This is a genomic window from Neptunitalea lumnitzerae (assembly GCF_027924185.1).
In the GTDB taxonomy this organism is placed as follows: domain Bacteria; phylum Bacteroidota; class Bacteroidia; order Flavobacteriales; family Flavobacteriaceae; genus Neptunitalea; species Neptunitalea lumnitzerae.
Window position 1 is genome coordinate 346,030 of the sequence record NZ_BRVO01000001.1, and the last position, 57,671, is coordinate 403,700.

Sequence of the window (57,671 nt, forward strand, 5' to 3'; positions counted from 1 at the left end):
ATAACAAAACTCTTATTGTTATTCAACAGACAATATACCTTATACTTCATAATTAAGGGTCTTAGAAATTTTAGGTTAAACTCACTTTAGAAAATCAAAGTTGACATTATACTAATTATTGTTTAATAACAGTACAACAAAACACACCTTATAAACTACAATCAAACTAAATCAAAAAATATAAATTACTTATGATTAAAAAGAGATGATTCCACTTATACTTAACTGTGTACACTTTTAACAAAGTCAATTTACCCCTTTTAAATAATGTTTCAAAAAAAAAACGGGAGGCCTAGGCCTCCCGTTTGTACTTGGTATATAAAATGTTTAAATCACTAAGAGTAAAATTCTATTTTACTTAAGATTTAGCTACACTTGCAGCAAGGTATTCACGATTCATACGTGCAATGTTTTCTAAAGAAATTCCTTTAGGACATTCAACCTCGCAAGCTCCGGTATTGGTACAGTTACCAAAACCTTCTAAATCCATTTGCTTAACCATATTCATTACACGGTCTGTAGCTTCAACTCTACCTTGTGGTAACAAAGCAAACTGAGAAACTTTAGCCGATGTAAATAACATAGCACTCGCATTTTTACAAGCAGCAACACACGCACCACAACCAATACAAGTAGCAGCATCCATAGCTTTGTCTGCAGCTTCTTTACTAATTGGAATAGCGTTTGCATCTTGTGTATTACCAGAAGTATTTACAGAAATGTAACCACCTGCCTGCTGAATTCTTTCAAAAGCAGTACGGTCTACAATTAAATCTTTTATTACAGGAAAGGCAGCAGCTCTCCAAGGCTCAATTACAATGGTATCTCCATCTTTAAACATACGCATGTGTAACTGGCAAGTAGTAATCCCTCTATCTGGTCCGTGAGGCTCACCATTAATCTGTAAAGAACACATACCGCAGATACCTTCTCTACAGTCATGGTCAAATGCCACAGGCTCTTCACCTTTTGCTACTAAACCTTCGTTCAATACGTCCATCATTTCCAGAAAAGACATATGTTCCGAAATATCAGTAACTTTATAATCGACCATTTGACCCTTAGCCTTTGAGTCTTTCTGTCTCCAAATTTTAAGTGTTAAATTCATAATGTCTATCTTATTTGTATGAACGTTGTTTTAGTTCAATGTCTTTAAATTCTAATTGTTCTTTGTGTAATACGGAATCACTTGGTTCTCCTTTATATTCCCAAGCAGCAACATAAGCATATTCTGCATCGTTACGCTTAGCCTCACCTTTTTGCTCACCGTCTAACTCTACAGACTCTTCACGGAAGTGACCTCCACAAGACTCGTTTCTGTTAAGTGCATCCATAGCAAATAACTCTCCAAGCTCTAAGAAATCTGCAACTCTACCTGCTTTTTCTAATTCAGGGTTAAGCTCGTCTGATCCACCTGGTACTTTAACTTCTTTCCAAAACTCTTCACGTAAAGCCTTAATTTCAGCAATAGCTTCTTTAAGTCCTTTTTCGTTACGAGACATACCACATTTCTCCCACATAATTTTACCAAGTTTCTTATGGTAATAATCCACTGAGTGAGATCCTTTATTTGTAATAAAGAATTCAATTCTATCTTTAACAGCCTTTTCAGCTTCGTCAAACTCAGGAGAATCTGTTGGTATTTTTCCGGTTCTAATTTCGTGAGAAAGGTAATCACCAATAGTATAAGGTAATACAAAATAACCATCTGCTAAACCTTGCATTAAAGCAGAAGCTCCTAAACGGTTAGCACCGTGATCAGAGAAGTTAGCCTCACCAATACAATATAAACCTGGTACAGTAGTCATTAAGTTATAATCCACCCAAACACCACCCATGGTATAGTGTGTTGCAGGATAAATCATCATAGGAGTTTCGTATGGATTCTCATCTACGATTTTTTCGTACATCTGGAATAAGTTACCATACTTAGCTTCTACAATTGCTTTTCCTAAATCGTAAATTTTTTGTTTACTAGGATTAGAAATATTATGAATTTTAGCCTGCTCTTTACCATAACGCTCTATAGCAGCAGCAAAGTCTAAGTAAACCGCTTCTCCTGTAGCATTTACACCGTAACCAGCATCACAACGCTCTTTAGCTGCTCTAGAAGCAACATCACGAGGTACTAAGTTACCAAAGGCAGGGTATCTTCTTTCTAAGTAATAATCTCTGTCTTCTTCTGCTATTTGAGTAGGTTTTAATCTACCTTCTTGTAACGCCTTAGCATCTTCAAGTTTAGCAGGTACCCAAATTCTACCATCGTTACGTAACGACTCAGACATCAATGTTAATTTAGACTGATAGTCTCCGGTACGAGGAATACAAGTTGGGTGAATTTGTGTAAAACATGGGTTAGCAAAGAAAGCTCCTTTTTTGTGAATTTTCCAAGCTGCCGTAGCGTTAGATCCCATCGCGTTAGTAGATAAGAAATAAACGTTACCATAACCACCGGTAGCAATAACAACTGCGTGCGCAGAGTGTCTTTCAATTTCTCCGGTAACAAGGTTACGTGCAATAATACCACGTGCTTTACCATCAACTTTTACAACGTCTAACATTTCGTGACGGTTGTACATATCTATTTTACCACGAGCAATCTGGCGGTTCATTGCCGAGTAAGCCCCTAATAATAACTGTTGTCCTGTTTGACCCTTAGCGTAGAAGGTACGAGATACCAACACCCCACCAAACGAACGGTTGTCTAACAACCCACCGTAGTCACGTGCAAAAGGAACCCCTTGCGCCACACATTGGTCAATAATATTTGCAGAAACTTCAGCCAAACGATAAACGTTAGCTTCACGAGAACGGTAGTCACCTCCTTTTACAGTATCGTAAAATAAACGGTAGTTAGAGTCACCGTCTCCCATGTAGTTTTTAGCTGCGTTGATACCACCTTGAGCCGCAATTGAGTGCGCTCTACGAGGAGAATCTTGGTAAGCAAATGCTTTTACATTATAGCCCAACTCAGCTAAAGTAGCTGCTGCCGAACCTCCTGCTAATCCTGTTCCCACCACAATAACATCGATATGACGCTTGTTAGCCGGGTTAACCAGGTTGATTTTATCTTTATAAGTAGTCCACTTATCTTTAATTGGACCCTTTGGTACTTTTGAATCTAAAATAGCCATACTGAATCTGTTTTATTTGGTGATGAAATGGAACAATGCAATAAAAATAAAGCCTAGTGGAATTACAATTGCATAGATGTTTCCTAATTTAACAATAACATTACGGAACTTACGAATTCCCATTGACTGGAAAGCAGATTGAAAACCGTGAAGTAGGTGTAATGATAATAATACAAATCCTAAGCAATAAAATGCAACACGTATTGGGTCTGCAAATTTTTCGTGCATTTCTTCGTAATATCTTAAATGCTCAGTTCCTGGAATTAAACCGCTCATGTCACCTTCAACATATTTAACGGTAATTTCATGAACCCAAAAGTCATAAAAGTGTAAAACTAAGAACGCTAAAATAACTGCTCCACTTACTAACATGTTTCTAGACATCCATGATGCATTTTCGCCACCACTATACTTAGTGTATTTTACAGGTCTTGCTGCTTTGTTTTTAGCCTCAAGTACAAACCCCATTACAAAGTGAAACACAACCCCAACAATAAGAATAGGCTGCATTAAAAATTGCACCAACGGGTTTGTCCCCATAAAATGTGAAGCCTCATTAAAGACATCTTCACTAAATACAGAGATAAAATTCACAGAAAAGTGTAGTAACAAGAAAATAATAAGGAATAGAGCTGAAAGTGCCATCGCGACCTTCCTTGCTATTGATGATTTTATTAATCCGCTCATTGGTTTAAGAAATTTTGTTACACAAAAATAGAGCACGTTACTTTTATTAACAAAACTTTAGTGCTTAATTACTGTCCATATTCTTTATTTAGAATGAATTTAAAAAGGCGTTTAAACGTCAATCTACATCGTTTGAGGACAACCCTTACAGTTTTGACAATCAAACAACCACTTTAAAATGATATATGTTATAGTATTATTCAATAAAGCGTCTGTATTTTGTAAAGTTTATCCCTATTTAACCTTAAATCAAAGCTAATATTAACAGATTTTAGCATCTGATAAAAGGCAGTTCATTCACAAATCTATACCTTTGCAGTAATATAAAATTAAATACAATCGGTATGAAATACTTCCCAATAAGCAATACGCTTTTTGTAAAAAACAGAGCCAAATTTACAGCGGCAATGAAACCAAAAAGTATTGCTATTTTTAACTCTAACGATATTTACCCAATTGGTGCAGATAGCACATTACCTTTTCAACAAGCTAGAGATTTATTTTACTTAACAGGTGCAGACCAAGAAGAAACTATTCTATTACTGTTTCCTGATAGCATTAATCCTAAACACAGAGAAATCTTGTTTGTTAGAGAAACTAATGAACATATTGCCATTTGGGAGGGTGCAAAACTTACCAAAGAGGCTGCTACGGAAACTAGCGGTATTCAAACCATCTATTGGTTAACCGATTTTGAGCGTATTTTTCATGAATTAATGTGCGAAGCGGAAACCATTTACTTTAACACTAACGAGCATTACCGCCAAGCTGTAGAGACGCAAACAAGAGAAGATCGTTTTATTGAATGGTGCAAAAAGAAATATCCTGCGCATGCTATTGCAAAAAGTAACCAGATATTACAAAACGCAAGAGGAGTTAAAGAGTCAGAAGAAATTGCACTTATTAAAAATGCCTGTGACATTACCGAAAAAGGGTTTAAACGTGTACTACAGTTTATTAAACCTGGGGTTATGGAATATGAAATTGAAGCGGAATATATGCACGAATTTTTAAGAAACCGCTCTAAAGGTTTTGCATACACCCCTATTATTGCTTCAGGATTTAATGCAAATGTTTTACACTATATTGAAAACAATAAAGAATGTAAAGATGGCGATATGCTTTTAATGGATGTAGGTGCAGAATATGCAAACTACTCTAGTGACATGACCCGTACCGTACCTGTAAATGGACGTTTTACTGCACGTCAAAAAGAAGTATACAATGCTGTTTTACGCGTGAAAGATGAAGCTACCAAAATGTTAGTACCTGGTACTATGTGGGCAGAATACCATGTAGAGGTTGGTAAAATGATGACATCTGAATTATTAGGACTAGGTTTACTAGACAAAGCAGATGTACAAAATGAAAACCCTGACTGGCCAGCTTACAAAAAATACTTTATGCACGGAACTAGCCACCACATGGGGTTAGACACTCACGATTACGGAGCACTTAAAACTCCTATGGAAGCTGGCATGGTATTTACCGTAGAGCCTGGTATTTATATTCCTGGTGAAAACATGGGTATCCGTTTAGAAGATGATATGGTAATTCAAGAAAACGGCGCACCTATTAACTTAATGGAAAATATTCCGTTAACCGTTGAAGAAATTGAAGATTGGATGAATAAATAATTCATTCCAAAACAACATATACAAAGGGTAGTGAGCAATCGCTACCCTTTTTTTATTCCCCCTAACCCCAAAGGAGAAATACTCACTCTGATGAAATACTGAAATCAATTCAGCATGACGTAAACAACTACCAAAATAAACAAACCAATCGTCACCCTGAAATCTATTCAGGGTCGCATAAGAGTAAGCAAAGCAGTACATGAAAATCCCCCTACCCCCAAAGGAAAAATACTCACTCTGATGAAATACTGAAATCAAATTCAGCATGACGCAAAAACCACCTAAACAAGCAAACCGATCGTCACCCTGAACTTGATTCAGGGTCGCATACGAGTAAGCAAAGCAGTACATGAGCCACTTGGTAATACTGAATAATATTCTGCATAGCGATTATCCCATTCCTTTATGGAGAGTTAGAGCGCTTTACCTATCTTTACCATTCAAAAAAAATCATCATGCCCCAAACAGCTTATAACAATTCAGATATTCACTACACCATTAACGGAACTGGTAATGCCCTTGTGCTATTACACGGTTTTTTAGAAAGCAATGCTATTTACAAACCACTTACGGAAGAATTAGCTAAAACCCATACCGTTGTAGCCATTGATTTACCAGGACATGGACAAACCGGCTGTTTTGATAACATTCATTCAATGGAGCTTATGGCTGATGTTGTGCATACTGTTTTAGAAGCTGAAGGTATTAGCAAGGCAGGTTTTACAGGGCATTCTATGGGTGGCTATGTGGCACTGGCTTTTCTTCGCAAATATCCTGAAATGGTAACCCACCTTATGTTATTAAATTCGGTAGCCAATGAAGACTCACCAGAGAAAAAAGCCAATAGAGATAGGGGTATTAAAGTTGTACAACAAATGCCCGAGAATTTTATTAGCATGGGCGTTATGAATTTATTTTCTGAAGCTCATAAAGAGAGTTTTGCCACCGAAATACAAACCTTGAAACAAGAAGCGCTTAAAACTCCTGTTGAAGGCGTTACCGCAGCTTTAGCTGGTATGAGAGATAGACCAGATTCAGTAACCTTATTAAAGAATACCAACATTAAAAAACACTATATTATAGGTACAGAAGACCCTACTATAGATGTATCGGCAATTATTGAACAAGCAGACGAAGTAGGCGCTGGCACTACTGTTGTAGAAGGCGGACATATGAGTTATCTAGAAAATAAAGACGAGACACTACAGGCTATGTTATCATTTTTTGAAAACTGATGTTAAAGCCATTAAACCATACACACTTAAAAGAAGCTACAGCGTTACTTAAAAACGTTGTTGCAGCCATGGAGGCAAACGGGCTAAACCAATGGGATGAACATTACCCTACCCAACAACATATTTTAACTGATATAGAAAACAGGCATGCGTATGGTTATTTTATAGAAAATACACTAACAGGTTATGTAGCCTTAAATGAACTTTACGATGTAGAATACAAGGCTATTGAATGGCATACCCACCCTCCGTTCTTAATTGTTCACAGACTTTCTATACACCCTAACACACAAGGTCAAGGTATTGGTAAAAAATGTATGCTAGCCATAGAAACCTTTGCCAAACACAATAACTACAAAGCCATCCGATTAGATACGTACATCCCTAACATAAAAGCTAATAAGCTTTATAATGGTTTAGGCTATAACAAAACAGGTATTGTACAATTTAGAAAAGGACTCTTTTACTGTTACGAAAAAGAACTTTAGAAGCCACTTAAGGCTTTTTAACTTTCAATCGTTAAACAAAAACCAAAAGCAAGGTTGCTTAATTTGTTTTTCGTTATTTTAGCTATATACAAATCCTTTAAAAAACGCTATGGAAAAAGTATTGAGTCCCATTGTAGAAGCCTCTATACTTCAGGTAATGATGAGTACTGATAATTTAGTACTTGTTGATGCAGGGAGTGGAGAAAGCGCAAAAGAAGCCTACATACAAAAACATATTAAAGGAGCTTTATTTGTAGACTTAAATTCGCAGTTATCAGACATTAAAGACGATCCTGCTAACGGAGGAAGACACCCATTGCCTTCCACTGAAGATTTTGCTAAACTATTAATTAACTTAGGCATTACCCTCGAAAGTCATATTGTTATATACGATACCAATTACGGAGCCAACGCCGCTGCTAGATTTTGGTGGATGCTTACCGCTGCCGGTCATCAAAAGGTACAAGTACTAAACGGAGGTTTTCAAGCCGCTGAAAAGGAACACCTACCAATGGAAACTGGTTTACAAACCGCCACCAGCCAAGGAGCCTACACCATAGATAAATGGCTATTACCAACAGCTTCTATGCAAGAAGTAGCAACCACAGTAAATACTTCTAATGGCTTGGTTATAGACGTAAGAGATACCCCAAGGTACAACGGAGAGGTTGAACCTATTGACACCGTTGCCGGACACATACCTGGTGCTGTTAACATCCCGTTTAAAGAAAATTTAAGTCCAGATTTTAAGTTTAAGTCGCCACAGGCACTATTGGAAAAATACAATACCGCTTTTGAAGGTAAAGATCCAGATCATATTATTATACACTGTGGCTCAGGTGTTACGGCATGCCACACCTTATTAGCTACTGCCTATGCAGGCTTACCCATACCTAAATTATATGTTGGCTCTTGGAGTGAGTGGAGCCGAAACAACAACCCTATGTTTACATTAGACTAAAAGTAAGTAACCTACTAACCCAAAAAACTATGAAGAAACTTATTGCAACCTGTTTTCTTAGCGGATTACTTATAGCGTGTGGAAACACCACCACTAAAGAGGATACTCCCATTGAAATACCAGAAAACAATGTAGAGTTAGTAAAACATTATTTCTACTATTTCAACAACCACGAATGGGATAAAATGGCAGACATGTATGCAGATACCATTGTATTTAAAGACCCTTCCTTTGGGGTAGGTAAGGTTTTTGAAACAAAAACAGAAACCAGCAAAAAATATAGCGAGTTACACAAGCTATTTCCAGACATTAGAGATGAAATTATAGACATTTATCCAACTACAAAAGATGCCGTAGTGGTAGAATTTATTTCTACAGGCACTGCGCCCAATGGCAATATCTTTGAACTGCCTATTTGCACAATCTTTACCTTTAAAAATGGTAAAATAATAGCCGACTATACCTATTACGATAATTAAGAACATCCTTTAAAATTAAACCATAAAAAAAGCCCTGATACAACATATCAGGGCTTTTTAATTTATACGAAATATCAGATTAGTCAGCTAAAATGATAATCTTATTATCGTTCATCTCTATGGTTCCGCTGTTAATTTCTAAAGTTTTATCACCGTTAACAGTTCCAAACTTAGAAGCAAACTCTTCACCAATAGCAATGTTACCTTTAATTTTTATAGTTCCTTTACCTAACAAAGAAACAATAGCGGCGTGATTATTCAATATCTGAAATTCACCATCAATACCTGGTACGGTAACTGCCTCTACTTCTCCTTTATACAAAGTAGCTTCGGGTGTAACTATTTCTAAAATCATAATTTAACGTATTCAGCTTTAGGACTCACTTTAAAAAGTATCCTACCACTGTTGGTTACTATTAAGCGTCTGCTAACATTTTCTCACCAGCTTCGATAGCCTCTTCAATGGTACCTTTAAGGTTGAAGGCAGCTTCAGGAAGGTGGTCTAATTCACCATCCATAATCATATTAAAGCCTTTGATAGTATCTTTAATATCTACTAATACCCCAGGGATACCAGTAAACTGCTCAGCTACGTGGAATGGTTGAGATAAGAAACGTTGTACTCTACGAGCACGAGAAACTACTAACTTATCCTCTTCACTTAATTCCTCCATACCTAAGATGGCAATAATATCTTGTAACTCTTTATAACGCTGTAAAATCTCTTTTACATTTTGTGCACAAGCATAGTGTTCTTTTCCTAAAATTTCTGGAGTTAAGATACGAGAAGTAGAATCTAATGGATCTACCGCAGGATAAATACCTAACTCAGCAATTTTACGAGAAAGTACTGTAGTAGCATCCAAGTGAGCAAACGTAGTTGCAGGAGCCGGGTCAGTTAAGTCATCCGCAGGTACGTATACCGCCTGAACCGATGTAATAGAACCTCTTTTAGTAGAAGTAATACGCTCTTGCATAGCTCCCATCTCAGTAGCTAATGTTGGTTGGTAACCTACCGCAGAAGGCATACGCCCTAATAACGCAGATACCTCAGAACCAGCCTGTGTAAAACGGAAGATGTTATCTACGAAGAAAAGTACGTCTTTTCCTTGTCCTTCACCAGCACCATCACGGAAATACTCTGCAATAGTTAAACCAGATAAAGCAACACGTGCACGAGCTCCTGGTGGCTCATTCATCTGTCCGAATACGAAAGTAGCTTTAGAGTCTCTCATAGTTGCTTTATCAACTTTAGAAAGATCCCATCCACCTTCTTCCATAGAGTGCATAAAGTCATCACCGTATTTAATAATACCAGACTCTAACATCTCTCTTAAAAGGTCATTTCCTTCACGAGTTCTTTCACCTACACCGGCAAAAACTGATAAACCTCCGTGACCTTTTGCTATATTGTTAATTAATTCCTGAATTAATACTGTTTTACCTACACCAGCACCACCAAATAAACCAATTTTACCACCTTTTGCATAAGGCTCGATAAGGTCGATTACTTTAATACCGGTAAATAGTACTTCAGTAGAAGTTGACAAATCTTCAAATTTTGGAGCCGGACGGTGAATAGGCAATCCATTATCTCCTTCTTTAGGAAGATTTCCTAATCCGTCAATAGCATCACCCATTACGTTAAATAAACGTCCATATACTTCAGAACCAATAGGCATTTGTATCGGATTTCCAGTAGCAATTACTGCTGTACCTCTACTTAAACCATCAGTAGAATCCATAGAAATTGTTCTTACTGTATCTTCACCTATGTGAGACTGAACCTCTAATATTAATTTAGAACCATCTCCTTTATCAATCTCAAGGGAATCATAAATTTTTGGAAGAGCGGCTTCAGTTTCGAAAACTACGTCTACTACTGGGCCGATGATCTGTGCAACTTTACCTGTAACTTTTGACATTACTTTATAGATTGTTTTATTTATGTGCTTTTTCAGTGTGCAAAGATATACTTTAAAGAATAACTATTAACAGTTTTTTACCATTTTTTTGGTAAGTTCAAATACTTTTTGTGTTAAAATAAAAAATTCTAACCCTCTGATGTATAGCATCATGTATAAAAAAGCCCCTAAAAACATTGTTTTCAGGGACTTCTCAATTATATATTTAAAATAAATCTAAGGGTTTATTGTCCACGACAAATAGTACATAGAACCTATAAGCCCGGTACCTATTGCCTGGTAATATTCATTACTACCTATATTAGTAGCTCCTAATTTAAAATTAGAGTTTAAGAAATCTATTCCGTAATTTAACTGTGCATCTACTACGTGAAAAGCAGGCACGTTACCATCTGCAAAAGATGCTTGCCAGAAGTAAGAATCACTCCATCTCCAGCTTACTTTAAATCCTAATTTTTTAAATAACTCTTCATTTCCAATACTTGCCTTTACCTTATGTTTTGGCGTATTAAAGCTAGGTCTAAAATCAGGGTCTTCATTGGTATTAAAATCAAACTCAGAGAATGTATAGTTAATATCAAAATCGTAATTCTTAAACAATTTTGTTTCTAACCCAGCATTTATACCATACGATTCAATATCTACAGCAGAATTTGTATAGGCTTGGAATACTTGATAATCGCCGTTTTGTAATGCCAATAACGATAGAGAGTTATCTCCCACTGTACCATATAAAGGCACTAAAACATTTTCTGTAGAAATAAAATCTTGGTACTGGTTATAATATCCACTAATATCTAACTGAACCGATTTTAATTTACCACGGTACCCAACCTCAAAAGCAGTAACCTGCTCTGGTTTTACTAAAGATACATCTGCAGCAGTTGGCATCCCTTGGTTTACAGAACGAACAGAATAGGCATTTTCATACGCATCTCTACCATATACTGTAGCTTCCGTTTGCCCAGTTACTAATTGCCCGCTAGACGATAAAGTATTAGTAACAGAATATCTATCTAAATTATCTGGTGCAGAACCTACCAAAACAGCAGCACCTGCATTTAATCCTATATATAAATCTTGTGTAGTTGGGTTTCTGAATCCTGTTTGCACAGAAGCTCTTAAATTATGGTTACCCTCTTTACCTAAGGTATACCCTAACGAAAGTCTTGGTGAAAAGAAACCATCAAATAATTGTGATTTATCAAAACGACCAGAAGCAGTTACTTTTAATCTATCTGCTAATAATTTCTTTTGAATTTGTGTATATGCACCAAACTCAGAATAATCAATAGGACCATCATAATCTGTAAAAATAGTACCCATAGAATTTAGCTTATACTGACGGTACGAACCACCTACTTGAATTTCTGCAAACTCTTCAGTTAAATGCGTAAAGTTATAATTAGCATCTACATGGTGTAATTTAGTTTTATCTTGAAATTTAGCTCCGGTAGCTAAGTCAGGATCATTAATCACCTGATTAAATGCCGTTTGAAATTCACTAGTACCAGGCAATAATCTACCCGCATCTGCAGCCTGACGAGCCATGTCATGTGCTGTTTGGTAATCTAGAGGCACTCCAGTACCAATACCTAAACGTGATGCTATATAAGTTTGTGCATAATCTGTAAACCATGCTTGGTCTCCTTTCCAATAACGGTTTACATTAATAGCTGCAAAACGGCTATCATAAGAATCTCCAGCATCTTCAGTAGTCATATACCCTCTTACAAAAAAGTTATCATTTTTAACTTCTAATTTAAACTGCTGCATTAAGAAGTTATTTAAAGAGTATCTATTAGACCCTTGGTATATAGTATTACCACTACCAATTTTATAAACCCCGATAATTTCAAAATCATTATCAAAAGGTTTAAAATGAACTGCCACGTCCGCCTTCATACTCTCAGCTTCGTAGTTCATTAAATCAGTTTCATTATAACCAGTTCTAGACACCACATCCGATCCTAAAGTTCCGGTAGGCAAACCTGCCAGTGCATCAAAATTTAAAGTGGTGGCCACTTCATCACCATATACGTTTAACCCATTATATGCAGGGTTACTACGTGTAGCACCTGGCATCTCTAAATCCATTTCATTATTCGCATACCAATCGGTACCGTTCAAGTAAGAAAAATTAGCTTTTACCGCAAATTTAGAATTAAACGCTTTTGCCAAACGCACCCCTAAATCATAGTACTCATTTGTACCTGCTGCTTTTTGCGAAGTCACCCCTCCTTTTACATATGCACTAACTCCTTGTTGTTCAAACGGGCTTTTAGAGCGCATAAATAAAATTCCGTTAAATGCATTAGCACCGTATAAAGCAGAAGAAGCACCAGGCAATAACTCTACGCTAGCTACATCAAGCTCGTTCATCCCTAATAAATTCCCTAATACAAAGTTTAAAGCCGGAGAAGCATTATCCATACCATCTACCAATTGCACAAAACGTGTATTGGCAAATGTTGCAAAACCTCTTGTATTAACAGATTTAAAAGTTAATGAGTTGGTATTTAAATCTACCCCCTTAAGATTAGCCAATCCATCATAGAATGATGCTGAAGCTGTATTTTTTATTTGTTTGATTCCCATACGTTCTACAGACACAGGCGATTCAAACACACGTTCAGGAGTACGAGAAGCCGAAAGCACAATCTCATCTAACTGAGTATGCTCTTCTTCTAACTGAACTAAAATATTTTGATTATTTTCTGTTATTTCATACGTTTTAGAGACAAAACCTATAGTAGAAATAACTAGTACGAACGGAGGATTTTTCTCGGTTTCAAAAATAAAATTCCCATCAAAATCTGCTACTACACCTTCTGTTCCTCCTTGTAGGGTAATATTAGCAGGTACCGGGACATTATTAGCGTCTACCACCTTACCAGTAACTTTGGTTTGGGCAAATAAAGTGACAGTGCATAAAAATGCAATTATACTAACTACTTGTTTCATTTGGTATTTTATTAATTTTTCGGTAGCAATATACGTTTTTTTTCAATTCAACAATAAAACTACCGAAAAATTTATAAAATACTAATATAAGTGTTTATTCTACAGTTACAGATTTTGCCAAGTTACGAGGTTGATCTACATTACAGCCACGCATAACAGCAATATGATAAGAAAGTAATTGTAAAGGAATAGTTGCAATCAACGGAGTTAAAAACTCCACAGTTTCAGGAATTTCAATAGCATAATCTGCCATCTCCTTAATCATGGTATCACCTTGGGTAACTACAGCTATAATTCTACCTCTACGAGATTTAATTTCTTGTATATTACTTACAATTTTTTCATAGTTCCCTTTTTTAGTAGCAATAACTACTACCGGCATTTGCTCATCTATTAAAGCAATAGGACCATGTTTCATCTCTGCAGCAGGATATCCTTCTGCATGTATATAAGAAATCTCCTTTAACTTTAAAGCTCCTTCTAATGCAACAGGGAAATTATATTTTCTACCTAAGTACAAGCAATTAGCTACATCACTATAGTTCTCTGCTATTTTTACAATTTGGTCGTTTACATCTAAAACCTCCTCCACTCTTCTAGGGATTGCTTCTAAATCAAACAAACATTTTTTATAATCGCTAGTAGACAATGTACCTTTAGCATTTGCTAAACGCAACGCTATTAAGGTAAGCACTGTAATTTGAGTAGTAAATGCCTTGGTAGATGCCACCCCAATCTCAGGACCAGCATGTGTATAAGCACCTGCGTTGGTTTCTCTAGCTATAGAAGACCCAACTACATTACATACACCAAATACAAAAGCTCCCATAGACTTGGCTAATTTAATAGCCGCTAAAGTATCTGCTGTTTCACCAGATTGTGATATAGCAATAACTACATCGTCTCTTTTAATAACCGGGTTTCTGTATCTAAACTCAGAAGCATACTCTACTTCTACCGGTATTCTTGCCAAATCTTCAAATAAATATTCAGCCACTAAACCTGCATGCCAAGAAGTACCACACGCTACTATTACAATTCTGTTGGCATTTAAAAACTTAGACAAGTTATCTTCAATACCAGACATTTTAATAATACCTTCATTTGGTAGTAATCTACCTCTAAAAGTATCTAATATAGCACTTGGTTGCTCATAAATTTCTTTAAGCATAAAGTGGTCATACCCCTTTTTCTCAATTTGTTCAAGACTTAATTGTAATTCTTGAATATTAGCATCCAACTGTTCATCATCATTAATACTACGCACTTTCACATCCCTACCTATTCTAATAATAGCCATTTCTTCATCTTCTAAATAAATAGCATTACTAGTATATTCAATAAAAGGTGATGCATCTGAACCTACAAAATATTCATTTTTACCAATACCAATTGCTAACGGACTACCTAACCTAGCCACAACAATCTCGTCTGGTTTTCTTCTATCAAACACAGCAATAGCGTAAGCACCTACCACCTGCTTAAGGGCAATCTGTACCGCTTTTCCAAGTTTAACCTTTTCAATTTTCATTACCTCTTGTATCAGGTTTGCTAATACTTCAGTATCTGTATCTGAATAAAAGGAATATCCTCTTTTAGTAAGTTCTTGCTTAATAGACGCATAGTTTTCTATAATACCATTGTGTATTAAAACTATATCGCCTGAATTTGATTGATGTGGATGTGAGTTTACATCATTTGGTACACCATGGGTTGCCCAACGTGTATGCCCAATTCCTAAACTTCCTTTTGTTGGAATATCTTTTTCTACCTTATCCTTTAGGTCAGATACTTTCCCTTTGGTTTTGCAAATATGCAACTCCTCACCATCATATAGTGCTACACCAGCACTGTCATACCCACGGTACTCTAATCTTTCTAAACCTTTAATTACTATCGGATAGGCATCTCTATATCCTATATATCCAACAATTCCACACATATAATATTAATTTGAGGGTTTTGTGTAAAAAACTTCCAAACGCAATCTTCTGTCTTCTGGTACTGTTGCGCTTGAACCGTATAAAATTGTTCCTGAAGGGTTTGTTGTAGACCCATTAGGTATTATAATCTCTTCTGCCCCAGCATTCACTTTAGCAGCTCCTGTAGCTACATTTGTAATATCAGACAAAACCACCAAACCTAAGGTAACATTTAAAGAATCGTGTCTAACTATGTTATTCAAATGCTCGGTTAATCGTATCTTATACTGAATAGCGTCTCCATCATCGTTCTTCTCAATAATACCTCCATGTACAAATCTATTGTAAAATACATTACCAGAAGTTGTACTACCATTACTATCAATCAAATAATCTATTAAAGGAGTACTCTCTTCATCTTTATTAAACAAATAAATTCTATTTGGCTCAATCAACTCGTTAGCTGCTCCATCTAAATCGGTTCTATCTACATAAAATGTTAGGTTAGCCTCATTAATCAACCAGTTTTCATCACGCATCATCTGAATATCATCTGGCTCAAATAATGTAATTTCAGCCATACTACCTTCAGTACCCTTTAAATAAACTAACTCTGCATCTTCCGAAGTATCTAAAACAGGAAAACCATTAGTTGTAGTTTTTTGAATCACATTTCCAGACAAACCTAATGTAAAAGACGACTCATTAGTATCATCATACTCAATAACTCCATCTTCATCTTCTGTTGCTGTGGTATATGTGTATTCAATTGTAATATTTGCTTGAGATATATCCAATAACATCAATAAGTTCTCATTAAGATTATAAGTACTTATAACAATACCTCTTAAATACTCTCTAAAATTAGCATTGCTTGAAAATGAAGAACTCCCTTCTTGATCTATAATCATTTCCTGGAAAAATTGTGTATCCAAGTCAATTCTTATTCTAGGCAGCAATACCTCCGCTACATCTTCAGACTCATCCACATCTTCAGTCTCCGGATCATCTTCGTCAAATGTTATTAAAGTACCATCATTAATTTCAAAAGTATCATCATCTCCTAAAATATCAGAAGTATAATTCAAGAAATTTGGCGTAGGATCAGACGAAAAATATTTAGCAGCTTCGGTAAAATCAGGCTCTTGATAATCACCTAAGTAGTAATCTAATTTTTCAACTCTCAGACCAAAGGTTAAATCCTGATTACCATAAATAGAATCAAGCTCATACGTCTGCACATCAAAACCATCTAACACCGGGTTACCATCTTCGTCAACAGTTGCCGAAGTAAAATATGGAATATCTAAATATACTCTAGTAACTGTCTCTTCTTCATCAATAGTATAATACAACGTATCATCAGCTACTTCTCGCTCTTGAGAATACAAACCAAAACTAGGATTTGCTGCAGGCAACGCCAATTGAGAAACTATATACGATTCTTCTTCACCATACACATCACTTGTATACTTTCCTAATTGATAGGTAGTCAACCCATTTGTTTGTACTGAATTTAACTTTACATTTTTTGCAAAAGTTTTAAAGTACGCAACATCTGTATCGAAATTCGGACTCACACCTGGCAAATCCAAATTACTAAAATCTTTCTCGCATGAAGTAAGAATCCCTAGCAACATAATCCCCAAAGCTAAGGCTCTCATACAAGTTTTTGAGTTTTTAATCATGTAATTTAAGATGTTAATTTTAAAATCTCTTTATTATAAAATTCCATATAAGCTTCTTCAAACTCATACACCGGAACAAACGGAAGTACCGGAATTTCTAATGATGAAAGAAATTCTTGCAAATCATCTGGGATTGTTTCAGAAGCAACAACCACTCCATCAGAATTTTTTGCAGCTAGTTTCATTATACTAGAATAATCAGGTTCTTTAATCACATCTACTTCAGATGCTTCAAAACCATCAAACAACACCTTATCCATCATATCCTTATCTAACGTACCATCAAAACCTTTGTTGTACACAGACGTAACTATTTTACTATCTGCAAATAAAGGTTCATCTCCATAGTACTGTTTTAGATATAATGGTAATAAGGATGCCATCCATCCATGAACATGAATAATATCTGGAGACCAGTTTAATTTTTTAACAGTTTCTACTACTCCTTTAGCAAAGAAGATAGCACGCTCATCATTATCTGGAAACAAGTTACCATCTTCATCTTTAAACGTAGCTTTACGCTTAAAATACTCTTCATTATCTATAAAGTACACCTGAATTCTTTCTTTAGGAATAGAGGCTACTTTAATAATCAACGGCATATCCATATCGTTTACCACAAGGTTCATTCCAGATAAACGTATTACTTCGTGAAGTTGGTGTCTTCGCTCGTTAATATTACCATATCTAGGCATAAATATGCGTATTTGCCCACCTCTGTCATTCACCATTCTAGGGGTTTCAAAAGACATTAACGAGGTTTCATTTTCAGGCAGGTACGGCATCACTTCAGAGGATACAAACAACACTTTCTTATCAGTCATAAAATCTTTTCTTTGGTTTAAGACTCACTTTTAAACATGCAAAATTACAAAAATTATGTGTATTTGTCCTAAAATATATAATTTTGCACCGTCTAAAGACAATAAAATGAACCTTTTTAAAGAGAAAGAAAAACTAAACGATTTCTTTTCAAACCAAAACCAAAATGCAACCCGAATAGGCTTAGTGCCTACTATGGGCGCTTTGCACGAAGGACACATATCACTGATTCACAGAGCTGTATCAGAAAACGATATGGTAGTTGTTAGTATTTTTGTAAACCCTACTCAGTTCAACAACAAAGAAGATCTAGATAAATATCCGAGAACTTTACAGGAAGATATAGATAAGATAAAAGCTTTTAATGAGCACGTTATTATCTACGCTCCTGCTACAGAAGATGTGTATGCCACTGCTGTACAAGCTGCCAATTTTGACTTTGATGGACTAGAATTTCAAATGGAAGGGAAACACAGACCCGGACATTTTGACGGAGTGGGAACTATTGTCAAAAAACTTTTTGAAATAGTAAAACCTACAAATGCATATTTTGGCGAGAAAGATTTTCAGCAGTTACAGATTATAAAAAAGATGGTAGCTAAAGAGCAAATGCCCGTAAACATTGTTGGCTGCCCTATTTTAAGAGAAGCTAACGGATTGGCTATGAGCTCTAGAAACGAACGTTTACAACCCGAAACTAGAAAAAATGCCTCTTTTATTTTTGAAACCTTACTACTGGCAAAAGATATGTTTGGTACAAAAAATGTTAGAGATGTAGAGCATTGGGTAACCGAAGCATTTGAAAAAAATGAAAATTTCGAGTTAGAATACATTGAAATTTGCGACGAAGAAACATTGAAACCCGTTACAGAAAATTTAAACACTAAAAATTACAGAGCTTTTATTGCGGTTTATGCTGATGAAGTAAGACTAATTGATAATATAGCTTTAAATTAACTATTTTTGTGCCATGCAAGTACATGTTGTAAAATCTAAAATACACAGAGTAAAAGTTACAGGTGCCGATTTAAATTACATTGGTAGTATAACGATTGATGAAGACCTGATGGAAGCCGCCAATATTATTCAAGGTGAGAAAGTACAGATTGTGAATAATAACAATGGTGAGCGATTGGAAACCTATGTAATACCAGGACCTAGAGGTAGTGGTGAAATTACATTGAACGGGGCTGCTGCCCGTAAAGTTGCTGTAGGAGACGTTCTTATTTTAATTACGTATGCAGTTATGGATTTTGAAGAGGCTAAAACCTTTAAGCCTGCTATTGTTTTCCCTAACGAAGAGAATAATTTGTTGCGGTAACCTTGAAAGTTAACATAAAAAAAACGGTTAGTACCATACTCCCACTTACGTTGGGAGTTTTTTTAATATGGTATTCTGTAAACAAATTCTCTGCAGAACAGATTACCGAAATAAAACATTACTTTAAAAATGCCAACTACTGGTATGTAGTTATTTCAATACTATGTGGTTTTGCTAGTCACCTCTCTAGAGCGTACCGATGGAACTTTATGTTAGCTCCACTAGGCTACAAACCCAAACTAGCTAACAATGCCATGGCTGTTTTTTCTGGCTATATTATGAATATGGCTGCACCACGTTCAGGAGAGTTTTCCAGAGCACTAGTGGTGCACAAATATGAAGGCGTACCTTACGATAAAGCACTTGGTACCATTATAGCCGAACGTGTTGCCGATTTATTAATATTAGGCATCATAGTAGTCTCCACATTTTTTATTCAAGTAGATGTTTTAAAAGGGTATCTTACCAACATGGTTCCCATTAAAACGCTCACTATACTTGGTGTTGTATTGTTACTTTTAGGCATTGGTTTTTTGTGGTTTGTGTACAAAACTAACAATGCTATCAGTTTAAAAATCAAAGGCTTTATTTCGGGTATTATGGATGGCATTTTATCCATTAGTAAAATGGAGAAAAAATGGGCATTCTTATTCCACACACTATTCATATGGTGTATGTACCTAGCTATGTTTTACATAAACATCTATGCCTTACCAGAAACTTCAAACATGCAATTTGGTGTAGTACTATCAGCATTTGTAGTAGGTAGTTTTACCATAGCATTTACCAACGGAGGGTTTGGCTCTTACCCATTTTTCATAGCAGAAATACTAACGCTTTTTGATGTACCAAATACCGTAGGGACTGCTTTTGGGTGGATTGTTTGGATTGCTCAATTTGTAATGCTCGTCTTTTTTGGAGCACTTTCATTAATTTTATTACCCTTTTACAACAAAAATAAATAATTTACTAACTTGCAATAGTTCACTATTTACACCAAAACACCATAAAGCTTATGAAAAAAATCCTACTAATTCTGCCATTCTTATGCTCATTAATTACCAATGCTCAAGTATTCACAGAAGAAATTGAGTCTGGTATTCTTGAAGAAAAAAGAACCCTGAAAATACATATTCCGGCAAACTATACTGAAACTGAAGTATACCCGTTAATTATAGTATTAGATGCAGATTATTTGTTTGACCCCGTGGTTGCAAACATTAACTACCTATCGTATTTTAATGAAATGCCCGAGGCTATTGTAGTAGGTGTTAACCAATTTGAGTCTAGATACCAAGATATGGAGTCTGACCCTGAAACAGGACTTCCAAAGAATATAGGCGCTTACTTTTTTGATTTTATAGGTATTGAGCTTATTCCTTATATTGAAAGTAAATATACTGTAGCAAACTTTCGTATGGCTGTAGGCCACGATTTAAGTGCAGCATTCATTAACTACTACTTATTAAGAGACGAGGTTATGTTTAACGCATATATTTGTATGAACCCAACCTTTGCTCCTAAAATGGAAGAAAGGGTGGCTGCAAGACTTGCTACTTTTAACGACCGAAAGTTTTACTACATGGCTACTGCCGAAAGTGATGATAGAGATGTTAGAGAACGTGTAAACTCATTACACCAAACCTTAGATCAGTCTGAAAATAAGAACCTTTATTACTATTTTGACGATTTTAAAAATGCCAATCATAATACTACGGTTATTTACGGGTTACCAAATGCTTTAAATGACATTTTCTCTATATTTAAACCTATTACACCTAAAGAATACCAAGAGAAAATACTTACAATGGAAGAACCTGTTATTAATTATTTATATGACAAGTACAATACCATAGAAAACCTTTTTGGGTTTGAAAAAGAAATTTTAATCAACGATTTTATGGCTATCTACGCAGCTTGCCGTAAAAAAGAAGATTTTGAATCTTTAGAAAAACTTGGAGCCTTAGCCGAAAGAGATTACCCAAAAACCATGATGGCAGATTATTTTTATGGTGAATACTACGAGCGCATAGGGAAACCTAAAAAAGCGCTAAAACATTACCAAGATGCTTTTGCTAAAGAAGAAATTGACTTTATGACAAAAGACCTTGCCTACGAAAAAATGCAACAAATAAAAATTGATTTTGGTCTGTAAATGGCAAAAGTAAAAACTACCTTTTATTGCCAGAACTGTGGCGCACAATACGCTAAATGGCAAGGGCAATGTACCTCCTGTAAAGAATGGAATACCCTTGTAGAAGAGGTAGTACAAAAAGAAGAAACAAAGGGTTGGAAAAGTGGTGCCGTAACTGGTGGTGTTAAACGCGCACCCAAACCTATTTCTATAAAAGATATAGCCAGTGAAGAAGAGTTTAGAATGCGTACTCCTAATACCGAGTTTAACCGTGTATTAGGTGGTGGATTGGTACCTGGCGCTGTTATTTTACTAGGTGGTGAACCTGGTATTGGTAAAAGTACCCTGCTTTTACAAATTGCTTTAAACTTACCCTTTAAGGTATTGTATGTTTCTGGGGAAGAAAGTGAGCGCCAAATTAAAATGCGTGCAGACAGGTTAGTGGCTACACCCAATAACTGCTATATACTTACCGAAACCAAAACACAAAACATATTTAAGCAAATTCAGGAAGTAGACCCTGATGTGTTGGTTATAGACTCTATACAAACATTACACTCAGATTATATTGAATCCTCGGCAGGAAGTATTTCACAAATTAAAGAATGTACTTCTGAGCTTATAAAATTTGCCAAAGAAACCCACACCCCTGTACTACTTATTGGGCATATTACCAAAGATGGCAACATTGCAGGACCTAAAATACTAGAGCACATGGTAGATACCGTACTTCAGTTTGAAGGCGACCGTAACCATGTATACCGTATTTTACGCGCCCATAAAAACCGATTTGGTAGTACTAATGAACTGGGTATTTATGAGATGCAAGGCGCTGGTTTACGTGAGGTATCTAATCCTTCTGAAATACTTATTTCTAAAAATGAAGAGCAATTAAGCGGTACTGCTATTGCAGCCACGGTAGAAGGTTTACGCCCAATTCTTATAGAAATTCAGGCATTGGTAAGCACCGCTGTATATGGTACCCCACAACGTAGTGGAACTGGTTTTAACTTAAAACGACTAAACATGCTTTTGGCTGTTTTAGAAAAACGTGCTGGTTTTAGACTAGGTGCCAAAGATGTGTTTTTAAATATTACCGGAGGTATTACCGTAGACGACCCAGCCATAGATTTAGCTGTGGTAGCCGCCATCCTATCTTCAAATGAAGATATTGCTATTGAGGGTAGAATATGCTTTGCTGCTGAAGTTGGCTTAGCGGGCGAAATACGCCCTGTTACCCGCGTAGAACAACGTGTAACCGAAGCAGAGAAACTTGGTTTTACTACCATTGTTATTTCATCGCAAAGTAAATTGCCTGAATTAAAAACGCGCATCGAAATTAAAAAAGTATCAAAAATAGAAGAGGTAGTTAGCTTTTTGTTTGGGTAAGGTATACACCATAAAACATCATTAGCCCCTTGACAATCAAAAGACTACAAAAAACACATATAGTTTTTGTGATTTGAAGTAAAATTCTTTCATTAAATAATTTAAATTTGATGGTATTAAAACAATTTAAACCAATCAAAAAATGAAAGTTAAAACACTTCTATTCTTTTTTCTAGCCGTATTTACGTTAACCATTGCAAATGCGCAAAAAGTAAAAATTAAAAAAGGCATTGTGTCAGTTGATGGTAAAGAAACATTTACCACCGATAAAAAGGGATTATCCAACAGCTATTCTTTATTTACATTAGATGGTGAAAAGGAAATTATTTTTGTTAACTGGAATAGTAACGAAACCGTAGGCTATGGTGAAGACGATTTTGTACAGGTAACTTTTTTAGATGATAATCTAAAAATAGAAAGCGCCACTTCTTTAAAAATTTCAGCCAAAAATCTTTTTCAACTACTCATTAAAGACAAGGTAATTAATCTAGACGGTACTGTTAACCCAGATAAACTAGACCGATTTTTTACAAAATATGATGAAAATATTACCGACAGAACTACTAGATTCTAAAAGAAACTAATAACCTCAACGCAACTAAAACGAGTATGTTACATCTTCATAGAAACACTGCTATGAAAAAACACATACTCGTTTTAGTTTCTATTACAGCATTCATCTATGCCTGTACAGAATCGGACGATACTGGTACTTCTACTAACGGTTTTGTTGGCACTTGGAAATTAAAAGCCACCATGGTGTCCCCTGGAGGCCCCGTACCCTTTGAACCTATAGAAAGTGATAAACAAATAATATTAAACTCAGATTTAACCTTTACTTCTAATGGTGAATTCTGTAGCATGGTCTCTACAGAAACCGGTTCAACAACAACGGGCACCTATTCTACAATGGATAGCTTACTTATGCAAGACAATTGCAACATGAATGTAATAAGTTACCCCACATTAAAATTAGAGGCGGACACCCTTATAGTCTCCTATTTATGCATAGAAGATTGTGCTGAGAAATATATAAGACGATAATTAAAATATAAAAACCAAAGCCAGGCAAAATGCCTGGCTTTGGTTTTTATATACTTTTAAAAGAAGTCCTAAAAATAGCATAATTAAATACTACCTAATTGGTAAGACTACTCATATCTATCACAAAACGATACTTAACATCTCCTCTTTCCAGACGATCCATTGCTTCGTTTACATCCTGAATAGTAATAAGCTCAATATCAGCTGTAATATTATGTTCCGCACAGAAATTCAACATCTCCTGAGTTTCTGCAATCCCACCAATATTAGATCCCGAAAAGCTCTTTCTACCCATAATTACATTAAAGGCACCTACTTCTAAGGGCTCTGGAGGTAATCCAACCAATACCACAGCTCCATCTACCTTTAACAAACCTAAATACATATTAATATTATGTTTAGCAGAAACCGTATCAATTATAAAATGTAAGCTTTTTTGATAGGCCTTCATTGCCTCTTCATCAGTGGATAATACAGCATGGTCTGCTCCCATTCGTTTTGCATCTTCAACTTTAGCAGGTGAGGTAGTAAAAACAGTAACCTCAGCTCCCATAGCTTTTGCTATTTTAATAGCTAAGTGTCCTAAACCTCCAATACCTAAAACCCCTACTTTTTTACCTGGCCCCGCATTCCAATGGCGTAATGGAGAATATACGGTAATACCTGCACATAATAGTGGTGCCGCCGCCGCTAGATCTAAAGAATCTGGCATGTGCAGTACATACTTATCTTCACATACATAGGTTTTTGAAAACCCTCCATAAGTCATCCCTCCTAAGTATTTATCAGGAGAATTAAATGAAAATGTTGGAAACTCATCACAAAACTGTTCGTTTCCTTCTGCACAATGCTCACAATGCTGGCAAGAATCTACAATACATCCAACCGCAGCCAATTCACCAATTTTAAAATCAGTAACCTCACTACCTATATTTATAACCCTACCCACTATTTCATGTCCGGGTACAATAGGATACGCCGTCATACCAAAATCATTCTTCATTTGATGCAAATCAGAATGACAAATTCCACAATACAACACCTCAAACTCTACATCTCGTGGCTGTAATACTCTTCTTTCAATGGTCATCTCTTCTAAAGGCTTATCAATAGCCTCCATACCATAAGCTTTTACTCTTTTTGTTTCCATAGTTTTCTTAGTATAATTGTAATTATTAAATAAATGTGGAGAACCACTTAATGATTTCCGGATCCCGATGACTAAAAAACTGACTTTTATTGGCATCTAATGTTTTTATTACATTCATATCTTCCACAGTCAATTCAAAGTCAAACACATCAATATTTTCTTTAATTCGAGATTCGGTAACCGATTTAGGTATCACCACAACTCCTCGCTGAATCATCCATCTCAAGGTTACCTGGGCTATAGACTTCCCATATTTATCCCCAATATTCTTAAGCATTTCATTTGTAAAAAAATCATTTCTTCCTTCAGCAAATGGCGCCCACGACTCTTGTTGAATTCCATTTTCTATAAGAAACTTCTGGTCTTCTGTCCGCTGATAAAAAGGATGTGTTTCTATCTGGTTCACCATAGGAGTTACCGAATGGTTTACCATAATATCCATTACTCTATCCGGATAAAAGTTACTTACACCAATAGCACGTATCTTACCCGCACGGTACAATTCTTCCATGGCTCTCCAAGAACCATGTACATCGCCATAGGGCTGATGAATCAGGTATAAATCGAGATATGTCAACCCCAATTTCTGCAAAGAAGTTTCAAACGCTTTTAAGGTTTTATCATAACCCATGTCAGCTATCCATAATTTTGTTGTAATAAATAGATCTTCTGCAGGAATACTGCTTTCCTTTATGGCATCTCCTACCGCCTTTTCATTCTGATAAGCCGACGCCGTATCAATACTTCTATATCCTGCCTTTAAAGCTGCAAGTACACTTTTCTTACACTCTTCATAATCTGGCACCTGATAAACACCATAGCCCAATACAGGCATATTTACTCCATTATTTAATTCAAAATATTCCATTATTCAGTTTCTAATGTTAGTTTATTAATAGCAGATAGGGCATTTAACGTTCTAGGATATCCTATATACGGCAACAATTGTGTAGTTACAGCAATTAAGGTTGCACGGTTATTACCCACATTCAAATTACCTTTTATATGCCCGTCTACTTGACTTTCTGCTCCTCCCATACTTACCAATACAGCATAGGTAACCAACTCTCTCATTTTTATATCCATTCCCTTACGGGTATAATAATCTCCAAAACAATTGGCCGCTAAAAAATACTGTATGTGCTGTAAATCTTGCGGAGCCTCATTTCTCATTTGGTCTATTCGCTCACCAAAAGTGGCCTTCATCAGTTCCAATCCCTTAGCCTCGCGGTTTTCGGGGGTTGTAGTCATTTGCCCTTCTAATGGTAATGCTATTCCATTAGCCTTAAAAATCTCATTAGTAGTATTTAGAAAATCAATTCCCTTAGCTACACCTACATAAGCAACAGATTGGTAGACTACCTCTTTAATTACCGCCGGAGAAACTCCAACATTTAAAGCAGCTTTCACAAACATGCTAAATTCAGCTAAAGATTGTGTTCCTATGGTAGAAGCCAGCGTAATAATAGTTCTTGTTTGTATATCTAGCTCACTCTTTGCATACACCTCATCAAATGCCCAATTATCAAAAATCTCTATTAACTCAGGATCTGTTACTTGTAATTTTGACACATAATTAGGCCAAAGATCCTCGTGATTTTTAATAGCCGCAGAGGTTAAATAATTCTCTACATTACTAGCAGCTGCTGTATAAGAGCTATAATCCTCATCTTTTACAGGCACTCCCCAAATGGTTTTTCCCCTATCTAAATCAGTAACTATAGCAATATGTGTCATAGACTGGTACATAGAACCTCCATGCCAATGATTCACATTTTTTCCAATTTTAATTACATCTCCTTCCTTTATTAACCGAATAGGTTCTCCTTCTTCCTGATAGTATCCTGTACCATTAGTTACCATTAATATTTGTCCTGTTTGATGCACATGCCAATTGGTTCTTGCCATAGGTTCAAATGCAACAGTACCAACAATGGTATGATACCCTTCACCTGGTGCTACATTAATATGTACCCAAGCGGTTCCGGTAAAATGTTCTGCCGGAGCTAAAGTTCCTTTATCTGTAAATTTCACTTCTTTGTTCATGTTATTTTTTTCTTGGCCTAAAAGTATATTCCCTGCAAAAAGAAGGCACATACAAAGCCATTTTATATTTAATATTACACCCCTCATACGTAAAACTTATAAGGTGCTCATATCTATCACATATCTAAACTTCACCTTTCCGTCCAGTACATTTTCATAAGCCTCTTCCACTGCCTTAGGTGTAGCCGGTATCTTTTCCACCTCAGGATAAATATTATGCTTTACCGAGTAGTTTACCATCTCTTGAGTTTCCTTAATACCCCCAATCTGAGAACCAAATACTTTACGGTTTCCTTTCCAAATAAACTTATCTATACTCAACACCGGCATATTAGCCATTGCTGGTAGCCCTACAATACAAAACTGCCCGTCTAAATCTAGCATTTTCAAATACATATTAGGATCGTAGTTTGCAGGAATGGTACTAATAACAAAGCTCATTGTATTATCAAGCCCTTTTAATTCTTCCGCATTATTCACATTCACAAATTTCACCGCCCCCATTGCCAAGGCATCGGCTCTTTTTTCTTCGGTAATATCAAAAACTGTCACATTTGCACCTCTGGCTACCATATATTGCACCGCCATATGCCCTAATCCTCCGTACCCAGCAACAGCTACTTTATCTCCTTTTTTTACGTCTACATAATTTATTGGAGAATAGGTAGTAATACCAGCACACAGCAAAGGAGCCACTTTATCCATTTCAGCATTCTTAGGAATCTTAATAGCAAAATCTTGAGAAACTACCATGTTACTTGAATACCCTCCTTGAGTTATTTCATTATTGTGGAACGGATCATGTGCATGGTAGGTCATAACTACCTTAGGGCAATATTGCTCCATGTGGGCTTTACAATATTTACAGGTACCGCAACTATTTATCATACACCCAACCCCAGCATAATCACCCACTTTAAAGGCAGTTACATTTTTTCCTATTTTGGTAACTCTCCCCACCATTTCATGTCCGGGCACCATTGGGTATTCTTCAGCACCCCATTCCTCCTTTACATGGTGTATATCGCTATGGCAAATACTAGCATAGGTAATCTCCATAAGAATATCGGTATCTCCAAGTTCGTGTCGGTCAAAGTCATAAATTTCAAAGTCACCTTGGTTGTTCATTGCTGCAATTCCTTTAGCAGGAATTCTATTCTGCCCCATTAAAGCAAAAACCATTAACAGGGTACACATCATTGAAATTGTTGTTTTCATTTTCATTTTTTTGTTAAGAATTAGGAGTATTTATTCCCAAACTTTCTCCAATATGGGTGTCTGGGTTCTGAATTAGTTGATGTATAAAATGTGCTATACTTTTGCGGGAAATCACAGATCCCTTTTCTGGAGTTCCTTTTTTGGTTATTTCATAATCTACTTCCAAGTCATTAGTAAACCAAGCCGGGCGTAAAACGGTATAATCAAGTCCAGAATTTTCTATCACATCGGCACCTTCTCTGTAAGGGCGTAAAACCGATTTTAATGGGCTGCCATAAATACCAATAGAACTGATAAAAATGATACGTTTTACTCCATTTGCTTTCATAGCTTTCACTATAATCTGTGTCATAGCCACCAGGTCTCCGGCAAGATTCACATACACAACATCCTGACCATCCATAGCATTAGAAACATCAGAATAGTTCAAGGCATTACCCGTTACTACAAGTGCATTTCCCATGGTATTCAATCTGTTTTTATTTCTCAAGAAAAGGGTTAAGGCAATTTGTCTATCAGCCATCAATTCTTCCGTAACCACTTTTGCCAAACTACCGCTAGCCCCTATTACTAAAACCTTCTTCATTTTCTTTACACATGCTACTATTAGTTTCCAACCCTAGCTTGTAAATGTGCTGGGTAACGATCTCCTTGAATTGTAATTGCCTCAACGGCCTGTTGAATCTGCTTTAAATCGTCATGATTTAAAGAAATTGAAGCCGCTTTTACATTTTCGGTTAATCGATGGATTTTGGTAGTTCCAGGTATTGGAGCTATATAAGGTTTTTGAGCCAACAACCATGCTAAAGCAATTTGTGCAGGTGTAGCTTCTTTTTGAGATGCTATACTCTCTAAAACATCTACCAGAACTCTGTTAGCCAATCTGTTTTCTTCTGAAAATCTTGGTACAATATTTCTAAAATCGGTACTATCAAATTTTGTTTCAGTATTTATTTTTCCCGTTAAAAATCCTTTACCTAACGGACTAAAAGGAACGAAACCAATACCCAATTCTTCTAATAATGGTAATACCTCTTGTTCTGGCTGTCTCCACCACATAGAATATTCACTTTGCAAAGCACTTAACGGTTGTACCTTGTGTGCTCTTCGAATAGAATCTACTCCAGCCTCAGACATTCCAAAGTATTTTACTTTTCCTTCTTGTATCAAATCTTTTACCGTACCTGCTACATCTTCAATAGGAACATTCAAATCTACTCTATGCTGATAAAACAAATCAATTACATCTGTATTTAATCTTTTCAAAGACTCCTCTGCTACCTGACGGATACGTTCTGGTCTGCTATCTTGTCCTTTAGTAGCATCCCCATCTACAAAACCAAACTTGGTAGCTATTACTACATCTTTTCTAAAAGGAGCTAAAGCCTCCCCTAACAATTTTTCATTTTCAAAAGGACCATACGCTTCTGCAGAGTCAAAAAAAGTTACTCCTTGTTCGAAGGCGGTTTGTATTAATTTTATAGCCTCTTTTTTTTCAGTAGCCGGACCATAACCGTAACTTAGTCCCATACATCCCAATCCAAGAGCAGAAACCTCTAATCCCTGACTCCCTAATTTTCTCTTTTCCATATTCATTTTTTTAATTTTAATTTTTGTTGGTACAAATTTCCTTCACGCGGGATATATATTTTGTATACAGATCACTGAGATTTATACCATTTTTACTGAAATGAACAGTTGGCTAACCTTCTAACATTCAACACTCCCTATATTTGTAGAGCATTTAAAATATCAGCTTATGGAATCGATCTATGTAGACACAGTAGCTACCTATAATCATCTTAAAGGAATTCCCACGGAACATCCATTGATAACGGTATTTGATAACTCTAAGACACCTGCTTTACCCAATCATAAAAAAATACATTTAGGATTATACTCTATTTTTCTAAAGGAAGGGCATTGTGGAGAATTATGGTATGGACGCAATAAATATGACTACGATGATGGAACCATGGTATTTATTGGACCTGGACAGGTTATTGAGGTAAACAATGAAGAAGAATACCAACCTTCTGGAATGGCTATCTTGTTTCATCCAGACTTGATAAAAGGTACATCATTGGCAAAGAAAATGGATTCCTATTCCTTTTTCTCATACGAACTCAACGAGGCTTTGCACCTTTCTATCAAGGAACAAGAGATGATACGCGATGCTATGAGCAAGATCACTTACGAATTAAATCTTCCTGTAGATAAGCATAGTAAGGAAATATTAGTAAACTACTTAGAGCTTTTACTTAACTATTGCACACGATTTTACAACCGCCAATTTATTACCCGCGAGCATGTAAATAATGATGTTTTAAGCAAGTTTGAAAATCTTCTAAATTCTTATTTTCAATCGGATCAACCACAAACAATTGGTTTGCCCTCTGTTGCTCATTTTGCCGAACATTTAAATTTATCATCTAACTACTTTGGAGACCTAATTAAGAAAGAAACCGGTAAAACTGCTCAGGAACATATTCAACTTAAACTTATTGATATTGCGAAGGAAAAAATATACGACCCTGATAAATCATTGAGTCAGATTGCTTTTGAACTAGGCTTTAAATACCCTCAACATTTTAGCCGATTATTTAAAAAAGCTACTGGATATACCCCAAAAGAATATCGCTTTTTAAACTAAAAAAAGATTCCTTTGCAGGAATCTTTTTATGTTATGCTGTTCACTCTATAATCGAAATAAAAATCATGTAAAACTACCTCCTAAAACATTACTTTACCCTATCCAAATCTTCATCTACATTTTGGTTTTTAAAATTCTTTTTAGCTAATTCTCCAAAGGTGTAGGTAACCGATAGGCCAACACCATGATTATCGGTAAAATAGGTAGTATTGCTACCAATGCCATTGGTAGTATAACCTTGGGTATATTCTAAAGTATTCAATACATCATTGGCATACAAAAAACAACTCCAATGCTCATTAAACTTTTTGTTAGCGGTTATACTAAGCTCACTAAACCCATTGCTAGTGCGTACCCCTTCATTGTGCTTCATCATGTAATAATAACTAAGTCCTACACTAAAATTGTTTGTAAACTTTAGCTCGTTATTCGAGTAGAAATAGAAAAAAGGAGAGGTGCCCATATCTTGTGCATTGGCATCGGTAACATCTACCAAACCGCCATAAAGGTAATTGGTAGACTCCCATATTTTATGTGTAAACGGAACCATTACAATTACGTGATACCCATCTTCCTTGGCTACATTAGTAGCACCGGTAACCAGTTTATCGGTATCCGCATCATAATTAGATAAGTAATACAATCCGTTGGTGTTTCTGTAATACACAACATACAACCCAGCCCTACCGTGTTTATATTCTAACACCAACTCATTACGCAAAGCAGGCTTCAAATTAATATTGTTTACATAATCTAAATATTCATTTATATACACCCTAATATTGTTAGCCTGCGAAAAAGAAGGACGCATAATACTCCTCGCATAATTTACCGATACATTGTTCATGCTATCAATTTCAAAATTAGCATTCACTCGTGGAAAAAGGTTCGTCTGATTTACAGCTACCACCGTTTCATTTGTATCTGTATAACGCCCATTTCGTACGTTATTTTCTAGACGTAATCCTGCTGTAAAAGATAGTTTTTTCAAGTTTCCCTTAAGGGTTGTATAACCAGCATACGTACTTTCATCATACCCATAATCTGGCTGCTCTAGCGTAAGGGTTCTAGACTCAGAAAAGGTGTCTGCCGTATACAGATTAAGACCCGACTCCCACTGAAATTTTTCGTTAAAAACTACTTCTATATCAGCTTTAGCAGAAAACACCTCAGCATCCGTTTTTTGATGATTCTCTGCTGTTAGCAATATGGCATTTGGATGGGTTACATCATAAATAAAATTATTATAATCTCTGGTTTTATAGGTGTATTGTACCCCTGTAAACAAATTGGTTTTATCGGTTAGTTGTTTGTAGTAATTCAAATTAGTAGTAATATAGTCGCGCACCCCTTTACTTTTGGTATAATTATCATAATACGTTTCTGCGCCATTAGCCGTAATAGTGGTTTGGGTACTAATAGGCATATTATCTCGGTGAATAGTAAAATTAGTTTGGGTAGAAATATAATCGGTCTCATTAAGGTTATACGATATACCAACCGAACCAGGCACCTGCATTCTCGGACCTTCAGATAATGCAATATATTCATTTACAAACCCTTCTTGGTCATACGTAAGTTTTGAGGTATTACTCTCCCAATGGTCTAACTGGTTATAGCCTAATGATAGCTGCATGCTCAATTTCCCAAACCCTATGTAAGCATTTGAATTGAAGTAGTTATTAAAATTATGCTGTAGTGCAGCACTATTTTTTAGTTGTACTTGGTACCCGCTATCACGATCCTTTTTAAGTGTAATTACCAACACCGCATTGCCATCAGCCTCATATTTAGCTGAAGGCGATTTTAACAGCTCTATTTTTTCTATAGCACTTACCGGAATAGCATTTAACTGCTCTATGGTAATACGCTGATGATCTAAGTACAAAATTGGGCTCCCTTTTCCTAATACATTGATAGACTCTTTATCCGCACTTACAATAACACCTGGTAGTTTGGCAATTACATCACTGGTGTTGGGTAAATTAGCCAATACACTATGCTCCATCTTTACGGTTAACACTCCATTGGTATACGTCATACTCTCTTGCAACGAGGTAACCGTTACCCCTTCTAGTTGTGTAACATCGGTAGTAAGTGTAATGGTTTGTGTACTGTCTTGCGCTAGGTTAAACGTTTCAGCAAATGTTTTGTATCCCATAGAAGTAATTTCTATTGTATACACACCTATGGGTAATGCCTCGGTTGTTACCAAACCATCTACAATATCATAGTACAATGGGGCGGTGGTTTCTGCTTTGGTTATTTGTAATGTACCATAGGGAATTAATGCTCCATCTTCCGAAGTAACAGTGCAAGAAAGCGTGGCAGTTTGTTGCCCAAAAGCAAAGGCAACACCTAAAAAAAAGAAAGTAGTAAACAGCAGTTTCATGTCGGTTATTGTTTTGCTGCAAATAACCGATGTGCCGTTGGGTTTCTAGTTACTATTCGGGTACCAAATAGGTACTAGTACCCGTTGTATTTTGGTATTGTTGCAATAACTCTTTCCGGCTACTCACCTGTAACTTACTGTAAATGTTTGTGATATGAGTTTTCACCGTACTAACACTAATAAACAAGGTAGCTGCTATCTCTTTATTGGTTTTTCCCGCTAATATTAAGTTTTTCACTAAGGTTTCTTGTTTGCTAAGCACTACTTCGGGGGTTACCTTACCTTGTTTTTTAGCTTTTACCCATTGTAGTACCACCAACACAACTAGCACCACTAATACTATATTTACAAGTACACTAGTTCTAAAAAAAGTATTGGTACGTTGGTAATGGTATTTGTGAAGCTTATTTTCTAAATACATATAATACGCCGGCGCCACATTGCTCTCTTTTAGCTGTACCAACAATTGCTCGTAATAATCAGGATTCTCTTTAATATCGGTATCTAGTAACTGCTTCTCATCTAACTCTTGTATGCTCATTAGCTTTACCAATAAAATTTGCAGCGAGTCTTTTATATAGCCTTTAGTACTGGTAAGATATTGCGCAATTTCTGATGCGTTAAGGCTTTTAAAATCTTGTGTTTTCTCAAACTTTTTAAACTTGCTCCATTCCTTATCGGCCATACTGGTAGTTTGGTAGCTGGTAGTAGTACCATTAAACACCATACTATCAGCTTCCGATAAAATAAAGGTTTTAAGCGTGTGCAAACGTTGTGGTATACTACCATTTGCAGAAACATTTTCGGTAGTTAACGCCAATTGGTACACCTTATCAGTAGTGGTAAACAATTCCTTTTTAAAAGCAAAAGCTCCGTTGCTATCTATCATGGCGGTTGCCACTACCTTAGTACTATCTTTAACTGTAGGTGCCGCAGGGTCTACCTCTAGTAGCAATACTTCTTTTGCGGTTGCCAATTCTGCCGGGTTTACAAAACCACTAATAGTATTTTGAGCTGTTGCGGTAGTAATAACCAACACCACAAATAAAAACAACAAACGTTTCATACATAAAGAGCTTAAAAGTTGATGTGTTACAAATGTAGGGAAATGTAAAACTTCTTTCATCACTTTAAAATAATCCGCCTAAAAAAGTTGATAGCATATACATAACAATCCAAACTCAGAGTCTACAGGAAACATATTCTAAAGATTTTAATAAAGGTAAATTTTTCAAAACAAAAAACTCCCGAACCAACCTAATGATTCGGGAGTTACAACCTAACCTAACCTCGATGATGGCTATTACTGCCAACCACCACCTAAACTTCTATACAATTCTATATTGGCAATTAAAATCTGTTTCTTTATATCAATTAAATTCAGCTCACTTTCTAAGGCATCACTCTGGGCGGTAATTACCTCTAAATAGTTCGCAAATCCACTTTTAAATAACAGCCCGGCATCTTTAAGTCCTTGGCGTGTTACCTGTATACGTTCTTGCGCTATGGCATACTCTTCTTCTAGCTTATTAATAGTAGCTAAAGAGGTAGATACATCTCCAATGGCTAGCAGTAAATTATCTTTAAAGTCTAGCTGTGCTATTTCTTTTTCAGACAAGGCTACACGGTAATTGGTTTTCAGTTTTCTATTATTAAAAATAGGCTGAAAAATAGACCCATTTAACAATGCAAACCCAGAGCCAACAGGATCAAAGAAATTACTCAACGTACGCGAGTTCAAACCGGCACTGGCATCAATGGTTAACGACGGATATTTTAAGGCCTCTGCAACGCCTGCTTTGGCATTTCGTTTCATTAACTCATACTCTGCCATGGCCACATCGGGTCTGTTTTTAATTAAATCTAAAGGAACGCCGGTACTATAAATACGCTGAAAACTAACCTCATCTAATCGAGTTGTTATCACAATGGGCTGTGGAGCTCTACCTAATAAATAATTCAGATGATTCTCAACAATTGCATACTGGCGCTCCAACTGGGGAACTAGGGTTTTAGATTTTAACATACGTGACTGCGTTTGGCGTACCGCTAAAGACGTACTCTCACCAGCATCGTATTGTAATTTTACTATGTTTAAGGTACTATCGTTTAGCTGATAGGTTTTTGTAGCTACCGCTACCTGCGCTTTTAACATTAACAGGTTGTAATAGGTAGACGCTACTTCACTAATTAACGATGTTTGTACCGCCTTTTTAAACTCTAAGCTTTTCATATACTGCGCTCTGGCAGCTTCTTTTTTCCAACGTAGCTTACCCCATATATCTGCTTCCCAACTTGCTTGTAGTGCAGATGTATACTCCATACGCTCGGTATAGAAACTTGTGGGTACATCTTCGCCATGGTTGGTTCTTGCTCTATTAGATCCGTAGTTGTTATAATTTTCTGAGTAATACTCTCTACGGTAACCACCAGGTGTACTATTTAACGATGGATAAAAATTTGCTTTAGACTGCTCTAGTTGTTCCATGCCTATTTGTAACTCTTGCATGGTTTTTTGCATATCTATATTATTAGACAATGCCTCGTCAATTAAAGCTACTAAAACGGTATCTTGTATATAACTCTTCCATGGTATAGCAGCTAACAGCGTAGTGTCTTTTGGTTCTACACCTTCCATTAAAATACTATCGGTTGCTACGCCATCAGGGCTATAAAATTTACCCGTATCATCGGTACTAAAATCTGGTCTCTTATAGGGTTCGCCTACCTTGCAACCCACAAGGGTTACCCCAACTAAAAAGGCAAACAAACCCATTTTAAGCAGGCGTGTCGCATTTACCTGCTTAAATTCAGAGACTATATTTTTATTATTAAACTTCATTTTTTCTTTTTTAAGGGTGATTTATTATTATGCTCTTGTGTCTTGACACAAAACGAACCTAAGCTTAATCATTAGCTCTTTTTTTAAGCTTCTAATTGTTCTTGTTCTTCATCATCGGTACCAAAACGTTCTAGGTTAAACTTATCATGTAACAACTGGAACACATATGCCAATACCGGAATTACAACAATACCTAACACAATACCTGTTAGCATACCCCCGGCAGTACCTATACTTACCGATTGGTTACCCTGTGCTGAAGAACCATGTGCAAACATTAACGGTACCAACCCTACGGTAAATGCTAAAGACGTCATTATAATAGGGCGTATACGTAAGGCACTTGCCTCTAGTACTGCCTCGAATGCAGACAACCCAGATCGACGTTTTTGTGCCACAAACTCTACAATAAGTATGGCGTTTTTAGCTAATAACCCTATTAACATAATAATACCTATTTGCACATAAATGTTATTGTCTATACCTGCTAAATTAATAGCTGCAAATACCCCAAATATACCCGCTGGTAACGATAGCATTACCGCTAGTGGCAATAAGAAACTCTCGTATTGTGCTGATAGAATAAAATACACTAATAGAATAATAATAATGAATACAATAGCGGTATCTCCCCCAGAGTTTTTCTCTTCCAAACTCATACTTGTCCATTCATAGCTTAAACTAGCAGGAAGTTTCTGTTCAGACAACTCTTCTATTTTATTCATTACATCACCGGTACTATACCCTGGTGCCGGTGTAACGTTTACCTTAGCCGCATTATACAAATTGTAACGATTTACCACCTCTGGACCATACGATTGCTCTAGCTTTACTAAGGTATTTATAGGCACCATATTACCATCTTTATTCTTAACAAAAACCCCATTAAAAGATTCTGGCGATTCACGGAATTGTATATCTGATTGCATATACACCCCATACTGACGGCTAAAACGGTTAAAGTCTCCTGGTTGTACTCTACCAAAATATGATTGTATGGTAAACATCATATCTTTTACACTAACCCCCATGTTTTTAGCTTTCTCATAATCTATGTTCAGCTTATACTGTGGAAAATTAGGATTAAAAGAGGTAAACGCATTTTCTATTTCTGGTTGGTTGTTCAAGGTATGAATAAACTCATTTATCATTTGACCAAACTCACCTAAATCACCATCGGCTCTATCTTGTAACATAAACTGAACCCCATCAAAATTACCAAACCCTTGTACGGTTGGTCTTGGGTACATGTTAAAGGAAGTACCATCTATATTTTCTAACTTGCTTAAAAGTCTTTTAATTACAGGTTGTATTTCATGTACTTCGCCACGCTCTTCTCCAGGTTTTAACTGTATATACCCCATACCTGAAGATGGACTTTCTGTATTCACCACAATATTAAAACCAGATACCGTATTTACCCCAGCTACTGCTTCATCACTTCGTAAGATAGAATCGGCCTCCCTTAAAGCTATATTAGTTCTGTGTAATGATGATCCTTCTGGCATTTTCAAAGAGAAAATTAAAAAGTTATCATCTTCCGTAGGTATAAAGGCACTAGGTGTAGTTTTTGCCATAAGCACAGTACCTGCAATAATAGCAGCTAACAATCCTAGCCCTATCCATTTACGTAGCAAGAACCACTTTACAATGCGTAAATATCCTTGTGTAAATCTATCAAAACCTCTATCAAATTTCTTTAACCCTTTTTCTTTTAACTCAGCTGATTTTCTAGTGGTTTTAGCGTTCGAAATTTTTGCCCAAATCCCGTTTTTACTTTTAGCTTTCTTCTCTCTACCAAAAAATATTTTAGTTAATAACGGAGTTAATGTTAAGGCATTAATAGCCGATATTAACACTGCGAATATAATGGTATAGGCAAACTCCTTGTAAAATACACCTACAGGTCCACTTAAAAATCCTACCGGAATAAATACTGCTGCAATTACTACCGTAATAGACATAATAGCACCTGTAATTTCATCCATGGCAGAAGACACCGCTTTCTTAGCAGACATCTTATGGTGGGTCATTTTTTCGTGTATGGCCTCCATTACCACAATAGCATCATCTACTACAATACCAATAGCTAATACTAAAGAGAACATACTTAGCACGTTCATAGATGCCCCAATAATTTTAAGGAAAAAGAACGTACCTAATAACGATGCAGGAATAGAAATAGCTGTGATTATAGTAGCTCTAAAATCTTGTAAAAAGATAAACACTACTAAGAATACCAATATAAATGCTTCTACCAAGGTGTGTTGTACTTGGCTCATAGATTCGTCTATCTGGTCTCTTACACTATAGGTAATTTGGTAATGAACGCCTTCAGGAAATCTACGGGATTGCTCTTCTAAAATCTCACGTATTTTTTTATCAATATCTACCGCATTAGCTCCATTCTGTTGTACAATGTCAATAGTTACAGATGGTTTTCCGTTCAATCTATTTTCACTGGTATAGTTAGAAGCTCCAAACTCTATACGCGCAACATCTTTTAAGTGTAAAGAGGTTCCTTCAAGGTTAGACTTAATCACCAAATTCTCATAATCTTCAATTTGGTTAAAACGACCATTATGCTTCATAACGATCTCGAATAACTCATCTGAATTTTCTCCAAACTTACCAGGAGCTGCTTCAAAGTTCTGGTCTTTAATTTGGTTGTACACATCTCTTGGCGTTAAACCGTATGATGCCATTTTTTGCGGATTCAACCATATTCTCATGGCGTAATCACGCTGACGTAAAATAGATGCTTCTGCTAACCCTTCTACCCTTTTTAACTCTCTACGGATGTTAATACGGGTATACGCATTTAAGAAGGTTTCATCATAGGTAGGATCGTCACTGTAAATATTCAGTGTCATAATACTACCTTTCATACGCTTGGTTACCGAAATACCAGCTTCTACCACTTCTGGCGGAATTTTCTCTGTAACGGTAGATACACGGTTTTGAATATTAACCGCTGCAATATCTGGATCTGTACCGGGTTTGAAGTACACCGTTACCCTACCAGAACCAGAGTTACTGGCAGTGGAGTTGGCGTACGTCATATTCTCGGTACCGTTAATAGCCTCTTCTATGGGTAATAATACCGACTTAGCAACTGTTTCTGCATTACCCCCCGGATACTTTACCCCAACACTTACACTAGGTGGTGCAATCTCTGGGAAACGCTCTACAGGCAGAGAGGTAATACTTGCTGCCCCCGCTAACACAATAATAATGGTAATAACCAGTGTTAAAACGGGCTTTTTGATAATACTTTTAAACATGCAATTTTTTGGGCTTAAGGGTGAACTTAATTATTTTTCTTTTCTCTTTTTCTTTCTCTATTTATTGTCAAGGGTGGTTACCTCACTTAACAATTTTCCGCGTTGTACAGGTTTTACCTTAATACCACTAGCTAGTTTATCTAAACCAGAGGTTACAATACGCTCTTGTGGTTGTAAGCTTTCTGAACTTACAATATAACTATCACCCGATCTACCTTCTGTAATAATCTCTCTTCTTTGAGCCAGGTTATTAGTATCCAAAACAAATACAAACTTTTTATCTTGAATAAAGGTTGTTGCACTCTGTGGTACTAAAATGGCTTTAGGATGAATTTCTTCCATTAAAATTTTACCTGTATTACCAGATCTTAACAATGTATCTGGGTTTTGAAAACGAGCACGTAATGTAATAGACCCAGTAGACTTATCTATCTGACCCGAGTTAGCTTCAATTTTACCAACATGTTCGTAAATAGAACCATCGGCTAAAACTAGCTTTACTTTATCACTCATTTTATTAGAAAGGGTATCGTTCTTAGCTCTTTCAAAAGACAAATAGTCTGATTCGCTCATAGAAAAATACACATATATCTCATTAACATTAGAAAGCACTGTTAATGGCTCTGAATCCGTCTTCTTAACCACATTACCTATAGATTTCGGGATTCTGCCCATAAAACCATTAACAGGTGCTTTTATTGTTGTGAAGTCTAAATTAATACGCATGTTAGCCGCCTCTGCCTGCGCTTTTTGTAAAGATGATAATGCCACTTGATAATCGGCTTCAGCAGATTTTTTACGAACCTCTGAAATAACCTCGTTATCTATTAAGGGTTGCAAACGCTCTAAATCGGTTTTCGCTTTTTGTACTTTCGCTCTTTCCAAACTCACATTTGCCATGGCGTTTTTATAATCCTCCATATAAGGCTGACTATTAATTTTAAAAAGTGGCTCACCTTTTAAAACAAAGTCTCCTTCATCTACATAAATCTCTTCTAAAATTCCATCTACCTGAGGTCTTAACTCCACCGTTTCTACACCTTCAATAGAACCTAAATACTGGAATCCTCTGGCAGCAGATTCTTCTTTCACAGCCATTACTGGTAACGGCACACCTTCATCTTTCTTTTCCTCTTCTTTACAACTTGTAAAACTTAACGCCATGATTGCACAAACGGCAGCAGCGCTAAATTGTTTAAGTTGGGTATAGTTAAAAATCTTCATTGTATATATTGTATAAAAGGGTTAATGGTTAACTGGTATACTTATAAGAAATAAGTGTGCCTAATTTTACATGCAACTAACAAATACTATTTTAACGGTTGATTTTCAAGGTGTTAAAGTATATTTTATTCTGTTATTCAATTCCCTACAATATGTGAAAATTGTATAAAAAATGTATAAATTTTACACAACTCTAACCCGACAAGGTTGTAGTGTGTAATAGTGGGTAACAGTGCTTATGTAGATAATATTTATCTTTGTAAGGTATTTAATAAACATTGCTAAATTGACAATTAAAGAAAGTCTTTTAAACGACCCCGAGATTTCCTTTTTAACAGGAACCTGGGAATGGCGCGAAACTAAATTTGTAGATTCTTCTGCTCCGCTATTGGTACATTACAAACGTTTGGCTAATAGCAAACACACTTACCATATACATATTGCTGCAAATGGTGTTATCTTATACCTTAAGAACAACGAAATATTTAACGAACAAGAAATAGTAGAGATACGAAAAATACAAAACATAGAAGCCAATTCTTTATTACTAACCGTACATGAGAACGGTACCCAACGTACCATAGAAATGCAACGTTTGTATCTGGAAGATGTTATGAATGTGCCCTATGAGTTTCCGTATACCAAAAAAGATAAGGGAACCTATAATTGGTTTTATAAGGTGAAGTAATAGCTAATCCCCTTTTTGCTTGCTAGCATTATACAGCTGATAAACAATTAAAACTCCAGCGGCGGCTCCCATAGTAGTTACAAACATACTATTACCAAATAGCCACCATAATAAAACTCCTATTGCTTCAAAAATTACTAATACAGTAATAGAAAATAATACTTTATTCTTCATAAGTAACCTCTTTCTTTATAAGAATTCAATTACAAAATAAATAAGAGCAGATGGTAATCACAAAAATTAGCTGTTAAAATCTAATTTTTAATCTACTGACAGTAACATTATTAGCTGTTTTTATACCAATGTAAAAATCAATAAAAATCTTATGAAAACGCTAGTCACAGTACTTATGCTTTGTATAGCCTCGCTAGTAAATGCTCAGAAACTAACCATGGCACAATGGCAACAAGACCTAAAAGTGTACCAAGAGCAATTAGAAGTAAAACATATAGACCTCTATAACAAAATAAGTAAACCTGAGTTTGATGCTACCCTAAAAAACATTGAAAGCTCTTTAGATACTGCTACCGATTTTGAAGTTATGGCAGCATTAATGAAACTTACACACCGCATTGGCGATGGGCATACCTCTATTAGTTTATGGAACCAAGATATGCACTACTACCCTATAGGTATTTACAAATTCGGAAATAAATGGTTGGTAACCGCTACTACTACAGCAGATAAAGCGATGTTAGGAGCCGAGTTAACCGCAATTAATAATATTCCTGTTGATGAAGTAGCCCATAAATTGGCACCTTACTATCAGTTTGTAGAAAACTCACATTCTAATAGCACCCGTTTTGTAGATTGCTTTAACCATTTTGAACTGCTACAATTACTAGGCATTACTAAAAAAGAAGCTACTACATTCACCTTCATAAGTAAGGATGGAACACCACAAAAAATCACATTAGAGCCTTTAAAAAGAACTGAATATGATGAAGTTGTAACACAAAGTTTGGTCTATAGCATTCCACAAATAGCAGCACCTGTAGTGCGTGTGTCTAACGGGTTTTGGGCAGCACCTATTACCAATACAAACGCCGTATATATTTACTACCGCAACTACCCTACCTTTGAAGAAATGCAACAATTTGGCGAACAGTTAGTGGGATATTGTGCAACAAATAACATACGTAAAGTAGTTATAGACATGCGCCAAAACTGGGGTGGCGACTTATTTGTTGGACTTACACTAGCCTATGTAATTAATTTAGCAGACGGATTAGATTTTAAAAACGGTATGTATGTACTTAGTGATCATAAAACATTTTCTGCTGCTACAATTAATACTGCACAATACCGAGCTTTATTAAATGCCACCATTGTAGGGTTACCCACAGGGTCTAACCCGGTTGGGTATCAGGATATGAGTACATTTGAGTTACCAAATTCAGCATTAAAAATAAACTATTCTAAACGCTATTTTAAACTGCAAGAAACCGCTACAGACGGTGTACAACCCGATATAGAAATACCTTATGACCCTAATAAAATTGCTGCTGGTATAGATAATATGCTAGCGTGGTTATATAACAATAAGCTAAAAGAGTAAGTATACTCTTGGCTTGTTACTGCTGCTCTTTTAACCAAGCCTTTGGCGTTTTACCTTCTGCCTTCTTAAAATACGTATTAAATACGGTTTTAGAATTAAAGCCACTATCATACGCCAAAGCTAATAAGGTTAAATGCGCGTTTTCAGGTAATACAGCAATGGCTTTAAAATGGGTTAATCTGTACGCATTTACAAACTCATTAAAGTTGACTTCTAAAAACTCATTGATAAGATATGACAAACGGTTAGGATGCATGCCTATACTTTCGCCTAAACTCGTTAACGTAAGTTGCGTATCTAAATATGGTTTCTCTTCTTCAAAATAAGTAATTAGCTGTTGGTGTAACCCTTCTAATACAGCATCTTCTACCTTAGGTTTTACTAGAGCTTTTGGTTTCTCTATAATATCTTCAAGAAATAAGTTAGACTGGTGTAACTCAGAAAATTCAGCAAACTCATGTAAAGGTGCTAACAAAGGTTCTTGCCTGTAATTAATTAGTTGCCCACGTTTCTGTTGTACATACTGTTTTAACAAAGTAAAAGCCTCTTTTTTATAACCTGCATTAGCCAATATATACAACTCATACGGTGCTAATTGAGCAGGTGCCATATGGGAGTCCCCCCAATCTTCCAAGGTTTCTTCAGTTACATACAAAGTACCATTAACCGCTTGGTATAATAGTTTCTGATACTTTTCAAGAGGTCTGTTTGCAATAAAAGTAAGTAACTGTTGCTCGTCTTTCAACTGTACTAAACATAATACTTTCAAGTGATTTGCCAACTCTAAGTCATCCCTAATTTCTAATGCCTTTTCTACCCAGTCTAATGCACTTTCATAGTTCCTCTGATAATAAAAAATATGTGCTAAAGTATATCTATTATTCGCTGATATAGGATCTACCTCTAACAACTTCTGAGCATACTCTTCAGCAATCTCAAAAAACCCTAAGGCAATACATAACTCTGCCATTGCCTCTAACCCATCAATATAATTGGGGTTTAAAGCCAATGTTTCCAAAATAAAAGCATAGCCTGCTTTAAAATTCCATTCTCCCCAAAATGTTTTGCCTACAAATGCCTGGGTATATTCGGGTAGGTTGGTATCTATTTCTTTACCCATAGCCATATTGGTAATTGCCTTATCCATGGCTATTTCCTTTGGCATATACCCCCATATAGCTAACAAACCATAACATTGCATATTTCCATAATATGCTCTTGCATACTGGTTGTCTTGTAAGATGGCCTTATCGTAATATTCAATAGCTCTTAGCAACGCGTCAGGGGTCCATTGCAACTGCTCGTACCTACCTTTTAAATACAATTCATAGGCCGTAAAACTACGAGTAGATTGCTTTACCAAATGATCTTGAATTTCTAAGTGTCCAAAATTCTCACGTATTTGGTTGGCTATGAGTAGGCTTACCTCATCTTGTAATTTAAAAATATCTTTTAGCTCTCTATCAAAATTTTTAGACCAATAGTGCATGCCCGTTACCGCACTAATTAACTGAGCCGTTATACGCACATGGTTATTAACTACCCTAACGCTTCCTTCTAAAACATTTGCTACCCCTAATTGGGTTCCTATTTCTCTAACATCAATATGCTTATTCTTAAAAGCAAAACTAGAAGTACGGGCTATTACTTTAAGCCCTTTTACAAAAGTTAAGGCATTAATGATTTCTTCAGTAATTCCATCACTAAAGAATTCGTTATCTGAGCTATTGCTCATATTAACAAATGGTAAAACTACAATAGATCTATTTGTAAAAGGCACAGTATTCTTAAATAAAGTGGACATAAAAGGTTCTGAATTATGATTCCGAACCTTTTCAAAGAAAATCAAAACTTCTGGGTTCTCAAAATAAAACACTTTTGCATCGATAAAATAAACAAAAAACTCATGAAACAACTCAGTTTACTCTTATTACTCATAATTACGTTGGTGTTTTTCAGCTGTAATGATAGCGATGATACCACCACATCATTCAATCCTATCTCTTATGACCAATTATTAGAAGATTTAGATTTTTCAGGATATGCCATCATAACAGAAAACGGAGAAGATATTTTAAGAAACGGATATGGTTATGCCAATACCAACTTACTTACGCCACAAAGCTCGGCAATACAGTACAGGTTAGGGTCTGTTAGCAAAACCCTTACTGCTGCCGGAATAATTCAGTTAAAAAGAGACGGATTAATTACCAGTTTTGAACAAACCATTGCTGACTTTGATCCTGATTTTCCGTATGGAGACCAAATTACCATAGCGCAACTATTATCGCATCAATCTGGTATACCCGATTACTTAAGTACTATTGAAACTGATGCACTTAACGGCACCGACTATGATGCTGAAACCATATATGACATTATCAGCTATATGATAACGCAAAATGGGTTGTTATTTGAACCTGGTTCACAAAAGCAGTACTCAAACTCAAACTACTTACTAGCGGCACTTTTAATTGAAGAACTAGCCGATAACGGTTACTACTATTACATAACAGATAATATTTTAACTCCGCTAGCTATGTATAACACCCATAAAGGCAACAACACTGTTAATGAACAAACACATGCCTTAGGATACTTGAATAACCAAGATGTTACCACCTACCCTATGAGCATCACTTTTGGTGCTGGTGACTGGAGCAGCACCCCAACTGATATGGAACTTTGGGTAAATGCAGTAAGTAGCAACTGGTATACCCCTAATGAAAAAGAACTCATATTTACAAACAACGTAGATAGTGGTTACACCGATTTTGGTTTGGGCTGGTTTACGTCTAAAGAAGGTGCTAAAACTATGTACTGGCATGGTGGTGATATTAATGGCTTTTGGAGTATGGTTGGGTTTATGCCAGAAAATAACACCACTATTATATTGCTTAGTAATCACCAAGGAGATGCCTATAGCACTCAACGTAATCAAATAATAGAAGCCTTAATGACTTCAAATTAATATTCAAAAATCAATTATAAAAATGAAACAGTTATTAGTATTATTTGCTCTACTGGTACTAGGTAGTACCGTACAGGCACAGGACACAACCGCTCAAATGGAGCGAAAAGGATTTGTTATCGGACTAGGAATAAGTGGTGGAGCCATTAGTATTTCTGATACCGAAACCGGACAAGATTTTGACAAAGGACAAGGAAGCATAAGCCTACCTAACATTAAATTAGGATACATGCTTAATGAACGTTTAGCGCTGCTATTAAACACCTCTGGAATGATTTATAGTCAGAATGATTATGACCGTAGCTTTGAAACATTTTTACCATCGGTACAATATTGGGTAAACAACAAAAGCTGGATTAGCGGTGGTATTGGTTTAGCGGTAGACATGCCTGCACTTTATGATATTGAGGACAACATAAATGATGACTTTAATGCAGGATGTGCCGTTGGATTAAGTTTTGGACGAGAACTATATCAGCAAAGAAACTTTGCGATAGATTTACAACTACAAACCACAGCTGGTAGAACATTTTTCAAAGGGGATGGACACCGTGATGCTGCAACCATTTCGGTAGGTGTAGGATTCAACTGGTATTAATGTATAAGAACAATTTCTGATCTTGGTTAGTAACAAAAAAATCATGTATGTTTAAAAGATGATACCGAGATCAGAAATTTAAAAACCAACCACTTGCGTTCTTTTAACTATTTTAAAAAAGACGAATGAAACAAATTTAGTGTTACATCGTCATAAAACTTTAAACAAGTTCACTTAGTTATGAAAATTGCATTGTACATATACACTTTATTATTTAGTTTTTTGATGGTAGCACAAACACCTACCACAGCAGTAAACAATACAGAACAAGTTCGCATAGGAGGTATTACACAACAACTTACCGAACGTGGTGCTCAAGCAAACTTACCCTTATTACTCTATTTACATGGAGGCCCTGGAGCAGCTACCTCAGCACACCAAGAGCATATTTCCCAAGAGTTAGAAAAACATTTTATAGTAGTGCATTGGGATCAGCGTGGTACTAAATATTCTCCAAACGATACTACAGCTATTTCTTTAGCGGTAATGCAACAAGATGCCGAAGAGGTAATGCACTATTTATTAAACAAATATCAGCAAAATAAACTTTATATTTTAGGCAACTCATGGGGTACTGTGCTAGGTTTTCACCTAAGTGCTGCTTACCCAGAAAAAATAAAAGCTTTTTTTGCAGTAAGCCCTGTTATAGATAATCTTAAAAGCCAACAACTATTACAGCAACAACTCATTTCTCATTATCAACATCAAAAAAACGAACAGGCCTTAACAGAACTTGCTTCTGTTAACATTCCGTACCAAACGGTAAACGATTTGTGCGTACAATACAAGTGGCAAGCCGATTTTGAAGGAAACCCTATACCCGATGCACATTACAAAGGACTCTACTCTTATTTTGAAAATTGGGGAAAATTATACCTGCCTTTGTACAAAGAGCTGTATGCACACCCAATTAAAAACCAGATAACCAGGTTAGAGTGTCCGCTTATTATAATGGCCGGAACCAAAGACCACACAGCAAATTACAGTGTAACCAAAAACTTTTTTGACTCCATTGCAGTTGCCGAAAAACAATGGTACCCGTTTGAGAATACAGGACATACCATACCTCAAACACAAGCAGATAAAATGCAGGAAATAGTTATAAACTATACGGGCATACTTAAAATGATAACCAAACAAAAACTAAGTACAGATTCTAAAAACCCAACAAGTACCATTAGCGTTTTCCTTGAAAATAAAAACACAGGTACAATACATTCTGCTATAAGTACAACACCTTCAGATACTGTTTACACTATACAAACACCGTTTAAAATTGCTAGTAGCACTAAACTGTTTGTGGCTACTACTATTTTGCAATTAGTGGAAGAAGGTAAACTACAACTACATCAAAAAATTAGTGATTTTTTGCCTGTAGATTCCTTACAAATTATTGATGGTAAAAATTATGCTAATACTATCACAATTAAGCAATTATTAAATCATACAAGTGGATTGGCAGATCTATTTACAGATAAAGCCGAACCATTTTTAGCTAGTGCTGTAGCAAACCCATCTAAGCAATACACTCCAGAAACGATCATAAAAACTTATTATTCATATAATTTACACCGGCAACCACATAGTACACCAGGCACCGAATTCTACTATTCAGACATGAATTATGTACTGCTTGGGTTACTTATAGAACAGCTAGATCAAAAACCATTAGCTAAAAGTATTAGAACCCGAATTTTAGAACCGCTACAGATGCAACATACATATTTACAATATTATGAAGTACCTAAACACCCGGAAACACTTCTTAACCAATTTGTAGGCCCTTATAATTTTAAAGACATAAATACTTCTTTTGACTGGGCTGGTGGTGGTTTGGTGGCTACTCACCAAGATTTAGTTACTTTTATAAAAGCCCTTTTTACTGGTGACATACTATCACAAGAAAGTATACAACAAATGATGACTACAAGGGAAACCGGAGAAGATGGGAACCAATATGGTTTAGGTATTTATAAAACTATGTATAACGGACATGCATTTTACGGACATTATGGATTTTATGGCACCTATATTGGTTATGCTCCAGAAACAGGTACTCTTGTATCGTATTGTATAAACCAAGCTACCCCCAATTTTAATACTTACCTACTACTAAACAATGCTATAAGTAAGTTTGAAAAAAGATGATAGTTTTAATACTTCAAAACATTTAAAATGACAGGACCTGATAAACATACACCCTTTCCACTAAACGGATATAACAACCTTTGTTTTTTAAAAAACATTATTACCAATCCCAACATTATTGTAGGCGATTATACCTATTATGACGACTTTGAAGATGTATACAACTTTGAGAAAAATGTAAAATATCATTTCGATTTTATAGGTGATAAACTCATTATTGGCAAGTTTTGCCAAATAGCCTCAGGAGCTACTTTTATAATGAATGGCGGTAACCATTTAACGGAATCTTTTTCTGCCTTTCCTTTTGCTATTTTTGGCAACGGTTGGGAAAAAGCTATGGACGGTAAAAACTACCCCACCAAAGGAGATACCCATATTGGCAACGATGTTTGGATTGGCCATAATGCCACTATTATGCCGGGAGTAACTATTGGTGATGGAGCCATTATTGCTACTAATGCTACTGTTACTAAAAATGTAGCACCATACACCATAGTAGCAGGCAACCCTGCCAAACCCGTAAAGACAAGGTTTAGTGAAGATGCTATTAACATACTATTGCAAATACAATGGTGGAACTGGGAAGTACCCAAAATCACCGAACATTTAGAGGTCATAACTTCGGCAGATGTAAACAAGCTAAAAGAATTACTATAAAAAGCATTCATACTACCATTGTTTCAGATACTACCTCATATCTTAGGGTTTAGTAAGGAAAATTATATTTGCAGAGCACTTTTATAATATCATTAATCGTGCACTATCCATTTTTAATCGCATCATGCGACCTCTAATTTCGCCACTATAAACCACTAAAAAACAAACAAACCCTATAATTCTTCTTTATTCATAGGGTTTTGAACATGATTTCATACAAGAAAAATGTAAGACTTTTATCCGTTTTTCGCCTACCATTTATACATGATAAAAATAAGCTCAACCGTTAGTCGAACGGTAAATGTTATTTATCTACACATCAAAATACATCTATCTAAATCACTACAAATAAGATGTTTACGAATGTACTTTTACAAAAAAAATCAAACAATTAGTCATGAAAAAATTTATTTGTACTATTTCATTCTTATTCGTAGTTATTGCTAATGCACAAGTTGGTATTGGCACTACAAACCCTCAAGGAACGCTTCATATACACGAAGCAAATGGAACAGCAGCTACTGCTACTACCGGAACTATTATATTAGAACATGGTAATGTTGGAGGCGCCTCTACTATATTATTTAAGAGTGCTGTAAACTCAGGCAATGATTATGCCTATATAACTTATGAAGATGACGGAAGCGGTAATGGTTCTACCGGAGAAAATGGCTTACTAACTATAGGTATAGAAAATGATAGTGCCCCATGGTCAACTATCTACCAGGATGATATTAACATAAAGGCATCAGGCTCTGTGGGTATCAGTAACTCAGCTCCTAACCCTAGCGCATCTTTAGACTTAGGTGCTAACAACAAAGGGCTTTTAATGAACCGTGTAGCACTAACAAGTACTACAGATGTAAGTACCGTTAATTCACCTGCAACAGGTCTATTAGTATACAATACAGCTACCACAAGTGATGTAACTCCAGGTTTCTATTACTATAATGGAACCAAATGGGTAGGAGTGGGTGCACAAAAAAAATACACCAGTACGTATAGTCAAACAGCAGAAATATTAGCAAGTACAAATACTGCTACATATGTAGATTTACCTGGACTTACACAAACCATTACAGCACCCTATACAGGTACTTATCAAATTATTGTAAATGGATATTACTCCTCTGGTGCTCCAGTAAACACCACTGTTACTCAAACTACAAGTACTAATTTTGCATACTATGCAAACACAGAACACAACCACACTGTAGCGCTGTACCAAGATGGGGCTAGCCAAGGGTCAATTCGTTTAACTATTAATGGTACGGCTATTAAAGAAAAATACATCACATCAACCTCTAAATCTTTTCAAGGGCAAACATTTTACAGTTTAGGTCAAAATGCTACTATTATTACTAATGTTACCTTAACTGCTGGTACTAGCTATACTTTTAGAGTGCAAGGTAGAGAATGGGCACGTTACAACAGTAACACAGGCTATTTTGGTAGAAATACTAGTATATATGTAGGAGCCAATGGTGTAGCAGATGCACAATACGCCACCCTTTATATCAATTTTATTAAAGAATAAGTTTAGTACACTACAAATATATTTTTTTAAAAGCCTTAACTTTAATTAGTTGAGGCTTTTTTTGATAAACTCAAGCTTAAAATTAGCTACTAGGTCAATCAATATGCATACCACTATACTATAGTTACAAGACAAACATAGTAGCATTTAGTTTACAATTTTCGCATAAATTAGACCATTTGACACAGCTTCTTTCTCAGTAAAATCGTGCGAAATCGACTATGATTCATTAAGAAGCAATGAAAACTTACAGAGTCCTACAACATCCAACTACATAGGTATCTGCAAGTATTCAAAAACATATAAAATACTTTTCTTACGTAACACTTAAAATTGATATAATTTGACCTAAACACTTGTTTATCATTTTTTTATGAACCTATATTTACCCCAAAATATAATCCTTTAAGAATGAATAAGATTTTAAGTTTTGTTACTATTTTAACTGTAATTAGTTTACAAGCGCAAGTAGGTATTGGTACTACCAACCCACAAGGAACCCTACACGTGTACGAAAACAATGGTACTACACCCACAGCTACCAATGGTACGGTAATTATAGAACATGGTGATGCAGGAGGAACTTCTTCAATTATTTTTAAAAGTGCCGTTAATTCTGGTAATGATTATGGTTATATTTCGTATGCTGATGACGGAAGTGGTAACGGATCTACTGGTGAAAACGGTTTATTAACCATTGGTATTGAGAATGATGCTGCTCCTTACTCATCTATCTACCAAGACGATATTAATATAAAAGCATCGGGGTCTGTAGGTATTAATACCTCTAGTCCGCATCCGAGTGCTTCTTTAGATCTTGGAGCTAATAATAAAGGGCTTCTTGTAAATCGTGTATCTTTAACAAGTACTACCGATGTTAACACTATAAATGCTCCAGCTACAGGCCTATTAGTATATAACACAAACAGTGCTAACGACATATCAGAAGGTTTTTATCATTTTAACGGAGTTAGCTGGGAAAAAGTAGGTTCTTCAAAAAGCTACACCTCTACTTTTAGTCAAAATAATCAGGTGGTAGCTAGTACCAACAACAGTACGTATGTAGATATACCAGGGCTTACCCAAACTATAACTGCCCCTTATACAGGTACCTACCAAATAATTGTAAATGGTTATTATTCTACCGGTTCGCCAATTAATACAACCATTACCGAAACTACCAGTACCAATAGTGCAAACTACAACAATACAAACCACAACCACACCGTAACGGAATACCAAGACGGCGCTAGTCAGGGTTCAATTAGACTTACCATAAATGGTATTGCTATTAAAGAAAAATACATAACCTCTGTTTCAAAATCGTTTCAGGGACAATCGTTCTATAGCTTAGGACAAAATGCTACTATTATTGCTAATGTAACATTAACAGCAGGTAGCTCTTATACCTTTAGAGTACAAGGTAGAGAATGGGCGCGTTACAACTGTAATGCTGGTTATTTTGGAAGAACTACCAATGTATATGTTGGTTCTAACGGAGTAAGTGATGCCCAATACGCAACCTTGTATATCAATTTTATTACCCAATAAAATTATATATATTCATAGCAAATTTTTTTAAGCTTCAACTTTTAATAGTTGAAGCTTTTTTTATTACCACTCATTAGCATATAACACTATTAAACAACACTAGGACTGTCCCAAACCCAACTCCAATTTTTAAATTCTACTTTTTGAGAAGGCACGCTTCCTGTAGCCGAAGGGTAAATACTAATAGTCTCTGCCTGAAAACGAGCATCTACCGTAGTACCCCAACCCGACTTTGTAGTTTCTGAAAATACATTTTGGGTATAGGTAACACCATCTAAGGTAATATAAGCTTCTTGGTTGGCTATATTTAGTTCAAAAGAAATTTCATGATTATTGGTATCTGGAGTGAGTGTACACCCTAAATAGGTCCAACCGCTACCATTCCAATAAAATACTTTTCCGTAGTTAGCGTCCCAAGGATTAATGACCCATTGAAAAGCCAAACCGTAATCTAATTGTGTAGAAACTCCATCCCATACAAAGAGTCCGCCTTCAACAGTTTGCCCATTAAAATTGGTATTACCAGTACTAATTGTATAAGGTATTTTAAAAGTATATGTAGCTGTGTGCGTTACTGATAATGCTGTAGTTTCAACAATTTTATTATAAGTAATATTATGCGCCATAATGCGGCGGTTATCAACATTAGCCTCTAGTAGACCGTATGCTGTAGTATTAGATGTAGCAATATCAGCGGCACTAACAGGGGCAACGCCTGGAGCTGCATAATTACCATCGCCCAATACAACTGTCCAATTAGCTAAGTTTACACCACTTTCAGATTTTATAATTGCCATATTAAATAGGTTTTTAAGTTTAGGGAAATTGAAGATACCAAAAATCACCTAACTACACTAGTTCCTCAATAAATCGGCTATACGATTGGCTATCATTAACTGTCCTTCAGCCTGCATATGCACACCATCTTCGGTATAATTATCAAACACCCCTTGCAACGAATTAAAAACATCCAATACTTCAAAACCTTTATCAGTAGCAACCCTCATTAATTGCGGCATCAATAGCGCAAGTCGCTCATTACCCCCTGTATACTTTTCAGCCATGTCATAGGTACGCATAGGTGGCGGGGTAACCATAATTAATTGTGTCTTACGCTTTTTATACACCTTATGTTTTTTAATAGCAGTAAGTAACTTATCAAAATTAGCAATCACCTCTTCCTCTCTACCCTCAAACACTTTCTTAGCATCGTTGGTACCTAAGCACACCACTATAGCCCTGTACGTCTTATGATTACTTTCTACATAAGCATCGTTTAAGTAAGTATCTATATTACGTAAGGCATTCAGTTCAGTTCTTCCTAAATTATCAAATCCAATGGTTCTGCCCGATTTTGAAATGTTTACCACCTCAGCATCTGGCAATAACTTTATAAGCTGATTTGCCCACCCCTCTGGTTTCTCTGCGTTAGAATCACCCAGCAACAACACATTCCCCGTATATGCATACGGTGTTTCCACTGGTAACAATGCTAATGCTTGGGGTAATTGTTCATGTCCACCCTCAAAAATAGTGAGGTTAATATTATCATAGTGCTTCTGTAGGTACACCCCACGTTTAAACAAAGGCTTATAATTCTCTACTTTTACACTGTATTGTGTTGCTAGTAGTTCTATAATTTCTTCATCGGTTACCACAGCTTCACTAGGTGCTTTTTTATCAGCTACCAATTTATTGTACATATTGATGCTGTGTGTAATAGGTACCGACCCTGTATAGCCATCATGCACACCTTCATAAATGTAAAGTATCGCATTGGCTCGTAAATTCTCTAAAGGTTGTTGCCATATAGGAGAACGTTCTCTGGCAGCTTCTGCATTAAAAGTTCCGCCCAAGGCTTGCTCTATATCAGCAGCATATTTTTGCTTTCTACCTACCGATTCCCAATACCATTTTTCAATATCAGAAATAGGTGCCCATGCAGAAAATGATTTTACCGGGTATTTGATGTTCATATACGCTAGTAAAGTAGCATACCCGCCACCCGAAACACCTACTATATGCACCTCTTTAGGGTTGGCATTTGTATGTGCCAATGCATAGCTAATAGCATCTTCAATAGCTGTAATAACCAACGGACAGCCCATTGCTTCCGGATGATTGTTGGCTCCTTTAAAATCAGGATGAATATAATTCCAGTTTCTAGCAAGTATTTCTTTACATAGCGGATCTTTCTGTGCGTACGTACCACTCCAAGTATGTAAACTAACAATAAGCGGTTGTGGTATAGCAGCTGTAGAAGCGTAAAGCATTGCCTTTTGTTGTGTACTATCTATACTAGCAGGTACGCTCACCTCTGTAAATTCGTCTAGCCAGTGTTTTGATTTTGTATCATCCCAAACAGGGTTGTTTTGTGCAAATACACACAGTATACCCATACAATAACATAGGGTACTTATATAATATTTCATACTTATTAGTTCTGTTCTATCTACTTTCTACAAGATACTTAAAAGTATTCTAACACATTAGTAAAATTGTCCTGTGGTTTCATGTTACAAACCAGATATCAATAAGAAATGGTGATATAGTTTATTGAAATTATCTAGCTAAGTTGTTTATATTTGAAAGTATTTACTTATAAAACATAATGAAAAAACTTTTATTTATTCTCATATACAGCATCTTTTTATCTGCAAACGCACAGGTATTAGAAGGCTACATTATAGACAGCACCACACAAGAAAAACTACCCTATGCCAATATTACCTTGACTCAAAAAAATAAAGGATGTACCACCAATACTAGTGGTTATTTTACCATGACTATAGATACCAACAGTGAGGTGAACGACTCTCTATTAATTTCATTTATAGGATATACTTCCAAAACGATTGCACTATCTACAGCGTTGCAAAACACCCCGATAACCATAGCACTTACCCCAGATAATCAAACCTTAGAAGAAGTAGTTATTACCGATAAAAAATTACATTATGGAACAACTAAAGTAATGGGCATACACACTAAAAAAGCAACGTTCCCTACATCGGTACCTTTTGGTTATGAGGTAGCTACCTTTATTAAAAATGAACAACAGCTACCCGGGCATATTACTGGTATTAATTTAAAACTGAAGTACAGAAAGGAAAGCGAATATACTACCTACCCTGCCTTTTTTAGATTGGCTTTTTACGAAGTAAACGCTAGTGGGTTTCCTGGTAAATACCTCTCTACTGCCAACATTATAATACAACCAGATGGTTCTAAAAATGTACAGATTAATTTAGAAGATTACCACATACCACTGCCTAAAAAAGGAGTATTTGTAGCCGTAGAAACTATTAATGCTGCAGAAGAGGCACCAGAAAACAGTATGTATGTAACCTCGCCCAACTTATTGTTTACACACACCAAGACCCCCCTATTTTACAAAAGATACCGTGGTAAAAAGTGGACCAAGAAAAAGAGTGCTTCTGTATTTAAGAAAAATCAATACCAAATACCTTACATGAAAATTAAGGTACAATACCAAAAATAACCATCTTCAAGGCACCCCTTTGGCGTATTAAAATAACTATTAGCAGATTTATGCCACTTATGTAATTACAATATTATCAAATACAACCAAAACAGTTACACATTACAGCCTCAAACAACCCTACAACTCCTTAACAATAAGTATTTTACAATGAAAGTAACAAAAAATAGCTATTGCCGATAAATTGTAATATCTTTGCCCCAGAATTGATTTACAGGCTTCTGCCTTTGCTTTTTCTGATACAATATTATTTTACACCTAGTATTCTACCCTCAGTTTTGGCTTTTCCAGCTGCCCTATTTCAAACAAGTAAACGTGTTTTAATTTTTATAATGCATGCTAGTTTTCAGTTTAGAAGTATATTTCTAAAAAACACTATCCTCTTATAAATCCCCCCGATGAAGCATTTTACACATATTTAAAATAAAATAGTAACTAATTATAAAGTACATGGGAGACTCTTTTTTTAAAAAAGAAAACGCAAAAAAGAAAGCAAAAAAACTAAAAGAAAAAGCGCAACGTAGAGAAGAGCGCAAGTCAAGCAACAACAAAGGTAAAAGCTTGGAAAGTATGTTTGTTTACGTAGATGAAAACGGACAACTACATGATACCCCACCAACACAAGAAAGAACTGAAATTAACTTAGAAGACATTCAACTTGGGGCTGCCCCAATACCTGAAGAGTCGCCTGTAAAAACAGGAACCGTTGAGAAGTTTATTCTAGAAAAAGGGTATGGTTTTATTAGAGAAGATAATGGCAGTGGTGATACCATATTTTTTCACACTAATGACTTACTAGAACTAGTAAAACAGCAAGATCGCGTAACTTTTGAAAAAGAGAAATCTCCTAAAGGATATAAAGCAATACAAATTAAAAAATTATAAAATTTAATTATCATAGAAATGCAAAAAGGAACTGTAAAATTTTTCAACCAAACAAAAGGATTTGGTTTTATTACTAATGAACAAGGAGAAGACATATTTGTACATATCTCTGCTCTTCAAGAAGAACTTAATGAAGGTGATGAAGTAACTTTTGATGTTGAAAATGGCAAAAAAGGTTTAAATGCTGTAAACGTAGAAGTTATCGGCTAAACCATCATAAAAAATGAAATTTAAGAGCCCCGTTAAGGGGCTCTTTTTTTTTGCTCTATACAACAGCCTATAACTAAAAGCACTATATTTGATTACAACGCAATATGTGGTACTTATACTGCGCTATAAGTACTAAATAACGTTAACAAAACAATCTAATACCTGTGCCATAATGAAAAAATTTGCTGCTTTATTATTTGTATGTATAGGAATATTGATTTCCTGTAACGATAGTGACGACCAAGAAGCTATTGAAATAACTATTACTAATTTTGAAACTACGGTAGATGAAAACCTACCAACAGATACCTCACTAGGTAGTGTAATAGCCACTACCAACCAAGGTAGTATTACTTATAGCATTACCCAACAAACCCCGGCAGATGCTATTGCTATTAACACCAACACAGGAGAACTTACCGTACTTACTGAAAGTGCTTTTGATTTTGAAACGTACCCCAATATTACTGCTACTGTTATAGTTGAAAACGGTGCTGTTTCTGTAACGGGCACAGTTACCATTCACCTTAACGATGTAAATGAAGATGAAGAAACCGTTGAAGTAACTATTACTAATTTTGAAACTACGGTAGATGAAAACCTACCAACAGGCACCTCACTAGGTAGCGTAATAGCCACTACCAACCAAGGTAGTATTACTTATAGCATTACCCAACAAACCCCGGCAGATGCTATTGCTATTAACACCACCACAGGAGAACTTACC

Annotated in this window: 50 protein-coding genes (2 of these 50 only partly in view); 25 read left to right on the forward strand and 25 right to left on the reverse strand. The window is 35.9% G+C overall.

Features of this window, described 5'->3' with window-relative positions:
• The 4 genes from Y10_RS01540 to Y10_RS01555 all read right to left on the reverse strand — a co-directional run.
• Positions 1-50: the start of an ion transporter gene (locus Y10_RS01540; RefSeq protein ID WP_281763601.1), read on the reverse strand. Its footprint begins 733 nt before the window's first position; only the first 50 of its 783 coding nucleotides appear in the window; it begins with the start codon at positions 48-50; the stop codon falls past the left edge of the window.
• Positions 51-358: 308 nt separating this feature from the next.
• A complete protein-coding gene (locus Y10_RS01545; protein ID WP_281764753.1) occupies positions 359-1,117 on the reverse strand; it encodes a succinate dehydrogenase/fumarate reductase iron-sulfur subunit in 759 nt (252 codons plus the stop codon).
• 1 nt (position 1,118) lies between these two features.
• Entirely contained in the window at positions 1,119-3,134 is a 2,016-nt protein-coding gene (locus Y10_RS01550; RefSeq protein WP_281763602.1) for a fumarate reductase/succinate dehydrogenase flavoprotein subunit, read from the reverse strand.
• Between the two features lie 12 nt (positions 3,135-3,146).
• Positions 3,147-3,821, reverse strand: coding sequence for a succinate dehydrogenase cytochrome b subunit (locus Y10_RS01555; protein ID WP_281763603.1), 675 nt, complete (start codon positions 3,819-3,821; stop codon positions 3,147-3,149).
• Between the two features lie 344 nt (positions 3,822-4,165).
• Between Y10_RS01555 and Y10_RS01560 the strand changes: the two genes are divergently transcribed.
• From Y10_RS01560 to Y10_RS01580, 5 genes are all read left to right on the forward strand, one after another.
• Complete coding sequence (locus Y10_RS01560) at positions 4,166-5,458, forward strand: aminopeptidase P family protein (protein ID WP_281763604.1); 1,293 nt, start codon at positions 4,166-4,168, stop codon at positions 5,456-5,458.
• A 455-nt stretch (positions 5,459-5,913) separates the two neighbouring features.
• On the forward strand, positions 5,914-6,693 hold the full coding sequence (locus Y10_RS01565) for an alpha/beta fold hydrolase (RefSeq protein WP_281763605.1): 780 nt from the start codon (positions 5,914-5,916) through the stop codon (positions 6,691-6,693).
• Positions 6,693-7,181, forward strand: a complete 489-nt coding sequence (locus Y10_RS01570; protein ID WP_281763606.1) for a GNAT family N-acetyltransferase — start codon at positions 6,693-6,695, stop codon at positions 7,179-7,181. Before Y10_RS01565 ends, Y10_RS01570 begins: the two co-directional genes overlap by 1 nt.
• Positions 7,182-7,290: 109 nt before the next feature.
• A complete protein-coding gene (locus tag Y10_RS01575; protein WP_281763607.1) occupies positions 7,291-8,142 on the forward strand; it encodes a sulfurtransferase in 852 nt (283 codons plus the stop codon).
• Between the two features lie 29 nt (positions 8,143-8,171).
• Positions 8,172-8,621, forward strand: coding sequence for a nuclear transport factor 2 family protein (locus tag Y10_RS01580; RefSeq protein WP_281763608.1), 450 nt, complete (start codon positions 8,172-8,174; stop codon positions 8,619-8,621).
• A gap of 79 nt (positions 8,622-8,700) precedes the next feature.
• Here the strand turns inward: Y10_RS01580 and Y10_RS01585 are convergent, their stop codons facing one another.
• The 6 genes from Y10_RS01585 to Y10_RS01610 form a co-directional block, all read right to left on the reverse strand.
• Entirely contained in the window at positions 8,701-8,976 is a 276-nt protein-coding gene (locus tag Y10_RS01585) for a F0F1 ATP synthase subunit epsilon (protein ID WP_281763609.1), read from the reverse strand.
• 61 nt (positions 8,977-9,037) lie between these two features.
• Positions 9,038-10,546 (reverse strand): F0F1 ATP synthase subunit beta, encoded by a 1,509-nt coding sequence (atpD, locus tag Y10_RS01590; protein WP_281763610.1) that lies wholly within the window; start codon positions 10,544-10,546, stop codon positions 9,038-9,040.
• Between the two features lie 216 nt (positions 10,547-10,762).
• Complete coding sequence (locus tag Y10_RS01595; protein WP_281763611.1) at positions 10,763-13,510, reverse strand: TonB-dependent receptor; 2,748 nt, start codon at positions 13,508-13,510, stop codon at positions 10,763-10,765.
• Positions 13,511-13,604: 94 nt separating this feature from the next.
• The gene (gene glmS / locus Y10_RS01600) at positions 13,605-15,452 is read right to left on the reverse strand and encodes a glutamine--fructose-6-phosphate transaminase (isomerizing) (RefSeq protein ID WP_281763612.1); all 1,848 of its coding nucleotides are present in this window, start codon (positions 15,450-15,452) and stop codon (positions 13,605-13,607) included.
• Positions 15,453-15,458: 6 nt separating this feature from the next.
• The gene (locus tag Y10_RS01605; RefSeq protein ID WP_281763613.1) at positions 15,459-17,096 is read right to left on the reverse strand and encodes a DUF4270 domain-containing protein; all 1,638 of its coding nucleotides are present in this window, start codon (positions 17,094-17,096) and stop codon (positions 15,459-15,461) included.
• A 29-nt stretch (positions 17,097-17,125) separates the two neighbouring features.
• Positions 17,126-17,944 (reverse strand): glycogen/starch synthase, encoded by an 819-nt coding sequence (locus Y10_RS01610; protein ID WP_281763614.1) that lies wholly within the window; start codon positions 17,942-17,944, stop codon positions 17,126-17,128.
• Positions 17,945-18,050: 106 nt separating this feature from the next.
• On the opposite strand from Y10_RS01610, the gene panC reads away from it, so the two are divergent.
• The 7 genes from panC (at position 18,051) to Y10_RS01645 (ending at position 23,830) form a co-directional block, all read left to right on the forward strand.
• Positions 18,051-18,899, forward strand: coding sequence for a pantoate--beta-alanine ligase (gene panC, locus Y10_RS01615; protein WP_281763615.1), 849 nt, complete (start codon positions 18,051-18,053; stop codon positions 18,897-18,899).
• Positions 18,900-18,912: 13 nt separating this feature from the next.
• Complete coding sequence (gene panD / locus Y10_RS01620; protein WP_281763616.1) at positions 18,913-19,263, forward strand: aspartate 1-decarboxylase; 351 nt, start codon at positions 18,913-18,915, stop codon at positions 19,261-19,263.
• Positions 19,264-19,277: 14 nt separating this feature from the next.
• Positions 19,278-20,228, forward strand: a complete 951-nt coding sequence (locus Y10_RS01625; protein ID WP_281764754.1) for a lysylphosphatidylglycerol synthase transmembrane domain-containing protein — start codon at positions 19,278-19,280, stop codon at positions 20,226-20,228.
• A gap of 50 nt (positions 20,229-20,278) precedes the next feature.
• Positions 20,279-21,418 carry an alpha/beta hydrolase gene (locus Y10_RS01630; protein WP_281763617.1) on the forward strand — a complete coding sequence of 380 codons (1,140 nt, stop codon included), beginning with the start codon at positions 20,279-20,281 and terminating at the stop codon, positions 21,416-21,418.
• The gene (radA, locus tag Y10_RS01635; RefSeq protein WP_281763618.1) at positions 21,419-22,786 is read left to right on the forward strand and encodes a DNA repair protein RadA; all 1,368 of its coding nucleotides are present in this window, start codon (positions 21,419-21,421) and stop codon (positions 22,784-22,786) included. It begins immediately after the preceding gene.
• A 142-nt stretch (positions 22,787-22,928) separates the two neighbouring features.
• Complete coding sequence (locus Y10_RS01640; protein WP_281763619.1) at positions 22,929-23,360, forward strand: hypothetical protein; 432 nt, start codon at positions 22,929-22,931, stop codon at positions 23,358-23,360.
• A gap of 62 nt (positions 23,361-23,422) precedes the next feature.
• Positions 23,423-23,830 (forward strand): lipocalin family protein, encoded by a 408-nt coding sequence (locus Y10_RS01645; protein WP_281763620.1) that lies wholly within the window; start codon positions 23,423-23,425, stop codon positions 23,828-23,830.
• Between the two features lie 94 nt (positions 23,831-23,924).
• Here Y10_RS01645 and Y10_RS01650 read toward each other — a convergent pair whose 3' ends face one another.
• From Y10_RS01650 to Y10_RS01675, 6 genes are all read right to left on the reverse strand, one after another.
• Entirely contained in the window at positions 23,925-24,980 is a 1,056-nt protein-coding gene (locus Y10_RS01650; RefSeq protein ID WP_281763621.1) for an NAD(P)-dependent alcohol dehydrogenase, read from the reverse strand.
• A 25-nt stretch (positions 24,981-25,005) separates the two neighbouring features.
• Positions 25,006-25,848, reverse strand: coding sequence for an aldo/keto reductase (locus Y10_RS01655; RefSeq protein WP_281763622.1), 843 nt, complete (start codon positions 25,846-25,848; stop codon positions 25,006-25,008).
• The gene (locus tag Y10_RS01660) at positions 25,848-27,026 is read right to left on the reverse strand and encodes a cupin domain-containing carboxymuconolactone decarboxylase family protein (protein WP_281763623.1); all 1,179 of its coding nucleotides are present in this window, start codon (positions 27,024-27,026) and stop codon (positions 25,848-25,850) included. The genes Y10_RS01655 and Y10_RS01660 overlap by 1 nt, the downstream gene beginning before the upstream one ends.
• 96 nt (positions 27,027-27,122) lie before the next feature.
• Positions 27,123-28,244: an NAD(P)-dependent alcohol dehydrogenase gene (locus tag Y10_RS01665; protein WP_281763624.1), complete on the reverse strand. Its 1,122-nt coding sequence runs from the start codon at positions 28,242-28,244 to the stop codon at positions 27,123-27,125.
• Positions 28,245-28,257: 13 nt separating this feature from the next.
• Positions 28,258-28,830, reverse strand: a complete 573-nt coding sequence (locus tag Y10_RS01670; RefSeq protein ID WP_281763625.1) for an NAD(P)H-binding protein — start codon at positions 28,828-28,830, stop codon at positions 28,258-28,260.
• Positions 28,831-28,850: 20 nt separating this feature from the next.
• Entirely contained in the window at positions 28,851-29,834 is a 984-nt protein-coding gene (locus Y10_RS01675) for an aldo/keto reductase (protein ID WP_281763626.1), read from the reverse strand.
• Between the two features lie 169 nt (positions 29,835-30,003).
• Here Y10_RS01675 and Y10_RS01680 point away from each other — a divergent pair, with 169 nt between their 5' ends.
• Entirely contained in the window at positions 30,004-30,897 is an 894-nt protein-coding gene (locus Y10_RS01680; RefSeq protein WP_281763627.1) for a helix-turn-helix domain-containing protein, read from the forward strand.
• An 88-nt stretch (positions 30,898-30,985) separates the two neighbouring features.
• Here the strand turns inward: Y10_RS01680 and Y10_RS01685 are convergent, their stop codons facing one another.
• The 5 genes from Y10_RS01685 to Y10_RS01705 form a co-directional block, all read right to left on the reverse strand.
• Positions 30,986-33,289, reverse strand: a complete 2,304-nt coding sequence (locus Y10_RS01685; RefSeq protein ID WP_281763628.1) for an outer membrane beta-barrel protein — start codon at positions 33,287-33,289, stop codon at positions 30,986-30,988.
• A gap of 52 nt (positions 33,290-33,341) precedes the next feature.
• Entirely contained in the window at positions 33,342-34,415 is a 1,074-nt protein-coding gene (locus tag Y10_RS01690; RefSeq protein ID WP_281763629.1) for a response regulator transcription factor, read from the reverse strand.
• A gap of 177 nt (positions 34,416-34,592) precedes the next feature.
• Entirely contained in the window at positions 34,593-36,131 is a 1,539-nt protein-coding gene (locus tag Y10_RS01695; RefSeq protein ID WP_281763630.1) for a TolC family protein, read from the reverse strand.
• 83 nt (positions 36,132-36,214) lie between these two features.
• Positions 36,215-39,415, reverse strand: a complete 3,201-nt coding sequence (locus Y10_RS01700; RefSeq protein ID WP_281763631.1) for an efflux RND transporter permease subunit — start codon at positions 39,413-39,415, stop codon at positions 36,215-36,217.
• A gap of 57 nt (positions 39,416-39,472) precedes the next feature.
• Positions 39,473-40,639: an efflux RND transporter periplasmic adaptor subunit gene (locus Y10_RS01705; RefSeq protein ID WP_281763632.1), complete on the reverse strand. Its 1,167-nt coding sequence runs from the start codon at positions 40,637-40,639 to the stop codon at positions 39,473-39,475.
• Positions 40,640-40,925: 286 nt separating this feature from the next.
• On the opposite strand from Y10_RS01705, the gene Y10_RS01710 reads away from it, so the two are divergent.
• Positions 40,926-41,327 (forward strand): hypothetical protein, encoded by a 402-nt coding sequence (locus Y10_RS01710; protein WP_281763633.1) that lies wholly within the window; start codon positions 40,926-40,928, stop codon positions 41,325-41,327.
• A 3-nt stretch (positions 41,328-41,330) separates the two neighbouring features.
• On the opposite strand, the gene Y10_RS01715 is transcribed toward Y10_RS01710, so the two are convergent.
• Entirely contained in the window at positions 41,331-41,501 is a 171-nt protein-coding gene (locus Y10_RS01715; RefSeq protein WP_281763634.1) for a hypothetical protein, read from the reverse strand.
• Between the two features lie 151 nt (positions 41,502-41,652).
• Here Y10_RS01715 and Y10_RS01720 point away from each other — a divergent pair, with 151 nt between their 5' ends.
• Positions 41,653-42,885 carry a S41 family peptidase gene (locus Y10_RS01720; RefSeq protein WP_281763635.1) on the forward strand — a complete coding sequence of 411 codons (1,233 nt, stop codon included), beginning with the start codon at positions 41,653-41,655 and terminating at the stop codon, positions 42,883-42,885.
• 16 nt (positions 42,886-42,901) lie between these two features.
• Here the strand turns inward: Y10_RS01720 and Y10_RS01725 are convergent, their stop codons facing one another.
• The gene (locus Y10_RS01725; protein WP_281763636.1) at positions 42,902-44,620 is read right to left on the reverse strand and encodes a helix-turn-helix domain-containing protein; all 1,719 of its coding nucleotides are present in this window, start codon (positions 44,618-44,620) and stop codon (positions 42,902-42,904) included.
• A 171-nt stretch (positions 44,621-44,791) separates the two neighbouring features.
• Between Y10_RS01725 and Y10_RS01730 the strand changes: the two genes are divergently transcribed.
• The 6 genes from Y10_RS01730 to Y10_RS01755 all read left to right on the forward strand — a co-directional run bounded on the left by Y10_RS01730 (position 44,792) and on the right by Y10_RS01755 (position 52,347).
• A complete protein-coding gene (locus tag Y10_RS01730; protein WP_281763637.1) occupies positions 44,792-45,856 on the forward strand; it encodes a serine hydrolase domain-containing protein in 1,065 nt (354 codons plus the stop codon).
• A gap of 22 nt (positions 45,857-45,878) precedes the next feature.
• A complete protein-coding gene (locus Y10_RS01735; RefSeq protein ID WP_281763638.1) occupies positions 45,879-46,454 on the forward strand; it encodes a hypothetical protein in 576 nt (191 codons plus the stop codon).
• A 180-nt stretch (positions 46,455-46,634) separates the two neighbouring features.
• Positions 46,635-48,602 (forward strand): alpha/beta fold hydrolase, encoded by a 1,968-nt coding sequence (locus tag Y10_RS01740; RefSeq protein WP_281763639.1) that lies wholly within the window; start codon positions 46,635-46,637, stop codon positions 48,600-48,602.
• A 27-nt stretch (positions 48,603-48,629) separates the two neighbouring features.
• Entirely contained in the window at positions 48,630-49,259 is a 630-nt protein-coding gene (locus Y10_RS01745) for a CatB-related O-acetyltransferase (RefSeq protein WP_281763640.1), read from the forward strand.
• Between the two features lie 397 nt (positions 49,260-49,656).
• Complete coding sequence (locus Y10_RS01750) at positions 49,657-50,796, forward strand: hypothetical protein (RefSeq protein ID WP_281763641.1); 1,140 nt, start codon at positions 49,657-49,659, stop codon at positions 50,794-50,796.
• 411 nt (positions 50,797-51,207) lie between these two features.
• On the forward strand, positions 51,208-52,347 hold the full coding sequence (locus tag Y10_RS01755) for a hypothetical protein (RefSeq protein WP_281763642.1): 1,140 nt from the start codon (positions 51,208-51,210) through the stop codon (positions 52,345-52,347).
• An 89-nt stretch (positions 52,348-52,436) separates the two neighbouring features.
• Here Y10_RS01755 and Y10_RS01760 read toward each other — a convergent pair whose 3' ends face one another.
• Both Y10_RS01760 and Y10_RS01765 read right to left on the reverse strand, forming a co-directional pair.
• Positions 52,437-53,144: a hypothetical protein gene (locus tag Y10_RS01760; protein WP_281763643.1), complete on the reverse strand. Its 708-nt coding sequence runs from the start codon at positions 53,142-53,144 to the stop codon at positions 52,437-52,439.
• Between the two features lie 57 nt (positions 53,145-53,201).
• Positions 53,202-54,779 carry an SGNH/GDSL hydrolase family protein gene (locus tag Y10_RS01765; protein WP_281763644.1) on the reverse strand — a complete coding sequence of 526 codons (1,578 nt, stop codon included), beginning with the start codon at positions 54,777-54,779 and terminating at the stop codon, positions 53,202-53,204.
• 179 nt (positions 54,780-54,958) lie between these two features.
• Between Y10_RS01765 and Y10_RS01770 the strand changes: the two genes are divergently transcribed.
• From Y10_RS01770 to Y10_RS01785, 4 genes are all read left to right on the forward strand, one after another.
• Positions 54,959-55,849 (forward strand): carboxypeptidase-like regulatory domain-containing protein, encoded by an 891-nt coding sequence (locus tag Y10_RS01770; protein WP_281763645.1) that lies wholly within the window; start codon positions 54,959-54,961, stop codon positions 55,847-55,849.
• A gap of 450 nt (positions 55,850-56,299) precedes the next feature.
• Complete coding sequence (locus tag Y10_RS01775) at positions 56,300-56,734, forward strand: cold-shock protein (protein ID WP_281763646.1); 435 nt, start codon at positions 56,300-56,302, stop codon at positions 56,732-56,734.
• An 18-nt stretch (positions 56,735-56,752) separates the two neighbouring features.
• Positions 56,753-56,944 (forward strand): cold-shock protein, encoded by a 192-nt coding sequence (locus Y10_RS01780; RefSeq protein WP_281763647.1) that lies wholly within the window; start codon positions 56,753-56,755, stop codon positions 56,942-56,944.
• A gap of 172 nt (positions 56,945-57,116) precedes the next feature.
• Positions 57,117-57,671: the start of a cadherin domain-containing protein gene (locus Y10_RS01785; RefSeq protein ID WP_281763648.1), read on the forward strand. It continues 699 nt past the right edge of the window; only the first 555 of its 1,254 coding nucleotides appear in the window; the start codon lies at positions 57,117-57,119; its stop codon lies off the right edge, out of view.

Coding starts and splice junctions, on each gene's coding strand:
- Y10_RS01605 (WP_281763613.1), bottom strand. CDS start 17,096: ATGAGAGCCTTAGCTTTGGGGATTATGTTGCTAGGGATTCTTACTTCA.
- Y10_RS01550 (WP_281763602.1), bottom strand. CDS start 3,134: ATGGCTATTTTAGATTCAAAAGTACCAAAGGGTCCAATTAAAGATAAG.
- Y10_RS01770 (WP_281763645.1), top strand. CDS start 54,959: ATGAAAAAACTTTTATTTATTCTCATATACAGCATCTTTTTATCTGCA.
- Y10_RS01680 (WP_281763627.1), top strand. CDS start 30,004: ATGGAATCGATCTATGTAGACACAGTAGCTACCTATAATCATCTTAAA.
- Y10_RS01565 (WP_281763605.1), top strand. CDS start 5,914: ATGCCCCAAACAGCTTATAACAATTCAGATATTCACTACACCATTAAC.
- Y10_RS01725 (WP_281763636.1), bottom strand. CDS start 44,620: ATGAGCAATAGCTCAGATAACGAATTCTTTAGTGATGGAATTACTGAA.
- Y10_RS01685 (WP_281763628.1), bottom strand. CDS start 33,289: ATGAAACTGCTGTTTACTACTTTCTTTTTTTTAGGTGTTGCCTTTGCT.
- Y10_RS01765 (WP_281763644.1), bottom strand. CDS start 54,779: ATGAAATATTATATAAGTACCCTATGTTATTGTATGGGTATACTGTGT.
- Y10_RS01645 (WP_281763620.1), top strand. CDS start 23,423: ATGAAAAAACACATACTCGTTTTAGTTTCTATTACAGCATTCATCTAT.
- Y10_RS01580 (WP_281763608.1), top strand. CDS start 8,172: ATGAAGAAACTTATTGCAACCTGTTTTCTTAGCGGATTACTTATAGCG.
- Y10_RS01660 (WP_281763623.1), bottom strand. CDS start 27,026: ATGAACAAAGAAGTGAAATTTACAGATAAAGGAACTTTAGCTCCGGCA.
- Y10_RS01560 (WP_281763604.1), top strand. CDS start 4,166: ATGAAATACTTCCCAATAAGCAATACGCTTTTTGTAAAAAACAGAGCC.
- Y10_RS01670 (WP_281763625.1), bottom strand. CDS start 28,830: ATGAAGAAGGTTTTAGTAATAGGGGCTAGCGGTAGTTTGGCAAAAGTG.
- Y10_RS01570 (WP_281763606.1), top strand. CDS start 6,693: ATGTTAAAGCCATTAAACCATACACACTTAAAAGAAGCTACAGCGTTA.
- Y10_RS01735 (WP_281763638.1), top strand. CDS start 45,879: ATGAAACAGTTATTAGTATTATTTGCTCTACTGGTACTAGGTAGTACC.
- Y10_RS01755 (WP_281763642.1), top strand. CDS start 51,208: ATGAATAAGATTTTAAGTTTTGTTACTATTTTAACTGTAATTAGTTTA.
- radA (WP_281763618.1), top strand. CDS start 21,419: ATGGCAAAAGTAAAAACTACCTTTTATTGCCAGAACTGTGGCGCACAA.
- Y10_RS01700 (WP_281763631.1), bottom strand. CDS start 39,415: ATGTTTAAAAGTATTATCAAAAAGCCCGTTTTAACACTGGTTATTACC.
- Y10_RS01750 (WP_281763641.1), top strand. CDS start 49,657: ATGAAAAAATTTATTTGTACTATTTCATTCTTATTCGTAGTTATTGCT.
- Y10_RS01775 (WP_281763646.1), top strand. CDS start 56,300: ATGGGAGACTCTTTTTTTAAAAAAGAAAACGCAAAAAAGAAAGCAAAA.
- panD (WP_281763616.1), top strand. CDS start 18,913: ATGCAAGTACATGTTGTAAAATCTAAAATACACAGAGTAAAAGTTACA.
- Y10_RS01740 (WP_281763639.1), top strand. CDS start 46,635: ATGAAAATTGCATTGTACATATACACTTTATTATTTAGTTTTTTGATG.
- Y10_RS01760 (WP_281763643.1), bottom strand. CDS start 53,144: ATGGCAATTATAAAATCTGAAAGTGGTGTAAACTTAGCTAATTGGACA.
- Y10_RS01585 (WP_281763609.1), bottom strand. CDS start 8,976: ATGATTTTAGAAATAGTTACACCCGAAGCTACTTTGTATAAAGGAGAA.
- Y10_RS01610 (WP_281763614.1), bottom strand. CDS start 17,944: ATGACTGATAAGAAAGTGTTGTTTGTATCCTCTGAAGTGATGCCGTAC.
- Y10_RS01780 (WP_281763647.1), top strand. CDS start 56,753: ATGCAAAAAGGAACTGTAAAATTTTTCAACCAAACAAAAGGATTTGGT.
- Y10_RS01690 (WP_281763629.1), bottom strand. CDS start 34,415: ATGAAAGAAGTTTTACATTTCCCTACATTTGTAACACATCAACTTTTA.
- Y10_RS01675 (WP_281763626.1), bottom strand. CDS start 29,834: ATGGAAAAGAGAAAATTAGGGAGTCAGGGATTAGAGGTTTCTGCTCTT.
- atpD (WP_281763610.1), bottom strand. CDS start 10,546: ATGTCAAAAGTTACAGGTAAAGTTGCACAGATCATCGGCCCAGTAGTA.
- Y10_RS01730 (WP_281763637.1), top strand. CDS start 44,792: ATGAAACAACTCAGTTTACTCTTATTACTCATAATTACGTTGGTGTTT.
- glmS (WP_281763612.1), bottom strand. CDS start 15,452: ATGTGTGGAATTGTTGGATATATAGGATATAGAGATGCCTATCCGATA.
- Y10_RS01745 (WP_281763640.1), top strand. CDS start 48,630: ATGACAGGACCTGATAAACATACACCCTTTCCACTAAACGGATATAAC.
- Y10_RS01555 (WP_281763603.1), bottom strand. CDS start 3,821: ATGAGCGGATTAATAAAATCATCAATAGCAAGGAAGGTCGCGATGGCA.
- Y10_RS01640 (WP_281763619.1), top strand. CDS start 22,929: ATGAAAGTTAAAACACTTCTATTCTTTTTTCTAGCCGTATTTACGTTA.
- Y10_RS01650 (WP_281763621.1), bottom strand. CDS start 24,980: ATGGAAACAAAAAGAGTAAAAGCTTATGGTATGGAGGCTATTGATAAG.
- Y10_RS01575 (WP_281763607.1), top strand. CDS start 7,291: ATGGAAAAAGTATTGAGTCCCATTGTAGAAGCCTCTATACTTCAGGTA.
- Y10_RS01720 (WP_281763635.1), top strand. CDS start 41,653: ATGAAAACGCTAGTCACAGTACTTATGCTTTGTATAGCCTCGCTAGTA.
- Y10_RS01655 (WP_281763622.1), bottom strand. CDS start 25,848: ATGGAATATTTTGAATTAAATAATGGAGTAAATATGCCTGTATTGGGC.
- Y10_RS01715 (WP_281763634.1), bottom strand. CDS start 41,501: ATGAAGAATAAAGTATTATTTTCTATTACTGTATTAGTAATTTTTGAA.
- Y10_RS01705 (WP_281763632.1), bottom strand. CDS start 40,639: ATGAAGATTTTTAACTATACCCAACTTAAACAATTTAGCGCTGCTGCC.
- Y10_RS01665 (WP_281763624.1), bottom strand. CDS start 28,244: ATGAAAACAACAATTTCAATGATGTGTACCCTGTTAATGGTTTTTGCT.
- panC (WP_281763615.1), top strand. CDS start 18,051: ATGAACCTTTTTAAAGAGAAAGAAAAACTAAACGATTTCTTTTCAAAC.
- Y10_RS01595 (WP_281763611.1), bottom strand. CDS start 13,510: ATGAAACAAGTAGTTAGTATAATTGCATTTTTATGCACTGTCACTTTA.
- Y10_RS01630 (WP_281763617.1), top strand. CDS start 20,279: ATGAAAAAAATCCTACTAATTCTGCCATTCTTATGCTCATTAATTACC.
- Y10_RS01695 (WP_281763630.1), bottom strand. CDS start 36,131: ATGAAGTTTAATAATAAAAATATAGTCTCTGAATTTAAGCAGGTAAAT.